Source organism: Pseudomonas sp. 14P_8.1_Bac3 (assembly GCF_025466085.1).
GTDB lineage: Bacteria > Pseudomonadota > Gammaproteobacteria > Pseudomonadales > Pseudomonadaceae > Aquipseudomonas.
The window spans coordinates 115343-171680 of the sequence record NZ_JANLOD010000006.1; the positions used below are offsets into that span (position 1 = coordinate 115343).

Here is a 56338-nt window from a genome sequence, read left to right on the forward strand (position 1 = left end):
TCCCCCCTTCCTGGATCCGCACAGAAGCATCATCGCGCAGACAGCGGCCATCGCGCTGACCTATGCGGTCGTAGAGTTCGTCGTCGAGTATCTGGTGGCGAGCGCTGCGCACCAGGTCAGGCCCTGGCTAGCGCGAACCGGGCGCCGGTTCAATAAAGTCTGTGGCGGTTTTTTTGTACTGTTCGGCTTGGCGTTGCCCATTCATACGTGAGAGCCCGGGAACGTCATGAAGCGCTCAAAGGGGGCGACGGGCCGCACACTCTGGACATGGAGGGCGCGAATGCAGGGGCCCGATCTCGCGTTGCCTTGCGGCATTAAGGATAAAACCTATACAAGAACTACCATGACGTACAATAAAAAGCGTTGTCCGTTGACGCCCATTGCCCGCACATGAATCGCAGCCTGGCGGCGAGGAATTCCAATGAACAAGACTCACCGACTCTGCCTGGTCTTGGGCGACCAGTTGTCATTTGACCTGGCCTCATTGAAGGGGCTGGATCAGCAGCGCGATACGGTTTTGCTGGTGGAGGTGATGGAGGAAGCCAGCCATGTGCCCCATCATCCGCAAAAAATCGCATTGATCTTCAGTGCCATGCGCCATTTTGCCGAGGCGTTGCAGCAGCGTGGCATCCGCGTGCAATACGTCACGCTCGATGACCCACAAAACAGTGGCTCGGTGCCGGGCGAGTTACGCCGCTGGCAGTCGCTGTTGCAAGCGGATGAGTTGCACCTGACAGAATGCGGTGACTGGCGCCTGGAGCAGTCGCTGAAAGACAGTGGCTTGGCGATCGAGTGGCATGCCGATGGCCGTTTTCTCTGCAGCCGACTCGAATTCGCCTCTTGGGCCGAAGGCAAAAAGCAGCTGCGCATGGAGTTTTTCTACCGTGAGATGCGGCGCAAGAGTGGTCTGTTGCTCAACGGCGACGGCAGTCCGGTCGGCGGCGCCTGGAACTTTGATGTCGAAAACCGCAAGGCATTGCCCAAAGGCGTAAGAGCGCCCTCGCCCCTGCGCTTTCCGGCCGATGCGATCACCCGGAACGTGCTGGCGCTGGTCGCAAAAAACTTCTCCGCCCACTATGGCGCCCTCGACACGTTCGATTATCCGGTCACCCACGCCGAGGCCCAGGCTTTATGGGACTACTTCCTCGACTGGGGCTTGGCAGCGTTCGGCGACTACCAGGACGCGATGGCCAGTGATGAACCCTTCCTGTTTCATGCGCGGATCAGCGCTGCACTGAACATTGGCCTGCTGGATCTGCGTCAGCTGTGCAGCGACGTCGAGGCGGCGTATTGGGCGCACCGGATTCCACTGAACGCCGCCGAAGGCTTTATCCGCCAACTCATCGGCTGGCGTGAATACGTTCGGGGCGTCTACTGGCTGAAAATGCCCGACTACGCCAGCGGTAACCTGTTTGGCAACAGCAGGCCGCTTCCAGAATTCTATTGGACGGGCGAGACAAAGATGAACTGCATGGGTCAGGCGATCGGCCAAAGTCTGAAACACGCCTATGCCCACCACATCCAGCGGCTGATGGTCACCGGCAACTTTGCGCTGCTGGCCGGCATCGCCCCGAATCAGATTTGCGAGTGGTACCTGGCGATCTACATGGACGCCTTCGACTGGGTCGAACTCCCCAATACATTGGGCATGGTCATGCACGCCGATGGCGGTTACCTCGGCTCCAAGCCTTACTGCGCCAGTGGCCAATACATCAAGCGCATGTCTGACTACTGCCGCAACTGTGCGTACAAAGTCAGTGAAAGCACGACGGACGACGCCTGCCCTTTCAACGCCCTCTACTGGCATTTCCTGATGCGTCACCGCGACCTGCTGCGTAGCAACCAGCGCATGGGCATAGTCTACAAAAACCTCGACCGGATGACTGAACCCAAGCAGCAAGCGCTGTGGGATCGGGGACAAAAACTGCTCGCCAAACTCGACGCAGGTCAGTCGTTTTGAAGGACTGACTTCATCGGCGGGAGCATTGCAGGTACTCCCGCCTTCCCCTGGGTTCAGACCGCCGCATAACTATCCACTACCCGCCGATACTGGCTGGGTGAAGCGCCAATATGCTGACGGAAAAACCGGGTGAAATGACCTTGCTCAGAGAACCCGAGATTCTCCGACAACAGGCCCAAGGTTCCACTGCGTTCACGCTCCAGCCAGGCAAAAGCCCGGCGCATGCGCGCATCGTTCAGCAGCAGTGTCGGGGTCATGCCGGTATCTTTCTTGAACAGCGCAAAGAAGTGCGCTCGAGACAGACCACACGCCCGCGCGGCGTTATCGATCGGGTTTGAATCATCGAGGTGCTCAAGCAACCAGGCGGTGCCACGGCGTACGCGCAATTCGCACTGACGCCCCACGTGATTGTCGAAACCGAGAGCCTCGATGGCATTCGCCATACCACCGAGGTGTGGCACCAGGGCGAATTGCGCGAACGCCTGGCACGCCACCATGGGACCAATGTTAGACGCTGCAAACCAACAAGGTGTTTGAACTTGATCGTAACGGGCAGACGACGACGCTTTGATTCAGGCCTGGCGGATCTGGACCGGCGCGCTGCGACTGATCGCTGACACTGCCCTGATCACCCAATCACCCTCACATACACCGCCCGATCAACATTCCCCCCCGACAGAATCACCCCGACCTTTTTCCCCTCCATCACGCCACGCTCCTGAATAAGCGCCGCCAATGCCGCCGCCCCTGCCCCCTCAGCCAGGTTATGGGTATCGGTGTAATACACACGCATGGCCTCGGCAATCTGGCCATCGTTGACCGCCACGATGCGCGCCGCACCCGCTGCGTAGATGGCGAAGGCTTCGGGAATCGGTTTGCGCACCGCGAGGCCGTCGGCAAAGGTATTCGCCGAAGGGGTTTCGCAGAGGTTGCCGGTTTCAAACGATAACTTGGCCGCCGCAGCCTCCGTGGAGACCACGCCCACCACCTGCGTCTTCAGGCCCAGCGCATCGCGGGCAGCGATGACCGCGCAAATCCCCGAGCCGCAGCCGATCGGCACGTAGACGGTATCGAGGTCCGGCGCCGCGGTGAACAGCTCCAGCGCATAGGTGGATACGCCTTTGACCAGCTCGGTGTGGAACGGTGGCACCAGGTAGAGGTCCTGCGCTTGCGCCAGGCGCGCGGCCTGTTCACGGGCTTCATCGAAGTCGCGGCCATACTCGACCACTTCGCCGCCGAAGCCGCGCATGGCGTTGTTCTTTTCTACCGAATTGCCTTCCGGGACGACGATCAATGCGCGCAAGCCCAGTGCGCTGGCCGCCAGGGCCAGGCTCTGGCCATGGTTGCCGCGGGTGGCGGTGACAATGCCTTTCACGCCAGGGTGTTCGCGTTTGAGCCAGTGCATGAAGGTAATGCCACCGCGCACTTTGAACGCACCGGTCGGGGTGTGGTTTTCATGTTTGACCCACACCGTGCAGCCCAACCGCTCAGCCAGCAACGGCCAGGCGTACTGAGCGGTGGCGGGCATGACCTGGTAAACCTGGCGAGCCGCTTGTTCGATATCGTCGCGTGTCAGGGTGTACATGAGCCGTCTCCTTGAGGTTTTTTCCCAGTCTAGGCAGAAGCGCCACCCGTTGGCTTTCAAAAAACTGACCTGACTTTTGCCCCGCCTCCCCCTTACTATGGTGCTCATGAGCCATCGAAATCGCCCGCAGCCACCGCTTAAAGCCGAACCGGTCCGCCGCGTCGAAGCCGGCCCGTGGGCGATCGAGTTGTTGCCCGGTTCGGCCTACGCGACCCGCTATGTCGCGAGCCATCCGGCGATCGGCTTTGCCTTCGACAGCCAGCGAGGTGTGCATGCCATCGGCAGCGACCGGGTGCAGCCGTTCGTGGCGACGCCTAACAGCCTGGCGTTCGTCCCGGTGGGTTGTGATGTGTTGTCCGAGTCGTCCAGCGGCGGCGAATACCTGCGAGTCGTGCACACGCAGGGCATGGAACTGATCGGCGACCGGGCCTTCAACAATCGCATCGATCCACAGGCCAGCCTCCTTGCGCTGCGAATGCGCAGTGCGCTGTTGCGTGGCTCGGTGGATGACGATTGGGAGGCGTGGGCACTCGCGTTGACCGAACGCGCGCAGGATCACCAAGCCTTGTCGGCATCGTCCCGAAGTTCAATCACCGCCAGCCGCCTGCACCTGCTCGATGAGTTCATCGACGCTGGCCTTGAGGGTCCGCTGAGTGTGCAGGCGATGGCGGGATTGCTGGAGTTGTCCGAAGGATTTTTCATGCGTGCGTTCAAGCAGGCGACGGGCAAAAGCCCGCACAGTTACCTGATCGACCGACGCCTGGCCAAGGCCCGTGCGCTGCTGCGCGACTCAACCGCCAGCCTGTCGCAGATCGCGCTCGCCTGCGGCTTCAACTCCCAGGCGCACATGGCCACCGCCTTCAAGCAACGCCTTGGCGTGAGCCCGGCGCAACTGCGCAAAGGTTAGATGGCAGGGTATTCATCGAGCGTGTCAGGCCAGGCCGACAGCACCTGAAAACCGTCTTCGGTGACCGCGACCATGTGCTCCCACTGCGCCGACAGTGAGTTGTCCCGGGTGACGACCGTCCAGCCGTCGGCCAGGGTTTTGACGTGGCGCTTGCCCGCATTCAGCATCGGCTCGATGGTGAAAATCATGCCGGCCTTCAGCTTCAGTCCTTGCCCCGGATAGCCGTAATGCAAGATCTGCGGTTCATCGTGATAGACCTTGCCGATCCCGTGACCGCAGTACTCGCGCACAACGCTGAAGCCGTCCCTTTCCGCGACCGTTTGAATGGCATGACCGATATCGCCCAATGTGGCGCCGGGGCGCACGACGCGAATACCGGCGCACATGGCTTCGTAGGTGGTCTTGACCAGACGTCTGGCCTCCGGGCTCGGCTCGCCGACGAAGTACATGCGACTGGTGTCGCCATACCAACCGTCCTTTTTCACCGCGATGTCGATGTTCACGATATCGCCATCCTGCAGCACGGCGGCCGAAGGCAGACCATGACAAACCACCTGGTTGACCGAGGTCAGCACGGTTTTCGGGTAGCCGAGATAGCCGATGTTGCCCGGAATGGCTTTCTGCACGTTGACGATGTAGTCGTGGCAGAGCCGATCCAGTTCATCGGTGGTCACCCCGGCTTTCACATGGGGGGCGATCATGGCCAGCACCTCGGCCGCCAGCGCTCCGGCAGCGCGTGACTTGGCGATTTCCGCCGGGGTCTTGATCGGGACGTTCACCTTCATTTCCTGGCTCCGGCTGCTGCCTGACGTTGCGGGCTGGCCGAGTCGTCCGCAAGAGCGCAGAGCTTTTCCAGGTCCAGACCACCTTCCAGTTCGGCACGAATCAGCAGTCGGCAGATATCGCTGTGATCAAGGTTGGGGTGTAATTCCGCCAGCATGCCGATGCGCATCCAGTGCTCGGCCTGAGCGTTGATCGAGCGACTGAGCGCATCACTGGCGACTCGAAGGTGCTCATGCATGTCTTCTGAAATTTTAACGATACCCATGGGACCCACTATATGAAATGCATATGGATCGTATATTAGCGATTTTTAGTGTGAAATCAAATTTTCGGGATGGTGGGCTGGGCTCCTCCGCTGAAATCTGACGCTGTAGATTCTTGCATTGACATATCGGTAAATGTCGATATTCTCGGCCTCATGGAATTACTCGAAATATTTAAAGCCCTCTCAAACCGTACACGCCTTGAAATCTTGAAAGGTTTGAAGGATCCGGCCAAGAACTTCCCTCCGCAGGATGAAGGTGACGTTCATACGGTGGGCGTCTGTGTCAGCAGTATTCAAGAAGGCGTCGGACTGTCGCAGTCAACGGTGTCCGATTATCTGGCGACGCTGCAACGAGTGGGCCTGGTCGAAGTCCGGCGCATCGGTCAGTGGACCTACTACAAGCGCAATGAAGCAAACATCCGAGTGCTTGCCGAGATCATAGGCAAAGAGCTGTAATTTTTTACCGCGACACATCGACAAATCCCGATATCCCTTTTTATCGAACCGAGGAGTGAACATGGGCTGAGTTCGTAGGGAAAGAACCGTGAATTTTTTTACTACTGTATATCGAGAAATCCCGATATCCCTTATTACCGAAACGAGGATCCATCATGAAAGCGCTGATACTCACATCATTTGGCGGCCCGGAATCGTTCGAACTTCGCGACGTGCCCAAGCCAGTACCGCACACCGGACAAGTCCTTGTCCGGGTCCACGCCACCTCCATCAATCCGCTGGATTACCAGGTGCGCCGTGGCGATTATGCCGACCTGGTGCAACTGCCAGCCATTACCGGGCATGACGTATCCGGTGTTGTCGAAGCCGTCGGGCCGGGCGTGACGACCTTCGCTCCAGGCGATGAAGTCTGGTACACCCCACAAATATTTGACGGGCCAGGCAGTTATGCCGAGTACCACGTTGCGGCCGAAAGCATCGTCGGCAAAAAGCCGCCCTCGCTGAGCCATCTTGAGGCGGCCAGCCTGACGCTGGTCGGCGGGACCGCGTGGGAAGCACTGGTCGTGCGAGCGACGCTTAAAGTAGGAGAAAGCATTCTGGTCCATGGCGGCGCGGGAGGCGTCGGGCATGTCGCGATCCAGCTGGCAAAAGCCATGGGCGCAAGGGTGTTCACCACCGTGCGCGAAGCAAACGCAGACTTCGCCCGAAGCGTGGGGGCCGATGTGATCGTCGACTACGAAAAGGAAGATTACGTCGATGCCGTTCTACGGGAAACGGGTGGCCGCGGAGTCGATGTGGTGTTCGACACCATTGGCGGCAACACATTGTCGCGTAGCCCCGAGGTGCTCGCGCAACTCGGCCGTGTCGCCACGATCGTGGACCTTGCACAGCCTCAAAACCTCGTTCAGGCCTGGGGCAAAAACGCTAGTTATCACTTCGTGTTCACCCGACAAAACCGCGGCAAGCTGGATGAGTTGAGCGCATTGATAGCGCGGGGTCAGCTGCGACCACATGTTGGCGCCGTCTATTCCCTGGCTGACATCCCCCTGGCCCATGCGCGGCTGGAAAGTCCCAACAACGGCCTCCAGGGGAAAATCGCGATTGCGATCGAGCCATCGGCTCATGTCGTCAGCGCGTGTCTTTAACCGTTTAACTCACTTCAAGGATCGCCATGATTTATGAAATCGCTGTGCTCCCCGTTCACAAAGCACACATTGAAACGTTCAGACGCGCATTTGCCGAGGTTGCTCATTTGCTCAGTCGCGCAAAGGGTTACGGCGGCCACGTGCTCGCGCAAGGAATCGAAACACCCCAGGTATTCAACCTGATCGTGCGATGGCAATCACTCGAGGATCACACGCCCGGCTTCGAAGCGAGTGACGACCATCAGATGTTCATGAACGGCCTGGAGGCCTATTTTTCGGACGAACCGACGGTCTACCATATCGAGGGAGAGGCTTTTACCACCGGCCCTGAGTTGTAGCGATCGGATTTGATCTGACAGTTACCCGCTTTGAAGCCTGTGACTGTCAGGTCAAGGTCGGCTGTTCGTCAGGATGATTTTATCGATCCAGATGTTCTTGTCACCGTCAGCTTCAAGTCGCTTTCGGGCGCACCGATGACACTCCCCAGATAGCTTCCCAGGGGTGCGGCCACGACCGTTGCCAACGCATTGCCGCCGTTGAAAATTGCCAGGGCTTGGGCACGCTATGGGACGGGACCAGGCGCATGGCCATTGCCGCCGACATCGACCAGAACCCGCCAATCACCACGCCGATCAGTGCCCGGCCCACCATGTACACCGTTTAGTTTGCTACGGGTCAGTTGCAGCGTTTCCAACACGCCGCAATCGGCCCAACGTTTGGTCTGCGACGACCCTTCAACTTCCCGAAAACCGATCCCGGCTGTTCGTTAAATGCAGCACCATCGCTGCCCGCGCCGCATCGGGATCCTGGCGCTTGATCGCGTTGAATATCGCTTCATGCTCCAGGTTCGCCACGTACCCCAATTGCGAAAAGTCAGCGCCACCGCGCTCGTCGACCTTCACCTGAGTACGCGGGATCATCGCGTTGCCCAAGTGCTGCATGATCTCGGTGAAAAAGGTATTGCCGGTAGCCTCGGCAATCAGTTGATGAAAGCGCTTGTCCTCCTCCACGCAACTGTCGTTATTGGCCAACGACGCCTGGTAGTCGCTCAAGGCCTGACGCATACGGGAGAGTTGATCGTCGGTTCGGCGGACCGCTGCCAGCGCAACGGCCTGTACCTCCAGCCCCAAACGCAGCTCAAGCATGTTTCTGACACTGGCCACGGTGTCCACATGCAGGCGCAGTCCTGACCGCGATTGCTGCTCCAGCACAAACGTCCCTATGCCGTGCCGTGTTTCCACGAGCCCGGAAGCCTGTAGCTTGGAGATAGCCTCCCTGACCACGGTGCGGCTCACGCCATGCTCGGAAACGATGGTGCTTTCCGAAGGCAGTTTTTCGCCGGGGTGTAATTGCCCGAGCAAGATGCGCTGTGTCAGCGCTTCAACCAAGCCTTGAGCCAGATTAGCGGAACGTCTGCGGACCGGAACCCCACCTTCACTTTGCATTTTTTTGAGTCCGAAAAAGTTAGCTTTCAAGAGCTTAACACCTGCCAAGGGGTTGCTGGCTAACGTAGGCGTGCTCTGCCCAGCCTACGAGCAATTTCGTTCAACTTGTATGACAACATATCCCATAAGCATCGCTCGCCCGGTAACTGTCGATCTCTCCGTATGCGCCACCCTGCTGATCTCCTTCACAAAAAAAAAAGTGAAATAGCTAGCAACTACGGAACCAAAATAGCTTAAATAACTTTTATCAGCTTCCATTATGCAAACAAAAACAGATCGCCGCATTGTGAAGAAAAAATTCAACTTGTATGATGTCTATCAACGTGACGCATCAGGCATCTCAACGAAAACAAGCGATACAGCCATCGGCATCACGCTCAAACCCGCATAAAAATAATCAGTGGGAGATTTGAATGGTGAACAATTCAAGCAATGCATCTGTCGTTCCAGAAGGTGACTCGGTACTCGCGCGCGCCGTGAGCAAAGTGAAGAGGCATGTCCTGCCACTCTTCGTCATCATGTTCATCCTCAACTACATCGACCGGGTCAATATCGGTTTCGTGCGCACGCACATGGAACATGATCTCGGCATCGGCGCTGCGGCCTACGGGCTGGGTGCTGGCCTGTTCTTCATCGGCTACGCCCTCTTCGAAGTGCCTTCCAACATGCTCCTGCAAAAAGTCGGAGCGCGCATCTGGCTGACCCGGATCATGTTCACCTGGGGCATCGTCGCCACGATGATGGCGTTCATCCAGAACGAAACCCATTTCTACATCCTGCGCTTCCTGCTGGGCGTCGCTGAAGCGGGCTTCTTTCCCGGCGTGATTTACTACTTCACTCGCTGGTTGCCAGGCGTCGAACGCGGCAAGGCCATCGCCATTTTCCTCAGTGGTTCCGCGGTTGCTTCGCTGATTTCAGGCCCGCTGTCCGGTGCCCTGTTGCAAATTGAAGGCTTCGGTTTTCACGGCTGGCAATGGATGTTCGCTATTGAAGGCCTGGCCTCTGTGGCGCTGGGCTTCTTTGTCTGGTTCTGGCTTGACTCCAAACCGCATGACGCCAAATGGATGAGCCTTGAAGAACAGGATGCCCTGGTGGACGCCATCGAGCAGGAGCAGCGTCAGCGCGAAGCGCTGACCACCGTCAAACCAACCATTGGCAAACTGCTCAAGGATCGCCAGATCCTGCTGTTTTGCGCCTTGTACTTCTGCATTCAGTTGACCATCTACGCCGCCACCTTCTGGCTCCCCAGCATCATCAAGAAGATGGGCGACCTGACTGACGTGCAGGTGGGTTTCTTCAACTCGATTCCCTGGCTGATCTCGATCATCGCCATGTACGCCTTCGCTTCGCTGTCGGGCAAATTCAAGTTCCAGCAGGCCTGGGTCGCGGCTGCGCTGTTGATTGCAGCAGCCGGCATGTTCATGTCCACCAGCGGCGGGCCGATCTTCGCCTTCGTCGCCATCTGTTTTGCCGCCATTGGCTTCAAGTCCGCCTCTTCGTTGTTCTGGCCAATTCCCCAAGGCTATCTGGATGCGCGGATCGCCGCCGCCGTCATCGCACTGATCAACTCGATCGGCAACCTGGGCGGTTTCGCGGCACCGACAACCTTTGGCTTCCTCGAACAGACAACCGGTTCGATCCAGGGTGGCCTTTATGGCCTGGCCGGCACCTCGGTGCTCGCCGCGATCCTGGTGTTCTTTGCCAAGACTTCGCCAACACCATCAGCCCTGCTGACGCCGCCGACGCCCCTTGCAACAGGCGCGACCGTCAGCAAATAACACCCCACCCTATTGATTGCTGAACAACCTTATCCGCAGGAACCTGCCATGAACGCTGAACACGCTGCCAACACCACCCGAACACCTGTCGTCACCAGTTTTCAGGTCGTACCCGTCGCCGGCCACGACAGCATGCTGTTGAACCTGAGCGGCGCCCACGGCCCGTTTTTCACCCGCAACATCGTGATTATCAAAGACAGCTGCGGTAACACCGGCGTCGGCGAAGTGCCGGGTGGCGAGCGCATACGCGAAACGCTTGAAGACGCTCGTAGCCTGGTCATGGGCCAGCCCATTGGTCAGTACCAACGCATCCTCAACCAGATGCGTAGCACCTTTGCATCGAGAGACGCCGCCGGTCGCGGCCTGCAAACCTTTGACCTGCGTATCGCTATTCATGCGGTGACGGCCATGGAAGCCGCCCTGCTCGACCTGCTGGGTCAATTCCTCGAGGTGCCGGTCGCCGCGTTGCTGGGCGAAGGCCAGCAGCGCGATGCGGTGAAGATGCTCGGCTACCTGTTCTACATCGGTGACCGCAACGTCACCGACCTGGCCTATCGCAACGAGGCCGACGCTGAAGACGAATGGTTCCGAGTGCGTCACGAGAAGGCCATGACCGCCGAAGCCGTCGTGCGCCTGGCCGAAGCAGCGAAAGCGAAATACGGCTTCAACGACTTCAAGCTCAAGGGCGGCGTGTTGAGCGGCGATGAAGAAATCGAAGCGGTCACGGCGCTGGCTGAGCGTTTTCCCGATGCCCGTATCACCCTCGACCCGAACGGCGCCTGGTCGCTCAAGGAAGCCATCCGTTTGTGCCGGGACCAGCATCACGTGCTCGCCTACGCTGAAGATCCCTGCGGTGCGGAAAACGGTTATTCAGGCCGCGAAGTGATGGCTGAATTCCGCCGTGCAACGGGGCTGAAAACCGCCACCAACATGATCGCGACCGATTGGCGCGAAATGGGCCACGCCATCCAGTTGCAATCGGTCGACATCCCGCTGGCCGACCCGCACTTCTGGACGATGCAGGGCTCGGTCCGGGTTGCTCAGATGTGCCACGAATGGAATCTGACCTGGGGCTCTCATTCCAATAACCACTTCGATATCTCGTTGGCGATGTTCACCCAAGTGGCGGCCGCCGCACCCGGAGAAATCACCGCCATCGACACGCACTGGATCTGGCAGGACGGCCAACGCCTGACCAGGCAGCCGCTGCAGATCGAAGGGGGCTACGTCAAGGTTCCGACCCAGCATGGCTTGGGCGTAGACATCGACATGGACGCCGTGGCCAAGGCGCACGAACTGTACAAGGGCATGGGCCTCGGCGCGCGGGACGACAGCGTCGCAATGCAGTTTTTGATTCCGGGCTGGCGCTTCGATAACAAACAGCCTTGCCTGGTGCGCTGATCCACAAAGTCACGCTCTCGACGCAAAAAAAATGAACCGCTTTTGGACGCGCTCGCCTAACGATCAGCGTGTGGAGATTTCCGCAGGCATTCTGCCAATACCGGCATACTCGCAGAGGTGGTCAACGTGGCTAAAGACGAAAAGAAAAGCAAAGGTGAGTCTTCAAAAGCCAGCAAGGATTTGAAAGACAAAAAATCATCACCGGAAAAGAAATCAGCGGCGGCGTCGGCTCTTTCGAAATCTTCCGATAAGAAAGACAAGAAAAAAGACGCCGAACCAAAGAAATCTGCAAAAAAAGCTGACAGCAAGCCCGAAAAGGCCAAGAAATCAGAGAAGGCTGAGAAGGCTGAGAAGGCTGAAAAGCCGGCGAAAAAGAAAAAGTGATGTCTGCGGTGTGCTAGGGCTTTACGCCCTAGCCGCTTCACTGCGTTGCCTTTGATAGCTGTCAACGTTGAAGTAACGTCAACTGTTCAAGTGCAACCCCTATGCTCGCTCATTCATGTTCACTTCCGGTGTGGGTTGGCGGAAGCCGCGTGTCAGCCAAACAAGGTACATCACGCCAATCGCCAGCCAGCCAAGCCCGATGGTGATCGCTGTCGTGCTCAGTTGGCTGACCAGATAGAGGTTTACGCCCATACCCAGCAGCGGAAACAGCAGATAACCCACCAGCCCGAGTCGGCAGGTTGAGCGATTGCGGCAGAAGTAACAGATGACACACAGATTGACTGCGGTGAATCCGAGGAACGCGCCGAAGTTGATGAATGAGGTTGCCATTTCAACCGTGGTGTTCAAGCCGATCAACCCGATGACACTGGTAAACAGCACGCTGAAAACCGGTGTACGGGTTTTCGGGTGCAACGTACCGAACAGCGGCCTGGGCAGCACATTCGCCCGCCCCATGAAGTACAGCAAACGGCTGGTGCTGAGCTGCACGATGAGCCCCGAGGCAAACCCGGAGACGATGAAACCCAGGTTGAGCCAATCTGCAAAACCACCCCCGCCGACTTCAACGGACGTCAGGTAGGAAGCGATCTGCGCGTCCACGAACACGCCGCCGGGGTGAACCAATTGCATGATGTACGCCACGAGCGCAAACAGCAGCCCCGCCGTGGCCATCACCCAAACCACCGCCCGTGGAATGTTACGTGCAGCGTCTCGTGTGTCCTCGGCCATGGTGGTGACCGCATCGAACCCCAGGTAGGAATAGGCTGCCACTGCGGCGGCGGCCGATACACCGACGAGCGTACTGCTGGTGTTCCATAGCGGCTCGGTCAGGGAAACGGGTGGCTGATGCAGCAGATACTTCAGACAGAACACCACGAACAACAACACCAGGAGAATGCCCAGTCCGGTCAGCAATTTGTTGGTTCGATCAGCCAGGCTCAACCCCATGACGTTGACCAGGGTCGTCAGCACGATATTGACCAGCATCCAGCCCCACACGGGGATTGCCGGGAACTGCACGTTGAGGAAAACCGATTGGACCAGCCAGGCGACCATGGGCATGAACAGGTAGTCCAGCAAGACTAACCAGCCAACCAGAAATCCGCCTTGGCTACCCAGCATTTGCCGAGCGTAAAAATAGGCTGAGCCGGAAACAGGAAAGAGCCTGGCCATTTTGGCGTAGCTCAGTGCAGACAAGAGCATGGCACCGGTTGCCAGCAGGAAAGCGCTGGGCGCAGTACCGCCGCTGACGTGGGCGATGACGCCGAAAATGACCAGCACCAGGCTGGGCGCCATGTAAGCCAGACCGAACAGCACCACGGAGGTGAGGCTGAGACTTGCGGTCAAATTGACGGGTTTGTGAGCCATCTCAAACCTCCCTTTCGAGCGTCAGCGTGGAGAGGCGGCCGGGAGGGGCTTCGTGGGGTTCTGCAACTGCATTGATCACGGCGGGTTTCCTGTCGTTGATGAAAGCGGACGCAGCCAGCCGGGCTGCACCGCTTCGGATTGGGCTCAATAGCGGTAGGAGATGAACATCTCGATGGCGCTGAAGTCGTCGTTACCGTAGGTTTCGCGGGCCGCCGCCAATGGCTTGACCCAGTTGTACGAGACGCTGGTGTAAACGCTGGGTGTCGGGGTCCATTCAAGGAATACGACGTTCTCGTCGGCGAAGCGTCGATCGCTGACTGCGACACCATTGAGCATCTTTTCATCCAGATCGAACTGGTAATGAATGCCGCCCAGGCTAACGGTGGGCGTCAGGTGGGTGCGCATAGTCCACTGACTGACGCGCTCATTGCTGTTGAACAGCAGATAATTGCCGACTACGTCGCCAATCAGCCAGGTACCCCAGTCGACGTAGCCCTTGCTGAGCGGGTCCCAGGCTTTCTTTTTGGTATCGGTGGGGTCGTCGTCACCGGAGAAGTACGCATAGCGGTAACTCAACAGTGGCTGCAGCGGAAACGAGGGGAACGCATAGTCAGCCTGGGCGTACCAGGCGCGGGCATCGTAGTCGACACCAGCACCGCTGCCGCGCTCGACTGCGTACTCGCCATGCAGCGTCAGGTCATCCAGACCGGGCACCTTGCCCTGCAACGCACGCAGGTTATAGACCTGCATGCCCTCGCGCGGGTTCTGGATATTGGCTTCGCGGTCCAGTGAATTCACCTTCATCGCCATGGCCCCCAGCGTCACCGCACCGGCCAGGTCGTAATCGACGTTCAGGCCGTTCATGCGAAAGTCACCGAGATCGTCGTCCGTGCGCAAACTGAAGGCCTGGGCGCTGAGGCGATCATGGCTGTAACGGACAATGGCGGAATCGCGGAATGCTGTTCGCGGGCCAATCCAGTACGCGGCATCGTCAAAGAAATCGAGGTTGCCATCCATGACGATGAACCCTGTGCCGACCTTGAAGTCCTGCCGTCCGGCGCTGAACGTCCAATCGCCCTTGCGTACACCGGCGTAGAACGCTTCAACGGCAAGGTCATGGTCCGAACTGCGGGTGTAGCCGCCGGCGTCGCCGTCACCCAACGTGGCAGCCCCGACCGCCGACGCGCCACCGAATACTTCAAAGCCCGGATAGAGCTCATAGTTGAGGGTCATTCCGGGTTTCAGGTACATCTCCTGCCAGTCGGCACGCTCGCCGGTGTTGCGGCCGTTGCGCAGGTCTACACGCCCGGAACCAAAGTTAACGTGACGGGCGTTGAGGCTGGCCGCGCCAGCGGCCAGGGTCGCCTCCCCTTTGACGTCGCCCGCGTCGAATGCATACCCCGCAACGGCACATTGGCTGATCAACGCGCCGAGCGCCGAAAGCGTCCGCAATTGGGTGATGAAGGACATACTGATTTCTCCCGATTATTCTTGTTGTATGGCAAAACTGCTGGCGGCGAACGGAGCTCCCCGCGATTCGCACGCACGCGCCAACCTTCAGGCCCGACGGCCCGAAACGAGGGTTGATGTAAGCGGTGAACGGTTGAGTGTGGAGGGCCCCTTTCGGGGCCGTTCAGTCAGCCGAAGTCAGGCGACCGATGTACCTCTTGCCCTTCCAGCAGGGTGAGTAACACTTGGGTCTGGGCGATGCTCCCGGGGTCGATTTCAAACAGATTGCGGTCGAGCACAATCAAATCAGCGTACTTGCCGACGCTGAGGCTGCCGGTGCAGTCATCGCGCCAAGCCGCATGGGCCGCATTGATCGTGTAACCACGGATCGCCTCTTCGATGCTGATGCGATGTTGCGGGTTGTGAACCGGGTCGTCGGGATCGGCCCCCACGTTTTGACGGGTGACGGCCGACTGCAAGATCTCGAACGGATCATAGGTACTGACGCCCCAGTCGCTGCTCATCATGCACGTCACGCCTTTGCGCACGAAGGCGCCGATGGGGAATACCCATTGACTGCGCTCCGGGCCCAACATGGCGTCGGCGATGGCGTCGGCTTCGGGTTGGGGTTGAGCCCACAGGGGCTGGAAATTAGCCAGAATTCCCAAGGACGTGAAGCGAGGAATGTCTGCCGGGGCCACGACTTGCAGGTGTGCCAGTTGGTGGCGCGAATCCCATTTGCCATTTTGTTGCCAGGCATACTCGATCCCGTCCACGGCGGCACGTACTGCACCGTCACCAATGGTGTGAACGTGCAACTGGAATTTCTCCCGATCAAACGCCGCGAAGCAGCTGTTGATCTGGTCCTGGGTAAACATCAACTCGGCATTCCCGCCTGTGTCAGAACGTGGTTCGAGGAACACCGCCGTACCGCTTTCCAGCACACCGTCGAGGAAGAACTTTGCCGAATGCAGGCTGACCCGGTCCCCCTGATAGGTCTCGCGCAGGTCCTTGAGTTCACGAAGTTGCTCGTCCAGCGGCTTGTGTGCGAAGACTTTCGAGGTGGCACGAACCCGCAGCGTCAGGTCACCGCGATCATGGGAGGCCTGATAGTTCTTCATGTAGTTGCGATTGACCATGGCATCCAGCACACCGGTGATGCCGCGTCGGTTGAACGCCTTGCTGTAGTGCCGCATGGCCTCCAGGTACTCGTCGTCCGTGTACCCGGGTGCGATGCGGTTCATCGCCCAGATGGCATCCTCCAACAGCCATCCCTTGGGTGTGTCGTCGGTATTGCGCACGTAGCTACCGTTCTCCGGCTCGGGGCTGCCCGCGGTTATCCCGGCGATCTTGAAGGCGGCGCTGTTGGCCCAGCCGTTGTGGTAATCGTTGGCCAGCATCAGTGCCGGGCGCCCTCCGGTCACGCTGTCCAATAATTCCTTGGTGAGTTCATCCGGACTGAACAGGCTGGAGGAGAAACCGACGCCACGAATCCAGGCCTTGTCGGGATGGCGTTCGGCGAACTCGCGAATGGTCGCCAGCAGTTCGTCAAGGTTGCTGGCGGCGTACAACGACGCATTGTGGTAGAGGTCGGCACTGCTGAGTTGAAAGTGCACATGGGTGTCTTGCAACCCAGGCAGCATCAATTGTCCTTGTGCGTTGATCCTGCGCGTATCGACACCCGCCATGCGTTCGATGTCCATGTTATCGCCCACGGCCACAATGCGCCCTTGATGCACGGCAATGGCCAGGGCCCTGGGCAGGCTTGGGTCCATGGTGTGGATGTCAGCGTGAGTGATGATCAAGTCTACTGCGCGGGTCATGGCAACTCCGGTCATTGCTAGGGTGGTCAGGCGAAGGGTTGGGGGGCGGTACTCAGGTGCCACTTTTCACCTTGCTCCAGAGTCGCGTACGCACGCGTTCCAGTTTGAGCGGCAACGTTTCGAGGGGGTATAGCGTCGCCATGACTTCTTTGGTCGGGTACACCGCCGGGTTGTCCCGCAACTGCGGATCGATGAAGGCCGAGGCGTCCTTGTTGCCATTGGGATAGCCGACGTAGTTGGAACTCTTGGCAATCACTTGCGGGCGCAGCATGTAGTTGATGAAGTCATAGCCCTGCTGCGGGTGGGGGGCATCCTTGAGTAGCACCATGTTCTCAAACCAGACCGGGGCCCCTTCTCGCGGAATGCTGTAGGCCAGTTTGACGCCGTTGTCGGCATGGTCTGCCGTGACTTTCGCGTTGTAGACGGAGCCACCCCAGGCGACCACGGCACAGATATCGCCATTGGCCAGGTCCGTGGTGAATTTTGAGGAGTCGAAATAGCGGATGTAGGGGCGGATCTTGCGCAGCAAGGCCTCGGCCTTGAGGTAATCCTCGGGGTTCTTGCTGTTCGCTGGCAGGCCCAGATAATGCAGCGCGATTGGCACGATCTCTACGGGTGCATCCAGCATCGCCACGCCGCACTGGCTGAGTTTCGAGATGTTTTCCTCTTTGAAGATCAGGTCCCAGGAATCTACCGGAGCGTTCGCTCCCAGCAGTTGTTCAACCTTGGTCTTGTTATAGCCAATGCCTGTCGTACCCCACATATAGGGGACCGCGTAGCGATTGCCCGGATCGTTGCCTTGAAGTTTTGCCAGTACCTCCGGGGCGAGGTGCGACCAGTTGCTCATACGGTCACGATCCAGTTCCTGGATCACTCCGGCCTTCGTCAGGCTGGGCAACAGGTCGTCAGGCACCATCACCACGTCATAACCGGTGCGTCCCGCCATCAACTTGCTTTCCATCACTTCGGCATTGTCGAAGGCATCCCAGATCAACGAGATACCTGTATCCGCCTGGAATTCCTTTGGCGTTTCCGGTGCGAGGAAATCGGACCAGTTATACAAGTGCACACGCGGCGCCTCGGCCCACGCGACACCGAGACTGGTACCGAACAGTGCGACAAGGCTGAACTTCATCAAGCGGGGAAATTTCATGGGATGCTCCTGGCTGGTTGCACATTCTTGCCGAACGCGCCATCAGCTGACGGTTGCTGAATTATTGTTATGTGCTGAGCGAAGCCGGCGGATGTAGCGCCTTGCTTAAGGAATCAGCAGTTCGCGTCGGCCATCCGGATGATCGATACGCTCCCCCGGTAACTGGAAGCGCTGGTCCTTGCGGTAGTCGTAGAGGGCTCTGGCATCGGCCAGTTGCGTCATGTCCAGCTCGATCACATGGCGGCTTTCCTGGCGCCCGCTCTCGAGCAATACCTGCCCGAAAGGATCGACCACGGCACTGCCCCCGGCGAACACCGTATCGTCATCACCCTGGCCGACGCGGTTCACCACGACAGCGAACACCTGGTTTTCCTGGGCACGGGCAGTGATCGAGGTGCGATGCACGTGACCGTAAGGTTCCATGTTGCCATCGGTGACCAGGATCAGTTCTGCGCCAAGGGCCGCCACGGCCCGTGCAGTTTCCGGGAACTCGGTGTCGTAGCAGATCAACAGACCGATGCGCACCCCACGCCATTCCACGGTGCCGTAGCGATCGCCGGGTAATACCAGGCCAGGCTCGGACACCCAGAGATGAGTCTTGCGATAGCTGAGTCGAATACCTTCAGGGGTGATGAAAAGCGTCGTGTTGTAAAAATTCCCCGCGTCGTTTTCGATCAGCCCCACCACCACGGCCACGTCATGCTCATACGCAGCCTGCTGGATGGCCTGAATGTCAGGGGCATCCAGCGACAGTGCCTGTTCGGCAATGTTCTCGTAGTTCAGGAAACCGGTGATCTGCGCTTCGGGAAACAACACGATGTCGGTGTCAGGCGCGCATTGAGCGATAGCATCCAGCGTGCGTCGCAAATTGTGCGCGGTATCACCATCGCGCCCCGCCAGTTGTACGAGTTCAAGCTTCATATTCGGACCTTGTTATCAGGGTAAATCCCGGTCAGGAAGTAAGTGACTTTTGCAAAAGGTCGATGCAATTATGCGTTTTGCCAGCGAATTTCCTATCACGTCGAGTGATTAACCCCAGGGGGTATGCATGACACCAACGCTCCAGGACTTGGCCTGGCACCGCTCTGCCGGCCAACTGATCGAACATCTGGACAAGGCTGATTTCTGGCGAAGCCTGAGCCGCTTGATCGGCGAATACGTTCCGGTCGACACCTGGGCGGTGCTGCTGTTCAGCGACGGCCGGCCTTTTGCCTTCGCAGAGAGCCCCTATCAGGGCGAGGGACCGGACCCTCTGTTCCACGATTACATCAAGGGCCTGTATCTGCTCGACCCCTTCTACATCGCCAATCGCGAGCAGCCCGCCACCGGACTGTTCCGCTTGGCAGACGTGGCACCGGAGCGCTTCAAGGAGACGGAATACTACGAGCGCTACTTCACCCATTACGTAGAGCAGGACGAATTGCAGTACAACGTGCAACTCGATGAGGCCCGTAGCTTGTGCCTGTCGTTGGGAAGCCGTCAGATGTTCACCCCGGAACAGATTTCACTGCTGGACATGATCCGCCCGTGGGTAGTCGGCCTGATGCGCCAGCGCATGTTTTTCGAAAGCGCGATGGCAGAAAGCGTCCCTCGCCAGGCGCCGCGCTGGCAGGACAATCTGGAGGAGGCCATGGTGCGACTGGGCACTCCCCTGACCGCCAGAGAACTCGATGTGATTCGTTTGATTCTCAGTGGCTGTTCGAACAAGGAAGTGGCCAGCAAGTTGAGCATCTCGGCAGAGACCGTCAAGGTCCACCGCCGGCATGTCTACACGAAACTGAACATCAAGTCGCCGCAAGAGCTGTTTTCACTGTTCCTCAAGGCGCAGGTCGAGACGCCGGGTGGGGAGTCGACGTAGCCGGTTTGACCTCGTTGCGCCGTGCTCAGGGGATTTGATCGACTCAGCACGTCGACATCGCGAACGTGATAAACCCCGTGGTCAACGTGGTGAACACCAGCCCGAAAAAAAACAAACCGTCGGCAATTCTTTCCAACAGGTGGTTGCGCTTCGCTCGCCGGGTGCGTAACGCCCAATAAGCGATCAGACAGGTCACCAGGTAGATGATCGCATTGATCGCCAGCATGCTCTGCCCCATAACGTCTTCCTGGCGGATATTGATCACCACCCGCAGGATTCCGACTACCGTCAGGCACACCCCGACCATCGCGCCGGATGAGTTGAAGATGTGGATGCAAATATCGTCATCGAGTTTGGTGCGACGGTCATTCATTCCATCACCTCGCGTGCCGCGCGGATAACTGTCTCGCTCATTTTCCAGTCTCTTTGTCGATTCGTTTCGGCCCGGATTCCATCGCGCACTCGCGGTGGAATCCGACTTTCCGATCAGAAGAAGTGAGTGAAACGAAGCGCGCCTTCGCCCATGCGGTAGCCGTCTCCGGACTGTCCGGTGTAGTCGAGCCGGACTTCCGAGTGTGCGCTGACCTTGAGGTCGACACCGGCGTTGTATTGGTTCAGTTGATGCGGCGTGGCCATTTCGCTGTTGAACGATTGCACACCGTCGCCCGAACCGATCAGGCGCATATCGGTGTTCCAGTTGTCGCCGCTGTAGAACGCCTTGCCCACGGCCACCGAAGGTTTCACCTCAGCACCGTTGCTGAAGCGCAGGTGCTCACCGATTTCAACCATCGGCGAGGCCGAGAAGATCGTGCCGTTGCCGGCATTCACTTTCAGGCCCAGCACCCCGGCGTCGGACTCCTGGAAGCCATCGGTATGCACGTTGATCGCATGCACATCGACGTAAGGTTTGACGTACCAGTTGCCCCCGTCGACCAGATAGGACGTACGCGAATGCAGACCGATGTTGTAAGCATCGAACGAGCCCTTGGCGTCGAGGTTCTGATTGCCGACCTGCAAATGTCGGGTTGACTGGTACTTGCCTTGCGAGGCATCGACGGAACCGCTGAAGGTCCACGGGCCAATCTCGCGCTTGACCACCGCGCCGAGGCTCAGCCCATTGTCAGTGACGCTGCCGACGCCGCTGGACGCCGACTCACTGCCATCGTTGTAAGCCGCCGAGCCGCCGACCCACCAGCCGTCCGCAAGCTCGTGCTGGCCGCCCACTTGCACCACATGTTCGTTGACCCGATAGGAGTCGTCGCTGCTGTTGGCATGGGTGGTCTGATCATCGACGCGCGTCCAGACACAGTCATGTTCATGCTTGTCCGAATCGAAGTCGCGCTCATCCGGGCATGTGTTCATGCGGTCGACGAACGACTCACTGGCGGTCAGCCTTGCGACGCCCACCATCTGCAGCGATTCGGCACTCAGCCCGGACAGTGCCGCGCTATATTGTTGCGGATTTTTCACCTGGTCCAGCGCGCTGTAGAGCGGTGCCAGCGCGGTCACGCCGCTGTCGAAGTTGGCTTGCAAATGGTTCGCCAGTTGCTGGGCGTTGCGGCTCAGGCTCGCCGAGCGGGCGGCGCTGGAGAACTGCGCATTCGGCGTTACCGACAGCGTGTTGTCGGCCAGTTGCGACGTGTAGCTGTACAGGTAATTGGAGTCGTCCTGCACGCTCAGATTGTTGACGGTCAGGCCCTTGGTCGCGGAGATGACCTGTTGGGTCGATGAAGCCATGGTCACGGGCGCCACTTTCAACGTGCCGCTGAGATTCGCCGTGCCATCGACCAGCAGGGTGGAAGCCTGGCCACCGGCGAAATCAATGTGGCTGACCAATGTCCCGGTGCTGGCAAGATTGCCGTTGAGCCGCGTACCGGGGGTGAAAATATTGCCACTCTGCAGACCGCTACCGACCACCAGTGTGCCCGGGTTGATAATCGAACTGGCATAACTGATGCCACCCAGCACCGGTGCCCAGGTGCCGTCGTTCTCCAGCGTCCCCTGGCCCAGACGCAACGAGCCGTTGAGCGTCCCGCCAACATTGTTGTTCACGTTGACGTCATTGCGCTGCGTAACCACCGCGTACGAATCACTGCCAATCTGCCCGCTGTTGGTCACCGTGTTGCTGGTCGCATTGCTGTTGATGACGATCGCGTCGGAGTGGCTGCTGTTGACCGTGCCAGACACATCGACATTGACAGCGTTGGCCGACGGTGCGGCGCTGTCGGCATTGACAAAGATGGCCGGCGCGTTGATCCCGGTGGTCGTCACCGCCCCTTCGACTTTCACCGTGACCGGTCCGGAAGTGCCCTGTCCCCCAGCGGTGCCCATGTAGAGCACGCCATCGCTGGCGACCAGACCGCCACCGCCGCCAACACTTTGCGCAAAAATGCCGGTGGCGTTGCTGCCGGTTGTCGCGACGCTGCTGCCCGCCTTGACATCGACCTGCACCACACCGCCATCGCCCGTGCTGCCCAGGTTCAACAGGCTGCGATTCTGCGGCGTGAAGGCGCCAACCGCGCTACCCGTCGTCGACAGGTCGCCGGCCAGCAATCCGCTGCCGCCGACACTCTGGGCGATGACACCATAGGCTCCGGCACCCGCGGTGGAAACATCGCCCAGCACGGTGACGCTGCTGGATTGCCCATTGCCGGACAGTCCATTGGCGATGGCGAAGTAGTTTTTCCCGCCCGTGGCGGCGGCACGAACCCAACCGCCGCCACCGCCAATGCTTTGCGCGACGATACCGTGCGCATCGAGGCCGCTGGTCTGGACGTTTTGCGCCATGACCAGCACCGGGCCACCGTCGCCGCACGCCGCGGCGGTGCCACCGCATGCCTGTACCGCCGATTTGCCGGCCAACTGGAAACCGCTCATTTGCAAACCACCGGTGCTGACCGCTCCCCCGGTTTGCGGGTTGGTCGCGGTGTCATTCAACGTCACCAACCCGCCGCCACCACCAATGCTCATGGCGGCGATCCCGGCGGCGTAACTGCCGGTGGTCGAGACGAAAGTCGCCGGGCCTCCCGTCAGGGAAGGCATGCTGTAAACGGCCACGGCCTGGCCATTACCGGTGGCGCCGGCATTGCCGCCCAACTCGACGTTGAGCGTCTGCAACTGATCGGTCGCACCGGGAATGCTGGTGGTCGTGAAGCCGCCCGTGCCGCCGCCACCACCGATGCTCGCGGCGAAGATGCCCAGCGAAGCGCTGCCCTCGGTCTGAATGTTGCCCTGGTTGATAACGCTGACCTCACCACCGTTTCCGGCACTGCCACCCTGCCCGCCCACTGCGATGGTCGCGTTGAGTTTGCTCAGGTCGGTGCTGGAGTTGTTCGAGGCCGCCACCATCCCGCCGCTGCCACCGCCACCACCGACACTCATGGCGTCGATGCCGTCGGACATCGGGCCCAGGGTATGGATCGCACCTGCCGCGGCGTTGGTAACGTCGACTTCCTTACCGTCGCCACCCGCGCCGCCCTTGCCGGCGAATCCACCGCCGATGTCGAGCGTGATGCTCAAGTCGCCACCGCCGTCGCCACTGGCCGGCGGCGTGGCGCCGTTGGCACTGTTGTCCTTGTAATAGCCCTTGATCAGGTCGACCACATTCTGCACGCCCTTGTCGAACAAACTACTGGCGCTGGGCACGAAGCCCATCGTGTTGTTGCTGTAAGTGGTGACGACGCTGGGCAGGGAGTTCTGCAAATACTTGAACAGTTGCGTCTGCGGATCATCGCCACCGCCCGTGGAGGCGTTCCCCCCTGAACCTCCGCCGCCACCCACGCTTTGTGCGTAGATCCCCGCCGCGTCGCCACCACCGGTGACGATGGTTCCGGCGTTGTTCACCGTCACCGTGCCGCCGTCGTTGCCGCTGCCACCATTGCCGCCGACCGCAACCCTGGCATTGAGTGTGCCGGAACTGCCATTGGCCACCCCGGCGCTGCCGTTGCCGCCACCACCGCCAATACTTTGCGCAAAGATGCCGCGCGAACCATCGGCCAGAGTGATGATCGCGCCCGTCTGGGCGTTGTTGACATTGACGTTGCCGCCAATGTCGCCAGTGCCACCACCACCGCCGATGCCCAGTTCCAGTTCACCGGCCTTCTTGCTGTCGTTGTCGGCGAACTGCGAGGTGTCGCTGCTACCCGCGCCGCCGTTGCCGCCGCCACCGCCGATGCTTTGCGCAACAATTGCATCGCTGTCGCGAGCCATGGTCCAGATCAGGCCGTTGTTGTTGGCCGTCGCCGTGCCGCCGCTGCCACCACCGGCCCCATCGCCGCCAATCGCCAGATTGATATTGAGCGTCGAGCCCTTGGTGCTCAGTTGGGTGGAACTCGAGTCGCCGCCGTTGCCGCCGCCACCGCCGATACTTTGTACCTGCAAGCCATGGGAACCGGCGCCACTGGTGACGATCGAGAAATTGTTGGTGCCGGTGACGTTGCCGCCATCGCCACCGGCGCCACCCTTGCCACCCACCGACAGGTTGAAGTCCAGCGACGGTGCCTCCGAGCTGTTGATCAGTTGATAGGCCGCCGCCTTGCTGGCGCCGCCGTTCCCGCCGCCGCCCCCCACGCTCAATACTTGCAAGCCAAAAGCATCGCTGCCCTGCGTAAGGATCTGGCCGTCATTGACCGCCGTGACATCCCCGGCATTACCGCCCTTGCTGCCATCGCCGCCCACGGCCAGCGTCACATCCACTTGCGCCCCGGCTTCGAGCGAGCTGGCGGAGCCGCCGTTGCCACCGCCGCCGCCGACTGCCATGGCCTGCATACCAATGGCATGTGCCCCGGAGGTCTGAATCACGCCGTTGTTGGCGGCAGACACTTGCAGCGTTCCGCGCTGGCCGGCAGACCCGCCGCTGCCGCCCTTGCCACCGATGGTCATGGCGAATGCACCACCCACCGTCGATGACGCGTTCCCCCCGGAGCCCCCGCCGCCGCCGACGCTGATCGCCGAGATACCGTCCGAGCGATCACCGCTGGTGACGATCACTGCACCGGGCAACAACTGGCCATTGGCATCAGCAAAATCGCCGTTCTGTACAGTGACGGTTCCACCGGTACCGCCGATCTCACCGTTGCCACCGACAGCGAAACCGGCCAGTACGCTACCCGTGCTGACGTCACCACCCGCGCCGCCGCCCCCGCCGATGCTCTGCGCAACGATGCCGCTGGCGTCATTGCCCGTGGTGGTGATGGTGGTTTGCGAGGCATCGCCGGCAGTGCTCGAGTATGTTTGCACGGTGACGCTCGAGCCGTTGCCACCCTCGGCACCATTACCACCCTTGGCCTTGAACGGCGAGCCGGCGCTCGCGCCATCACCACCAGACCCTCCGATGCTCTGGGCCAGAATGGCCGGCGCCGTATGACCCGTGGTGCTGACATTGATATCGCCCAGGGTCACTTGCACTGCGCCACCCGACCCCGCCGCCCCACCTGGTCCGGCGATGGCGGTGGCACCTTGAGCGGTGCCACCCATTCCGCCGTCGCCACCAAAGGACTGCGCCGCGACCGCCGCACTGAGAAACGATGTTTCGAAACTGTTGTTCAGGGGCAGGTTGACGATCTCACCCTGTCCGGAAATCGGCGAGCCGACCGCGGAAATCAGCCAACCGGGATTGTGCGCCTCCCCGGTGATAGTGGCGGTGACGCTACCGCCATTGCCGCCCGTACCGCCCACGCCGCCATGGGCTGTACCGCCACTGGCTTCCGCTGACGACCCGGCACTACCCTGACCGCCCTGGCTGAGCAAGACAATGCCCGAGCCACCGGAGACGAACGAGGCCGTGTGGGAAACCAGCGAAACCGCACCGCCATTGCCGCCGTTACCGCCCGCCCGACCATTCGCATCGCCGACGGTTTTGATCGTTTGACCGGATCCGGAGTAGTCGGGATTGGAGTCGGCACCGGCGCCGCCAGTCGAGGTCACCAGCAAGGCCGTCGGACCAGGCTTATTGCCGTTCGCACCTTGGTGGCTGACGATGCTGCCGGCCAGATTGACGTCTACTTCACCGCCGTTACCACCGGATCCGGCCGTACCAGAGATGCCTTCGGCGGCGTTGAAACCGCCACCATAGCCACCTTGCCCGCCGGTGCTTTGCACCGCTACCGCCGCAGGGCCGGTGCTCGAACTGCTGACTTGCGAGCCTTGGCTCATGGTCAACGACAACGTGCCTGGCGTGCCGCCCAAACCGCCGGCCCCCGCTGCCGGCCCGCTGTTGCCGCCTTCGGTGCCGTTGCCAGCACCACCCGCGCCACCGGTCACGCCGAGGCCGAGCGTCGAGCCCGCACCGCCATCGGTGAGCAGGGTGCCGCCGTTGATCTGCACGGCCAGTCCGGGGCCGGCCGGAGCCGGGCTGCCGTCCTGCGGATTTTTGTCATCTCCGCTACCGGCAGCACCGGGCTGCCCCGTCTGATTATTGGTGTAGGCGCCCTGTTGCCCGGTCGGCAACACGACGGTCTGGGCCAACGCAGGCGTTGCCTGCAACACAACACTCAGGACCACCGCCAGTGGCGTCAGGACGAACGGATTCAAGCCGGGCAGCCGGAAGCCGCCAACATAATTCGGGGACATTTGATATTTACCTTGGAGTGCCCGTGGAGCCGGGCTGAGGCGCTCATGATAAGAATCAGCGCGCGCTTTTTGGACTCGCGTTCTCCAAGGTTTGAATCAAGCGCAAAAGATCTTCCGGATCAATACGTTGCCCAGCCAGCGGCGTTTCACACAGCACCGCCCGCGCAAAATTAACTCAGGTTTTGACGCTATCGATTGGACTCAGGTGAAGTTGACCACCATCCGCACCAAGGCATCTTCAATGGCCTGGCGACTGCCAGGCTCAAGGGTCTGCGGGTCGTTGAGCATGGCGCGCAACACGCCACTGATCGCGTGCGTCAGCACAAAGGCGTCAGCCTCATCGAGCATGCGCCGTTGCTGAGGGGCGTCCACCAGGCCAATGTCGGTGAAGTACTGAATGATGGCTGCGCGCAACTGCGGCAACGGCGTGCCCGCGCCCCGACTCAGCAGGTAATGCATCAACACCCCATGCACCCCGGTACGCCCGCCATAGGCGTTGACGATCGCACGGATCACCGCACGAACCCGCGCCCCAGGCGCCACAGGTTCATCGCTGCTGATGACGGTCATCACCTCGCGGGTCAATGCACCCAACTCGCGCAGCGCCAACTCATCAAGAACCCGCTGTTTGTTGGGGAAATACTGATAGAGCGTGCCGATGCTGACGCCGGCCAGTTCGGCGACATGGTTGGTGGTAAAGCCCTCGATGCCGTCCCGCTCGAGGATCCGCCGTGAGGCCTCCAATATGAGTTCGACCTTGACCTGGGCCCGTGATTGCGAGGGCAACCTACGGTCATCCGGCTGATTTTCCTTTGTTTTTTTTGCCAAGAGCGCGCTCCCGAAAGGCGAGTACAGGCAGGCGAAATGTCTACCTATTATGGCAGCCATATCGCAACCAACAGGTGACACCGTGAATCACACACCTCAAGCAACAGAAACAGAGCAAAACCCGACCCGTCGCCTCGGCATGACCTACCGCTTCAACGACGAGCACATGGATCTGTTCTTCATGGCCGCGTTGAGTTGGGGGCCGGCCGGCGGCCTGGATGTTGGTCAGGCTTTCTACATCGCCGAGACGATCACCGACGGTGACCCGGACAGCTGGGTCAATGCCTTTGCCCAATACGGCGACTATCTCGATCAACAAGCCAACACCTGGCACGCCAAAGGCTGGCGGCGTTCCGCCGGCGAAATGCGCCTCAAGGCGTTTGCCAGCTATCGGTCTGCCTGGCAATTCGCAGGGCCTGGCCAACGTTTCAGCGAGCTGTATGCCCGCCATCAACGCGCCTTCGCCTTGGCCATCGACGAACTGCGGCTACCCGCCACACGTTTCGAAATCCCGTGGAAACACGCCAGCCTGCCGGGGCATTATTTCGCCAACCCGAACCCGGACGCCCCGTTGGTACTGGTGATTGGCGGCGCGGACACCTGCCATGAAGACCTGTTCTTCACCGTCGGCCGCAACCTGCTGGAGCGCGGATATTCCGTGGCCCTCGCGGACTTGCCCGGCCAAGGTGACTTGCAGGCGCAAGGTCTGTATTGGGAAGCCGAAGCGGAGAAGCCAATAAGCGCCATCATCGACCAATTGATCGCCCGCTTCGGTGCCCGTCCAGGCCGAATTGCTCTGCTGGGACTGAGTCTGGGTGGTTACTTCGTCAGCCGTGCCGCCGGGTACGACACCCGTCTGGCGACCGTCATGGCCAGCACTCCCCTGCATGACGCCGGACTGCTGTTTGCCCGTTCGGTGCAAGCTGCCGCCGCACACCAGGGCAGTGCTACGTTTTCTGCGGCCACGTTGCGCAGTCACCAGACCACCTTCTGGAAGGCCGGCGCGCGCACGCCCTCGGAACTGATCGACCGCACGTGCACCCTGCGCGCCGATCCGGCTCGGGTCTCCGTACCGTTTCTATCCTTGCTCGGCGGCGGCGAATCAGACCTGTTCGCCGAACAGGCGCGAACCTGGCATGCAGCCATTGCCTCCAAGCACAAATCATTGATCGAATTGCCCGAACAAACCGGTGCGGACGGTCATGTACAGGTCAACAATCGGTTGCGCCTGGCGCAAGAATGCTGTGGTTGGCTTGATGACTTGTTCGCGGTAGATGCCGAGCGATAATTGCCGGTGATTTGCATGTCCGCCCACTGGGACGAAACGACACTGGCCGAATCCAGCCGCTATGGGCCCATCGAATGCTTACGTAAACCCTTCAGCGGAGAAGATTTGCTGAGCGCTGTCGAGTCTGCACTTCAATGGAAGCGGTGAAAGCCTTAAACGACGGCAAGCCAAAAATACGCCTGAAAGTGGCTTGTGTGAGTACCTGAACCTGGTTCAAGGCTATGTAATCTCAGGGAAGATCGCGGACGCAGCCCAACCTATAACACAAGCCGATTCAATCGGACTTTGACTCGCAAACCTTTCTGGTTGTGTTCATCTGAAAAGCTAAGCGTGACACTTGCATCATTCCGACTGGCTATCGTCCTGACGATAGACAAACCCAGCCCTGAGCCGGCTTCACCGGTGCCCAGGATGCGGTAAAACGGATCGAACACCAGCGCTTGTTCTTCAGCGCTGATGCCGGGGCCGGTATCTTTGATCTCGATGAGCACGCCCTGCTCCTCCGGTTCGACACTCAAGTTGACCTGACCGCCCGCCGGGGTATAGCGGATGGCGTTGTCCACCAGGTTCTTGATCAGGACGAACAGGTCCAGTTCGTTGATGACCGCCTGCACGTCCGCAACGCTTTCCACGCCGAGATCGATGCCCTTGTTCTCGGCCAGTGGCAGCAGGTCTTCCAGCACGCGGCGAAACACGGCGTGCACTGAAACGGCCGTCTCGGCCCGTTGCGTGACGGATTGTGCGGCGGCCAGGGCCAGCAGTTGTTCGATGAGATTGCGACTGCGCTCGATGCCCTGAGCCAAGGGTACGAAGTTTTGCCGGACCGCCTCTGACATCGGCGTGGACGACAAGCGCTCCGCTTGCAGCGACAGTGCCGTCATCGGCGAACGCAGTTCATGGGCGGCATCGGCGATAAACCGTCGTTGCGTTTCCATGGCCTGCGCGACACGCTTGAGCAACCGATTGATCGCCACCACGAAAGGCCGGATTTCGCTGGGCAGGTGCTGTTCATCGACAGGATGCAAAGCCTGCTGGTCGCGCTGATCGATCTCCGCCGAGAGCGTCGCGATGGGACGGAACAACTTGCGCACCAGGTCGCCAACCACCAACAGCAGCACCGGGAACAGAATGAGAAACGGCAGCAGACTGCGCCAGGCGCTTTCCCGCGCTTCCTTGTCGCGCACGTCGACCTCTTGCGCGACCACGATGCGTTCGCCTGTCGAAGTGGTCCGGACCAGCGCGCGAAAGTTTTCCCCGGCGATGTTCAGCGTCGACAAACCATCGGCCAGGGTCACCGGGAACGGCAACGGAACGCTGGCGTCGTCATTGCCGGTCGCGTCGGCGCTGTCGGCCAGATACTGCACGGTAATCCTCGACTCTTCGTCGTCGCCCACGATCCGCTCGGCGCCGGGATAACGCAAAGTCATGTGCTGACGATCGAACAGCACCGCCACCTGGCGCAAGCTTTCGTCCTGCATCTCGTGCGCTTCGTTGAGCGCCGAGATGAACGCGAACCCACCCGCCAGCAAGGCGACGATGAGAATGGCCAGCGACAGCGTGATGGACAGCCGAAACTGCACCGAATCGCTCAAACGCCTTTTGAAACCATCCATCCCATCCCCCTGACGTTCTTGATGATGTGGTTCCCCAGTTTTCGCCGCAACGCGTGAATCAGGAACTCCACGGCGTTGCTTTCCACTTCGTTGCCCCAGCCGTAAATCCGGTCTTCCAGTTCACTGCGCGAAAGAATCGCGCCCGGGCGGATCAGCAGGGCCTGCAACAGCGCGAATTCACGACTGGAGAGTTGGACATCGCTGACGTCGGCGGTGGCGGCACGCTTGGAGACCAGGTTCAACGACACCTCGCCGTTATCCAGCAACGATTGCGCATTGCCGCCGCGCCGGCGCAATACCGCGCGCATGCGTGCCAGCAACTCGGCCATGGCGAAGGGTTTGAGCAGGAAGTCATCAGCGCCGCCATCGAGCCCGCGCAGACGATCATCCAGACCATCGCGCGCGGTGATGATCAGCAGCGGCACAGGGTTGTTGCGCGCACGAATGGCATCCAGCACATCGAGCCCGTCCTTGCCCGGCAGGCCAAGGTCGAGCAACACCAGGTCGTAGGTTTGGGTATCCAGCGCCGCTAGCGCGGTGAGGCCGTTTTTCACCCAGTCGGTGGCGTAGCTCGCATCCTTGAGCGCAGCTTCGATGGCATCCCCAATCATCAAGTCATCTTCGACCAGCAGAATCCGCATGCACCGCTCCGACAAAAAAGGCGCGACGGTCATCGCCGTCGCGCCTGTATTGAAGCACTTGAACCGGCGTTTGTCCGCCGCCGGTTCCGCGCCGACTTACTGCTGGCCTTTCATCGCATCGAAAGCCTTGAGCAGATCGTCCATGGCCGCCTTGCAGTCAGCCTGCTTCGGCGCACTGGCACGCAAGGCGTCGAGTGCGCGGTCAATGGCTTTGTCCAGCACGTGCCAGTCAGCGGCAGCGCGGGGCTTGATGCCGGCTTCGGCGGAATCCCATGAAGTTTCCAGGTCCTTGATGCGGGTCTTGGCAGCGGGCAGGTCGTTTTTTTCCACCAGCGCGCTGACGTCGGCGGCGATGCTGCGGAACCCGCTCAGATCACCCAGTTTCGAGCCGGACTGCGCCGGTGCGCTCATCGAACTGGTCGGGGTGCCGACAGTGGCTTTGTCGGCGGGTTTCGAGCAGCCGGCCAGGCTGCCGAGCAGCACCAGAGACGAGATGATCGCGACGTGACGAAAAGTCGTTTGAAAGGAGCGCATGTGAGATTCCTTGATAGGTGTTTGAAGGTTATTGAATGGCGGTTTTACGGTTGCCAAGACTGATTTGCGCGACCGCCACCAACAGCACAATCACGGTCAGGAAGATCGCGGAGGTCCAGGCGGCGCCCATGCCCAGGCCGCCGTAGGTCTTGGCCTGGGTCAGCAAGTCGCCGAGGGACGCGCCGAACGGACGGGTGAGGATGTAGGCGATCCAGAAGGTCAGCACCACGTTGGCCCCGAGGCGCCAGGCCAGTAGCGTCGCCGCAATCAGCGCGCCGAAAATCACCGCACCGACGGTGAAGCCCAACCCCAGTGCTTCCGTGGCCAGATCGCCGGCGGCGGTGCCCAAGGCAAAGGTGCAAAGCACGGTGGACCAGTAGAAAAGCTCGCGCCGCGGCGTATTGATTTCGCGAATCGACAGGTTCTTCTCCAGGGAGAACCAGATCAGGAAATTCAAGGCCAACAGCGCCGAGAACACCGCCGTGCTGACGTAGAGGCTGATGTCGAGCATGTCGGTCATGATGTCGGTGATCTGCGTGCCGACGATGCTCACCAGCACCACGGTCAACCAGTAGATCCACGGCGAATAGGCGGTTTTGCGCATTTGCAGGAACAGCGCGCCACCCAGCAGCAGCGCCATGCCGATGGTGGTCCAGCCAGCGCCGAACCCGGCGTCCACGGCCAGGAAGTCGGCACCGGTTTCACCCACGGTGGTCGATAGAATCTTGATCACCCAGAAGGCCAGTGTCACTTCGGGGACTTTGTTAAGCCATCCGGCTTTTGCGGGATTCATGTGCGGGTTGCCTCTCCTGAACAGCGTTGAACTTGCGTAAAGGAGAATGTACGGACGGAAACTTAGCTGAGACTGAGGGCGGTGGAGTCTTTGACAGAATTGCCACGTTGGAACGTCCATTTGCAAAAAAATTTGCGCAATACATATGGATATCCATATATTCGGCTACCCATATGTAACTGGTGATGTACATGATCACGCCCCCAGAAGTATTCAAGAGCCTGGCTGACGAAACCCGCGTCCGCGCCACCTTGCTGATCGCCCATCAGGGCGAGCTATGCGTGTGCGAACTGATGTGTGCCCTCGATGACAGCCAACCGAAGATCAGTCGCCACCTTGCCCAGCTACGTAGCAACGGGTTGCTGCTGGATCGCCGCCAAGGGCAGTGGGTTTATTACCGTCTCAATCCCGATCTTCCCGCGTGGGTGCACGAAATGCTGCGGGTGACGTTGCAAGCCAACGCGCAGTGGCTGGAACACAACGCTTCCCGCCTGCAGAACATGGACGGGCGCCCGGTGCGCAATGTTGCCTGTTGCTGATTGCCTGAACGAGTGAGCCGAGACCGATGTGCCTGATCTGTACACCCTCCCTGTCGGCGCTGGCACGGCGCCTGAGCCTTTGATGTCCGCCAAGCGGAAGGAGCCATTCATGCGAGTCCTGTTCATGTGCACGGCCAACAGCTGCCGCAGCATCCTCTCGGAAGCCATGTTCAACCACCTGGCGCCGCCGGGATTCGAAGCGGTAAGTTCCGGGAGCTTTCCAAAAGGCCAAGTGCTGCCGCGTAGCCTGACCACGCTGCAGCAGGCCGGCATTGCCACGGAGGGTTTGAGTAGCAAGGGCAATGACGCCTTCGTGGACAACCTGCCGGATATCGTCATTACCGTGTGCGACAAGGCGGCCGGTGAAAGCTGCCCCGTGTATTTCGGGCCGGCGCTGAAATCCCATTGGGGTCTGGAAGACCCTTCCGACGTAGTGGGTGACGAAGCCGCCGTCGACAACGCTTTCCGCGCCACGCTGGCGCGCATCGAATTACGCTGCAAAGCGTTTCTCGACCTTCCCTTCCACAGCCTCAGCCGCGATGAACTCAAGCGCGAGCTGGGCAGAATCGGCGCTCTTTGAGCGGGAGCAAACATGACAGACCACCTGCCCCACCTTGACCTCAACCTGTTCGACGACGCGCACGCCATGCCCCGCGCGAGCGAGCACAAGCCACGCATCCTGCTGCTCTACGGCTCGACCCGCGAGCGCTCGTTCAGCCGGCTGCTGGTGGAAGAAGCTGCGCGCCTGCTGGAGCACTTCGGCGCAGAAACCCGCGTCTTCGACCCCTCGGGGTTACCGCTGCCCGACGATGTTCCGGTGGATCATCCCAAGGTTCAGGAATTGCGCGATTTAGTGCTGTGGTCGGAAGGCCAGGTGTGGTGCTCGCCAGAACGGCATGGTGCGATGTCGGCCGTATTCAAGGCGCAGATCGACTGGATCCCCCTGGCCCTTGGCGCCGTTCGCCCGACACAGGGCAAGACGCTGGCGGTGATGCAGGTCTGCGGCGGTTCGCAGTCCTTCAACGTCGTCAACCAGCTGCGCGTCCTGGGGCGCTGGATGCGCATGTTCACCCTCCCGAATCAGTCTTCGGTGCCAAAGGCCTACATGGAATTTGACGAGGCCGGCCGAATGAAACCTTCGCCGTTCTATGACCGGGTGGTCGATGTCATGGAAGAACTGGTGAAGTTCACCCTACTGTTGCGCGACCAAAAGGAGTTTTTGGTGGACCGCTACTCCGAGCGCAAGGAAAGCGCCGAACAGCTCATGGTACGCGTGAATCAGCGTTCAATCTGAGGTGGTTATGTCGATCGAAATCAGAACGGCCCAGCTTGAAGATGCATCAGCCATCCAGGCTATCTATGCGCCCGTGGTTACCGACACCGCGATCTCTTTCGAAGAAGTGCCCCCTACTGCCGAAGAGATAGGGCAGCGCATCGCCGCAACCCTGCAGGCTTATCCGTATCTGGTGGCAGTTCGGCAAGGCCAGGTGGTCGGTTACGCCTATGCCAGCCAGCACCGGGCGCGCGCCGCGTACCGCTGGGCCGTCGACGTCACGGTCTACATCGCGGAAAGCGAACGTCGCACAGGCGTGGGCCGCCGCCTCTATGAAGCGTTGCTGCCTATCCTCGCCCGACAGGGCTATCGCTCGGCCTACGCCGGTATTTCACAACCCAACCCGGGTAGCGTCGGACTGCATGAGCGGCTTGGTTTCCGCCACATCGGCACTTACCCGAAGGTCGGCTACAAGCTCGGTCAATGGCACGATGTGGGGTACTGGCACCTTGAGTTGGGGGCGAGGACATGTCCGCCGGGTGAGATATGTCCGTATTCAGAGATAGTGGATTGAATGTTCGTGTTGGTTCGATAGCGAGTGCTCGTGAGTGCTTGCTTTTGGCCGTTTTCTTTCCGTCACGGGAGGCAAAATTGCCAATCTGAAGACGCAAATGAAAGAGCTTCAGGCGATCGAAATCCAGCTCAACGAATCGCCGGATAAACAGGTCTCACTGACCGATCCAGACGCCCGCTCCATGATGACGCGTGGCACGGGAATTGTCGGCTACAACGTGCAAACAGCGGTCGATACCCAGAACCATTTGATCGTTGCTCATGAGGTCACCAACTTCGGTTCCGACCGCGATCAACTCAGCTCGATGGCGAAGCTGGCTCGCGATGCCATGATGGCGGCGTAAAACCCCGATTTTCTCTGCCCCAGAAGGCGCTAAACCGCTACATAACCGCTTTGGAACTTCAGTAATGCTTATCACGGAAAACGCGTGGTAATCGCATCGCCCAAGTACGCCTGGTTGACGCACTCGATATACGAAGGCGTTTTTACACACTCTGGGCCAGAAGCAGACGTTCATGAAGATCCATGACCGTCGTTCGGGAGTTATAGGTGGTCGAGTGAAATACGAAAAAACGATACCTGGTTTTCATGCCTTTTCTGGCCGAATCACGCGCCTCTGCTAGATTTCTATCGATGTGTTTACTACCAGAAACACGTCTTTCAAAAATTCCACAGCAAGGAAGCGTCTTCATGACCAAGCCCCTTCAATTCACCCTTTGCCTGCTCGCGACTGCGATGTTTTTCGGTGCGACCACCGTACACGCACAGAGCGAACCGGAGGCTCAGGTGTCCGGCCCTGCAGCGGATGTAAAGGTGACCGAAACCTATGTGCGCATGATGGCGCGCGAGGCGTATTTCTGGGGCTGGCCTATGGCCAATATCTATAACCGGCGGCTGAAATTCAAAGATCTACCCGAAGCCGGCCTGATGGGCGGGATCGTGCCCGTGGCGCCGATCAATCATCTGTCGATGCTCACCGACTACATTTCGCCTGGGGAACGCCTGGTCGCCTGCCCGAACCAGGATGTGGTCTACGGCGCCGGCAGCATTGCGCTGGATCTGGAACCGGTGGTCTTGCAGGTGCCGGATTTCGGCGACCGGTTCTGGGTGTATCAGGTCGTGGATCTGCGCTCCGACAGTTTCGCCGAACTGGGCAAGATGTATGGCACCAAACCCGGTTTCTACCTGCTGGTCGGCCCGGACTGGAACGGCAAGGTGCCTGAGGGTATCACCCAGGTTTTCCGCGCAAAAACCAACACCGGTTTCGTAATTCCACGAGTATTTCAGGACGATACCACCGGAGATCGCAAGGCGATTCAGCCGTACCTGTCCGGCATCGATATGTACCCGGTGTCCAAGTACGACGGCAAACTCAAGCAGCGTGACTGGAGCAAGTCGCCGAAATTCCCGGCAGAAGCGGCAGGCGCTGAAGAAACCCGTTGGGTGCTCCCGGAAAAATTCTTCGATGAACTGCCGGCACTCCTCAAGGACGCCAAGCCATTGCCCGGCGAAGAAGCGCGTTATGCGCAGCTGTCGGTGCTGGCGCAGATTGCGCAGCGTGATCCAGAGCTGAAAAAGGCCATGATCGACGAGGCGCAAAAGTCCGATGCCGAGGTGGTCAAGCCACTGTTGCAGTTCCGCAACTATGGCAAGCAGTTGCCCAATCACTGGAGCACCATCGACAACGGCGCGGCGTTCGGCACCGATTACTTCCTGCGCACAGCGGTGGCCCGTTCCAACATCTTCGTCAACAAGCAGATCGAGACCAAATACTTCTATCAGGACCTGGACCAGTCCGGTGCGCGCCTCAATGGCGGCCAGCGCTACAGCGTGACGTTCGCCAAAGATGCCTTGCCGCCGGTCAAGGGTTTCTGGTCGCTGACCTTGTATAACGAACAGCATTTCTTCGCGGAGAACCCGCTGGGCCGTTATTCCCTGGGCACCAAGAACAAATCGCTCAAGCCCAATACCGACGGTTCGCTGACGCTGTACGTGCAGAGCGAATCGCCAGGTGCCGACAAGGAAAGCAACTGGTTGCCCGCGCCCAACGGCGCCGACTTCTCGCTGTACGTTCGGGCCTATTGGCCTGACACGGCGGCAATGAACGGCCAGTGGACGCCGCCAGCGGTGGTCAAGCTCAACTGAAAACAGTGCCCATATTTATCTTCAAACTGCGCCACATAAGGACATCCCATGAGCAGCTTGCGTAACACCCTGACCGCCCTGGCAGTGGCGGTCTCCCTCAGCGGCGTCGCTGATGCCGCCACGCGTTACGAAGAGCTGGCCAACCAGCCCTTCGAAAACGGTTTCCCAACCGAGGCCACCGCCCGCAGCCTGATCGACGAGCTGGTTTTTCAGCGTGCCGTGCAGTCGTATCTGTGGTCGTTGCCAGCCATCAACATCTGGTCGATGAAGGAGGCGTCGGAGAAACAGTTCGGTGCCGGCTACAACATCCTGCCGACCTGGAAGAAACGCATCAACGCCAAGACGCTGGTGACCACGCCGAACTCTGACCTGGTCTACGCCATGAGTTATCTGGACCTGGCGAAGTATGGCCCGCTGGTAGTGGAAGCACCGCCCGGCGTGCAGGGCATGTTCGATGACTTCTTCCAGCGGCCGATTGTCGGTCCGACCATCGATGGCAAGACCTGGCGTGGCGACGTCGGCCTGGCCGGTCCTGACAAGGGCAAGGGTGGCACCTATGTGTTGCTGCCGCCTGGCTATACCGGCCCGGAACCCACCGAGGGCTTCGTCTACCGCTCGCGCACCAACAACGTGTTCCTGTTCTGGCGCACCTTCTTCAAGGATCCGAAAGACCTGAGCGTGCCGGTAGCCGAAGTCGAGCGCACCAAAATCTACCCGCTGGGCAAGAAGGATTCGGCGCTGCCAATGCAGTTCCCCGATGCCACCGGCGCGCCGATCAACATGCTGTTCCCCGAGGACGGTCGTTACTTCGATCTGCTGTCGCGCTTCATCGAAGCCGAAGCGGTCGACCCAGCGGACATGGACATGCGCGGCTTCCTGCACACCATCGGCATCGAAAAGGGCAAGGCCTTCGCTCCGGATGCCGAACGACGCAAACTGCTGGATGAGGCGGCACGCACCGCGTTCAAGATGAGCAAGGTGGTCACCAGTCATCTGCTGATGAAAGAGCCGGGCGGCCTGTACTACACGGATCGCCAGTACGTGAACACCTTCGCCGGGGAAAACACCGAGTTCCAGGCCAGCGGTACGTTCACCAACCTCGAACAGCGTGTGGCGTTTTTCACATCTGCGTATTCGGACAGTCCGGGCATGGTGATGAACATGGTCGGCGCCGGCGCCAAGTATCCCGCCACCACCCGGGATGCCGAGGGCAAGTTCCTCGACGGCGCCCACACCTACAAGCTCAATCTGCCGGCGAATGTGCCGGCGGCGTTGTTCTGGTCGGTGACCGCCTACGACAACCTCACCGCCTCCGGGCTGGACAACGGCCAGCCTTTCCCGTCGCTTAACCAGATGGACAAACCGGCGCAGAACAGCGACGGCTCGACCGATATCTACTTTGGCCCCGAATCACCGGGTGAAGGCAAGAACTGGATCAAGACTGTTCCGGGCAAAGGTTTTCTCGTGATCGTGCGACTGTATGGGCCGAAACAGGCATTTTTCGATCAGAGCTGGAAGCCCAGCGATCTGATTAAACAGTAACGATGAACCGCATTGCCCCGTTATTGAACGGGGCAATGCGAACTAGTCGTGAGAGACAGGCCGAGCCATTCTGGCGAGCCTTCAAACCGGCCGGTTAAGCATCAGTAAACGTGCCGCCAGAGCCGTCATGACCGCAGCGAAGCTATAGGCACCAAGGCGTTTAAAGCTAATGCCTTCGCGAAGACGCCCATGCAGCCGGCCGGCGCAAAGCCCGAGCAGGGTATGGAAGATCAAGGCGATCAGCGCAAGCAGCAATCCCAGGACCATCAATTGCGAGGTGACGCTGCTGCCACCGACGGTGACGAACTGCGGCAGGAACACCATGAAGAACAATAGCGCCTTGGGATTTAAGAGGCTGTTGAGCGTGGCTCGGGCGAAAATCTTGCGCATCGAAGCCTGTGTGGCTTGAGTATCCGTATCCGCATCGGGAGCTTTCAAGGCCTGCCAGGCCAGCCACATCAGATAACCAGCACCGGCCCAGCGCAGCAAGTCAAACGCCGGCGCCCAACTCATTACCAGCGCACCGAGACCGGTGCTCACCGTGATGGTCATGAGTACATCGGCGAGGGTTATTCCCAAAGCGGCGGCAAGACCGGCTCGCCAGCCGTGGGCGACGGCATGGCTGGTCACGATAGCCATGTTGGGGCCGGGCACAATCAGCAACAGCAAGGCGGCGACAATGAATAGGTAGAGGTTAGTGGCGTCTGGCATGTTAGATACTCCTCGGAGGAGGAGTCATGCTAACGGCGGTAGCCAGGCACAAGCAGATACAGTGGGGATGGATTTGGTCGTTACAGTCTGGCGTGGAGAGGTACAAAACAATCCGTTTGAGGGGATTTTTAAATCAAGTTGGCCTTAATGATTATAAATGTGGAGTGGATGCTATCGGCCGAAGCTGACGGCCGGACTGACCGCTCAGGGTCGTTTTCTGCCTGTCGCGACCGGCAGAAAACCACCCAAAGCGGTCATGCAGGGCAAGCAATTCTCCCGGTGCTTAGTTCAGCCCTTTCAAGCGCACTTTTGCCCTTTGCACCGCGGCCATTTTTTCAGGCCGCTTCATGCGTTTCCATTTTCTAATGTCTTCCTTGCTCCGCCCACAACTCACACACAGATCCCCTTTCAGTTGGCACACAGAGATGCAGGGATTTTCGATTTCTTTAGCCATCGTCAATAACCTTTAGCCAGACGCTTATGCCAATCACCACCATGAATGCGCTGGCATTCCTCCTCAGAGTCAAGGCGGACGTTGCGACCTGAAAGGTTCAGATCGATGCCGGCCTCATTCAACGCGATGCCCGTCAGCTCAAAGACGCGAGCCTTCGCATAAGCCTGGGCGAGCTTTTTGTCAGCTAGGGTTTCGAACACCCAGATCACCTTCAGGGTTTCAGCCAACGCGTTCAGGTCAGCAGTGTGAGTGAGCCAGGTAAAGCCTTTGATCTCACCTTTTGCGGTTTCGCACGCTTCGGTCAACTTGGTTATCAACCGGCGTTCGATCAGCGCCAGTTCACGTTTCCCTGTAGGCATCGCAAGTTCCTTTGGAATTAATGGAGGGAATGCCCTGAATCAGGCCAGTCTAAATTCGACCGTTAGATGGCTGATTTCGTGAACCGGTTTGAGACGTTCACGAATGCTGTCGGCGCTCGCAGTGGCTTCACCAAGGACACTGACGATGGCTGCATGAGCTTGTGGTCCGACTCGCCAGACGTGCAAGTCCGTGATGGTGGCATCTCCCGGCTTTTCAACCAGCTCACGGATTTCCTCGGCAACGTGTTCATCTGTCTGATCCAGGAGGACACCGGCTGTGACGCTCATCAGGATCCAGGCCCAACGCGCGATAACGATGGCGCCGACAATGCCCATGACCGGGTCCAGCCATACCCAGCCGAGGTACCGGCCGGCGAGCAGTGCTGCAATGGCCAGAACCGATGTCAGCGAGTCGGCGATGACGTGGACGTAGGCCGATTCCAGGTTGTTGTCATTCCCGTGATGGGAATGGCCATGATCGTGATCGTGATCGTGATCGTGCCCGTGGCCGAGCAGCAGGGCACTGAGAATGTTGACGACCAAACCAGCGATGGCGATGAGCGTAGCGGTGCCAAACTGAACTTCCGTTGGCTGCAACAGACGCATGACAGACTCAACGCCGATACCCAGGGAGACCATACCGAGTATCAGCGCCGAGGCGAACCCGCCCAGGTCACCGACCTTTCCGGTACCGAAACTGTAGCGCTGGCTTGAAGCGTGGCGTTTTGCGTAACCATAAGCGGCTGCCGCGATGCCCAATGCGCCGGCATGGGTTGCCATGTGGAAACCATCGGCTAGTAATGCCATCGAGCCGGTGATGTAGCCGGCGGTGATCTCGCCAACCATCATCACAACGGTCAGTGCCACGACCCAAAGCGTCCGCTTGGCATTTTCGTCATGCGCTGAGCCAAGGAACACGTGGTCGTGCGTGTAGTTGATGTTCGTGCTGCTCATGAGTGTGTGCCTGGCTGTGTTCACTTGGAGTAACGGCGAATAGCTTCTAGAAGCTCTTCGACGCCCTTGCTTCGCTCCTCTTCACTGAGCGCGGGGTTCGCGACATGCTCCCGCGCGTGATCCTCGATGATTTCTTCCATCAGGCCGTTGATGGCTCCGCGAGTGGCAGCAACGAGGTGAAGTGTTTTGGCGCAATCGAGGTTCGACTCCAGTGCCCGTTCTACGGCCTGAATTTGTCCGGCGATGCGTTTAACACGCTTGAGAAGATCGTCTTTGTTTGCTGCGATATGACCCATCGGATACCCCCCCTACCTATGTTTCGCACATAATAGGTATACCCCCTATACCTATGCAAGGATCGGCGGACAGAGGGATCATCTACGGCTCGTCAGGGGAAAAGAGATAGTTCAAATACGAGGGGTGCGAGACGGCCTGGACCGTCCCCTTTTGGCCCGAAAACGGACGCCAAGGCGTCCGTTTTTTTGTGCAAAGAACGGCTATTGATCGCGGCCTGGCAGTTGATCAGGTGCAGTCCGCAATACCGGTTGCCTACCTGGCGCCACCTCAACCGCTTCGCCGAAGCTGGCCTCCACGATTGCCGTCTTCTTGCGCTGACCGCGAGAATCATAGGCCTGCCGACGCTCAATCCAGCGACGCAATGCCAACAGCAACGCACTGACAAACCCGTACATCACGGTGACGATAAACGCCGATTGCAGCAGCGACTGCGGCGCGAAGCTCGATATCTGCTGTGAGCGACGCAACAACTCTTCGTACGGAATGATGTAGCCCAGCGACGTGTCCTGCACGATCGCCAGCACGGAACTGACCAACGCTGGCAACATCAGCTTCAGCGCCTGTGGCAATACCACCCACATCATCGCTTGATGGTCGCGCATGCCGATGGACAGCGCGGCCTCCCTCTGCCCGCGTCCCAACGAAAGAATACCCGCCCGTACCACCTCTGCCGTCATCGCGCTGTGATGCAGGACCATGCCAAAAATCAGGTAGCCCAGGGCTGACCAGTGCAGCCCGATCGAAGGCAGCAGGATGACGGTAAACAGAATCAGCAACAGCAGCGGCACCGCACGGAAACAGCCAATGTAGCTCGCTGCCAATGTGCGCACCCAGAGCCGGTTCGACAACCGCGCCAGCGCCAGAGGTACGGCAAGGCTGAAGGCCAATACCGTGCTGATCATCGCCGCCAGCAAGGTGGCCACCATACCGTCGAACAGGAACTTGACGGTGCCCGGATGCAGGAAGATTTTCCAGCGATGGGCGTCGAACTGACCGCTCGCTTCCAGGCGATGCCCGACCGCATACATCAGGCCGAACAACAGGACCACGCCCAACACCGAGATGATTCGGTTACGGCGTCTGGCCAGCGGGCCCGGCGGTTCGTAAAGCAGGTTATCCGCGCTCATCGCAGCACCGCCATTTTCTGCTCGAGGAAGCGGAAAAACAGACCCGCTGGAAGGGTCAACAGGAAATACGCCGCCATGGCACCGAGGAAGGTCGGCACGGCCAGGGCGGTGTCGAAGTTGATTTTTTGCGCGGTGTACGTGATGTCTGCCACGCCGATCGCGGCGCCGATGGCGGACGCCTTGATCTGGATGATGAACAGGTTGCCCAGCGGGGCGATCACCGACTGCACGGCTTGCGGCAAGACCACTTCGCTCAGTATCTGGTCGAAACGCATGCCGATACTGCGGGCCGCTTCAATCTGCCCGATGGGCACGGTGTTGATGCCCGAGCGCACCACCTCACAGATCCAGGCCGCGCTGTACAACCCCAGGACCAGCACCGTAGAGGTGAACAGCGAATACATGAAGCCCAGCTTTGGCAGGCCGAAAGTGAACAGCAGCAACAATGCCAGAAGCGGCATCATGCGCATGAGTTCTACGTAACTGCTGGCAAACCAGCGAAAGGGTGGCCAGGGGCTCACCCTCATGATTGCCAGAAGCAGTCCGAGAACGATCGCAATGGCAAAGGACAGCAGGGTCAGCTGGACGCTGACCGCAATGCCCCCCAGGAAGCGTTCGATATACGACATCAGGTTCGCCTCTGCCTTTCTTTACTGTTCGATCACGGGCACCTGTGGCGCGCCCAACCCTTCTTGCAGATCCTTGCCGTACAGGTCCTTCCACTGGCCACTCTTGATGGAAGCGCTCAGCTGATTATTGAGCCATTCACGCCACACCGTATCCTCCTTGACGACGGCAATGCCGTAAGGCTCTTCGGTGAACGGCGCCCCGACCACGCGCATTTTTCCGGGTTGACGCATGGACTCGCCGACCAGCGTTGCACCGTCGTCGACATAGGCGTCGAAACGCTTGTCGATCAGCCCTTCGACACACGCCGAGGCATCGCTGAACGTCACGATCTTGGCCGTAGGCGCCAACGGCTTGAGGTTGCGTTCCACGGTGGTGCCGCTCAGGACGCAGACCGTCTTGCCATCCAGGTCGGCGGTTTTCTTGATCGAATCGTCATCCGCGCGGACCAGCGAATCCTGGCCGGCGAGATAGTACGGGCCGGCGAAGCCGATGACCTTTTTGCGCTCATCGGTCACGGTCATGGTCGCGATGACCATGTCGACGCGCTTGTTTTCGACCAGTGGAATACGGTTTTCCGGTGTGGTGCTGACCCATTCGATGTTGTCTTCGGACCCGGTGAGTTTCTTCGCCAGCATCCGGGCCAGGTCGGCCTCGAAACCTTCAACCTCCCCGGTCATGGGGTTGCGCGACGAAAACATCAGGGTATTGAGCGAGCTGCCCACGACCAGCTTGCCGCGCTTCTGCACCTTGGCCATGGTCGAATCGGCCGGGAATTGCTCAACGGTGGAGGCCGATGCGTACGAGGCGAAGATGCAGGAAGCCAGGAGGGAGACGCCGAGGGAAGCGATTCGATTTAAGCGCATGGTGGTGATCTCTTGTTCTTGTGATGTTGTTGAGTGAATCAGTGTGCAAGGACCTTGGACAGAAACTCGCGGGCGCGCTCCGAGCGGGGGGCGCTGAAAAATGTCTCGGGCGGAGCGCTTTCGACGATCCGGCCGGCGTCCATGAAAATGATCCGGCCGGCGGCGGAGCGCGCAAAGCCCATTTCGTGGGTGACGACCACCATGGTCATCCCGGTGCGGGCCAGATCGACCATGACCTTGAGCACCTCGTTGACCATTTCCGGATCGAGCGCCGACGTGGGTTCGTCGAACAGCATCACGCTGGGCTTCATCGCCAGTGACCGGGCCAGCGCCACACGCTGCTGCTGACCGCCCGACAGCTCGGCGGGATAGGACTTGGCCTTGTGCGCCAGGCCGACCTGATCCAGCAGTTTCAAGGCCCAGGCGTCAGCCTCCGGGCCGCGCATGCCGAGGACTTTTCGCGGGCCCATCGCGACGTTCTGCAACGCGGTGCGATGGGAAAACAGGTTGAAACTCTGGAAGACCATGCCGACCTTCGCGCGCATCTTCGCCAGTGCCCCGCCCTCTTCCGGCAAGCGCTCGCCGTGCAGGAAGATATCGCCGGTGGTGACGGTTTCCAGGCGATTGATGCACCGGCACAGGGTCGATTTGCCAGAGCCCGATGGGCCGATGATCACCACCACCTCACCCGGCTGGACCTCCAGGTCCACGTCGAACAGCACTTGCTGAGTGCCGAAAAACTTGTTCACCGCGCGCAGGGAAATGGCAGGGGTTTGTTCAGTGAGTGATTGAGCCGATTGCATGGTTTCTGGTCTGCCTCAAAGATCTGACACGTGCCTGGCCGGCACCCCGAACTAGACGAACTTCAGTTGCACCGTGGCTTTCAATTGGCCGGCACACCAACCGTTGTAACTTCTCAACACCGGATCGGCCCAGGGCGCCAACAGCGGATTGTCGCTGTCCTGATCCAGCACACCGAGTTGCTTGAGCACGGCAATGGTCACTGCGAACACGCTGGCGAAATCGCCGTCGCTGACCTTGACCGCCACGCCCAGGCCACGGCTGCGGATGCCTACCGTCTGCACGCCATCAGCACCGGTTTTCGCGACCCAGTCGCCATTCGAAGCCAGCGTGATGCCCAGGTCGGCGCGTCCCGTGCCCGAGACCATTTCCGGATGGCCGCGCATGGCATCAAACAGCCGCCGCAATACCGGATCGAGGCTGGCGTCGCCACCCCCATCAGCGCTGGCCAACCGCGCCCACAACAGGGCCAGGCGCGACAACGGCATGCCCAGGTTTGGCGCGTTGCAGCCGTCGATGCCGGTCCAGAGCTGATGTTCCGCCACCCCGGTCAATGCCGCGACCACCCGCTGGATGTCGCGCTGCAAGGCGTGTTCGGGGTCAAGATAGGTTGCGTTGGGCAAACCATGCAGGCGGCAGTAGGCGAGAAAACCGCTGTGTTTGCCGGAACAGTTGTGGTGACGCTGATCGTAGCGAAAACCCTGCGGCGGCAGATTGTCCACCGTGTAGAAATCGGGCAGATGGCAACCACACCCCAGGTCGGTGGAGGTTCGCTCGATTTTCGAAAGCATGCCGCTTACGGCGTTCACGTGTGAGGACTCGCCCGAGTGACTGGCGCACATGATGGCGACTTGCTCGTCGGAGAAGCCGAAGTGCTCGACACCGCCATCACGCACGAACGGTATGGCCTGGAACGGCTTGAGCGTAGAGCGGGAAAACATCATGGAACCGGGATCGCCGGCGTAGGCGAGCAAACACCCTTCGTTATCAACGACAGCCACCGACCCCCAGTGGATACGCTCCACATGTTCGTTTCGGGTAGCAATGGCCAATGGCACGTGTGCGGGAAAATCCATGGTGGTCTCGATACTCCAAAGTTCGCCGCGGGGACTGACAATCCTTTCGGGCGAAGACGTGGTCGGTTGGATGAACGACGTGCGCACTTCGATCGAAAATGAGTCTATATTCAAGCAAATACTGATGGAATATCGCGAAACAGAATTCGGTTTTGCACACAGCGCAAAGGCAAAAATTCCAACATGACGTCTGAAACCGCACGTATCGATCACCTGGGGGTCATGAGAGCACTGGTCAAAGTGGTCGAATTGGGCACCTTTTCCGCCGCGGCCCGAGAGATGCATGTCTCCCCTTCCACCCTGACCCGCATGATCACGACGCTGGAAAAATCCCTTGGCACGCCGCTGCTGCATCGCACTACGCACATCGTCGCCCTGACCGAGGCCGGCCAGATCTATCACGCGCGGGCGTTGTCGATGATCGCGGATCTGGACGACACTCTGCGTGTCGTCAGCGATCTCAACCTGGCGCCGAGCGGCCCCTTGAAACTCGTTTCGCCGGTGGCCTTCGGCAGACGGTTCCTCGCACCGCTCATCGCGCCCTTCCTGCAGATGTATCCGGGTATCCAGATGGACCTGCGGCTGACCGACAACCACAACGACATGATCGTCGGTGGCTTTGATCTCGATATTCACGAAGGCGAAAATCATCTGGAGAACCTGGTCGCCTACCCGATCTGTCGCAACGATTCATTGCTGTGTGCCACGCCCGACTATCTGGAGCGCAACGGGTCTCCGGCGACCCCTGCCGAACTCAGCGCACACAACTGCCTGATCTACCTGCACCCCGACAGCGATCCCCATTGGTACTTCACCAAAGACGATGTTAAGCACTCGATTTTCCCCAAGGGCAACCTGCAATCGGACAACTCGGAGCTGCTGCTCGAAGCTGTTTGTGGCGGCCTGGGCATTGCAGAATTTGAGATCTGGCTGGTGCGTGACCTACTCTTGAGCGGTGAACTGCAAATTGTGTTGCCGGAATATCGATTCGTTAACTCACTGACCGGAAAGCAAATCTACATGGCGTACCTTCCCAATCGTCGTTACTCGACGAAAGTCAGGGTGCTGCGCGATTTTCTTGAAGACCGCCTGAAGGGCATCGGCGAACTGCCTCCTGAGCTTTTCAAGTGAGGCCTTCGCTACCTCATTCGACGAAGCAGGCGTGGGGGAGCCAATCCCGCTGACGGTGCCGGGCCGTTCGCGAACACTATTCAATGACAAGGAGTTTTGATGCAGCCATTCACCCTTCGTAGTGCGCAGCCAGGCGATGGTCAGGCGGTCTTCGATGTCACCCGGCAATCGATTGCCGGGTTGGCCAACGGACGGTATACCCCCGAACAACTCAGCGGCTGGATGGGCGACAGAACGCCGGCGTTCTACGAGCAATTGATCTTGCGCGGGCGAATGGTCGTCGCCGTGCACCAGGACAGGATCGTGGGTTTTGTCGATTCGGAACCGGGCGAAGTGACGCGGTTGTTTCTCTTGCGCGAGGCCTCCGGGACGGGACTTGGTGCGGAGCTACTCAAAATCGGCATCGCCAACGCCCATGCGCCGGGCTTGCGCGTCATCAAGGTGGAGTCAACCTTGAACGCTGAAGGCTTTTATAAAAGGCACGGTTTTGTGTCACGCACCCAGGGTGTTTTCAGCCATGGCGTGGGCGGACAACCTATCGGCATTGTTCATATGGAGCTTGAGGTGGAGTGAGCACAGTTACACCCGCCAACACAAAACCTGTGGGAGCCAGCCTGCTGGCGATGGACTCCAGCCCGCCGCGTTCATCCAGGCAGCACGCGTCATCGTTAACGACCATCGCTGGCAGGCCAGCTCCCACAGAGGCCGGTGTCGCACGGCAGAACCGGGATCACGCAAAAACCTGTAGGAGCCAGCCTGCTGGCGATGGACTCAAGTCCGCCGCGTTCATTCAGGCAGCACGCGTCATCCTTAACAAGCCAGCGCCTACAGAGGAACGGGCGAAGGCAACGCCATTCCGCTGTGCCATGCCTGCAGGTTGGCCATCACCAGATCCGACATCGCCTGCCGGGTGTCGAGGGTGGCGCTGGCCATGTGGGGGGTGAGTATTACATTGTCCAGTGCCAGCAAATCGGGGTCAGGCCGAGGCTCGTTCTCGTAGACATCCAGCGCCGCGCCCGCCAGCCGTCCTTGCGCCAGCGCCAGTGCAACGGCCGCCTCGTCAACAACGCTGCCACGGCCCACATTGATCAAGTATCCATCGGGCCCCAACGCCTCCAGCACCTGCGTATCCACCAAGTGATACGTACCGGCACCACCGCCCACGGCAACTACCAGAAAATCCACCGCCGCGGCCAACTCCACCGCCGTTGAGTAATAGGCATAATCCACGGCCTGGGGCCGGCGCCCGGTGTAGGCAATGTGCATGTCGAATCCTGCAGCCCGGCGGGCAATCGCCGCTCCAATTCGGCCCAGACCAATGATGCCCAGACGCGCACCGCTGACTTTACGACTGAACCGAAAAGGCCCATCTGACCAGGCGCCCGAGCGGGTGAACTGGTCGGCTACGCGCAGGTTGCGCGCAATGCCCAGCAGCAACGCCATGGCGAAGTCAGCCACGTCGTCCGTCAGGACATCGGGCGTATGCGTGACCTCGATACCACGCTCACGCGCCGCTTCGACGTCGACGCCGTCGTACCCCACCCCAAACACCACAATGATTTCCAGGGCCGGAAGCCGGGCCATCAATTGTCGGGTGACCGTGGATTCACCATTGGCCACCAGTGCGCGAATGTCTGCGGTCGCTTCGCCCGAACCGGTGCCCGCTTCGTCACCCTCCACCACCTCATAGGCAGCCTGCAACGCGTGGTCGAGCATGGCGGGTAGTCGGGCAATTTTAAGGAGCCTTGGCTTCATCGAGACCTCGTGAAATGTTGACCATTGCAGCCGGCACCGAACTCGGTTTGCGGGCCAGATACAGACCTAATACTCCGCCCGCCAGCAACGCGGCACTGACCAGGAGCAAGGCATAGTCGTAGCTTTGGGTGGAGTCTTTGATCCAGCCCATGATCGGCGGCAGCCCGAGGCCGGCAACGTTGGCAATGGAGTTGATCAATGCAATCGACGCGGCCGCGGCGGCGCCGGAAAGGTACTCGGTGGTAGTCGCCCAAAACACCGGCGTGGCCGCCCAGTTCAAGCCCACCGCTACCACCAGCAACGCGTAGGCCAGCCAAGGGTTACTCGTCGCCACGGCCAGCGCCAGCAATACGCCGGCGAGCATCAGTGGCAGGCCCAAGTGCCAGCTGCGCTCGCGCTGGCGATCCGAATGGGTACCGTTGAAATACATGAACACGCAGGCAAACAGGAACGGCAACGCCGAGAGAACGCTGACGGTAAACGATTCCTGCCCGGACACCGACTTGACGATTAACGGCAGAAACAGCGTGATGCCAATGGTGCCGAACGCTTGCAGCAGCCAGAACAGACTCAACAGCCAGACCTGGCGACTGCGAAACGCCATCTGCCAACCCGCATGATGAGAGATCGGCGACTTGGCCTGCTCGGCGGCAATCGTACGGCTCAGCCATTCTTTTTGCTCTGGCTTGAGCCAATGCGTGGTGTGCGGAGTGTCTGGCAGATAACGCAACACCACGATGCCCAGCACGACCGCAGGTATCCCTTCCAGCAGGAACAACCAACGCCAGCCGCTCACACCAAAGTAACCGTCGAGGTGCAGGAAGGCTCCGGAAAGCGGCAGGCCGATCACCGAGGCCAGCGCCGCACCAATGTAGAAAAACGACATGGCTTTGGCCCGATCACTGCTCGGGTACCACTGCGACAGGTAATAGATGATCCCGGGCGTAAATCCGGCCTCGGCAGCACCCAATAACAGGCGCATCCCGTAGAGCTGATTCGCGCTTTGCACCAGGCTCATGCCAGCCGCCACGATGCCCCAGGTGATCATGATCCGCGCGATCCAGCGCCGGGCGCCAACTCGCGTCAGGATCACGCTGCTCGGAACTTCGAGGAGGATGTAAGTGAGGAAGAATAAGCCGACGCCTATTCCGTACATTCGAGCGGTAAGGCCTAGCTCCGCATTCATCTGCAGTGCGGCGACGGAGATGTTCGACTTATCGATGTAAGCCACCATGTAGAGCAGCATCAGAAACGGTATCAACTTGAGGTTGAGACGCTTCATGGTGCTGGCGTGCAGGCCAGTATCCAGCGAAGGCTTGGGCATTTGACTTCTCTATTTGTTGTTATGAGGGGGGTCAATGTTTATGGATCCACCCTAAACGAGAAATGCGCCATACTCAACATGTGATTTATCAACCCATATATTGGGATTTGATCATTCTTGCTTGCACCCTCCTGTCAATCGCCTGGATGACCAGGTGTGGCAACAGCGCTGCGGGATGGGGGGGTAAGTGAAGGGCGCTGCTATGGCGGAGATTCGCTTCCGCCGCCGACCGGCATTGGGTCGATCGCAGGCTGGCAACAGTGGAGGATTTTAGCGGGTGTCCATCATTTCATGGGCCTGCTGCCCGTCGCCAGCGTCACCTCTGGGCTGGGTTCGCGACGGCCAGCGGCTGCAAAGCGCCGACTTAACTGACGCCCAAATCGGATACAGGGCTTTTCAATCAAGTACCAGGACATACTGGCCAACGCGAGTGAAATGGCAATCGTAACGGCCTGATTGGCGTGAACGCTGAAGTTCGGGAATTCGGTGGCTATGACCTGTTGTATTGGCCAGCCGAAGACATAAACGCCATACGAAAAGTCGCCGGGGAGCCGCAATGCCTTGATCGGTTCGGTGGTCATCAGCCAAAGCGCAGTCATCAAAAAGGCCGGATAAAACACAAACTGGAACGCCGACCCATGCCGGAAAATCCAGGCAAAGAGGATTAGACCGGAGACCACGCGGATATTGATACTTGCCTGGTCCTTGTAAAGCGCAAGCAGCGCGCCGAAGGCGAAAAAGGCCGGGAGGCGACCGCCAATGTCGACGTTCATCAGACCAATCAGCTGAACTTCTTCTGGAAAAAACAGTGAAGTGACCAGTATTGCGATGAGCACCACCGTGGCGAAGGGCTTATGCCGGAATAATCCGCAGAGCCCGGCTGCCAACAACATGGCATACATCATGAGTTCATAGCGGATCGTCCAGATGGATCCGTTGGTTAGCGTGTACTTGCTATGTTCAAACACACCGGGCAAAGAGTATTCGACATAGGGATGCCGAAAGATGGCTGCGAAAAGGGGAGTGTCCGCAAAGTAGCTATGCAGCGGGAGTGTGGTGAGCATCGGTCCAAGCAGCAAGATGCACGCGGCCGCGCTGACGAAAATGGCCGGGAACACCCGAAAAAACCGCGCCAGTATGAAATTGAGGGGCGAGCTGTTGTTTATCCAGCTGTTCGTGACAAGAATGCCGCTCAGGAAAAAGAAGAACTCAACGGCCAGCGATCCCGAGTAGTCAAATCCCAGCAGACCGCCGATGGGCTCCGTTGTCGAGGGGCCTGGGACCAGCGCGTAAGCATGTCCCCAGATGACCGCACAGGCAGCGACGAGGCGCAGCAAATCCGCGTTGTTATTGTCCCTGAGCAAAGCGTGATTCAGCTTCATTGAATGGCTCCCGAAATGTGTGCGCCATCGCAGGGACCCGATAACCATCGCGGCAATTTTTGCCAGTCGTGGTCGCTGTGTCCGATAAGGCCTGAGTGTAGACGCCGCATCGGCGCGACTGCTGAACATGAAAATAAAGACATGTTCGATCGCGTTTTCTGTCGCTGCCGACTTACCTGGCTCTCGGCCTGATCGTGATATCCCCTCGCGCGCGGTCCGGGCCTAAAGGTTTCGGTGGCTAGGCCGATTCAAATGGACTTGAAACCCGGATATCGACGAAGGACCGTCCATGCACTCCCCTTTTGCCCCCGGAAACACAATTTCCTCGACCTGTCCCAGTCTCCGGATACAACGGAGCACCGTCTCGGTCACGCCGCAATAACGAAAAACGTCGACAACCCAAACGAACATACGCGTCCGCTTTCACGATGAATGGCGGGTGCGGCAAGGAGCTGTTTGCTGTGAACTCACTATTTCGCCTGGCGGCTGTCGCCGTCGCTGTGACCCTGTCCGGTTGTGCCCTTCAGGGCAACGGAATGGCCGATTACTACAAGCGCGTCGCCGCCGAGCGCCAGGCACAAAACCAGGCGATGACGACCCGTATCCAGGCCCGGCCATTGCCATTGGATAGCACGATCAAACTCGGCCAATCGGCCGTATTGACGGTGGATGTACCGGCAGACGGCACCGAGCCGGCCACCCAGGCTCGTCTTTTCGCTGGCTGCGATTCGGCGAAATTGGCCATGGAGTATCGACACGCCAAGGACTGGACCAACGCTTATACCTTGCCAGCCGACCCCGCGCGGAACACCGCCCAGCAGCTGTGTCAGGCAGTTCGGGACAGCAGCTGGAAACAGCTTCCCGGTGACGGCGAAGACGTCTTGCTACTGGATCCGGGCACCCTGGGCACAGCGAATGCTCGACGCTCGATATGGACGGGCATCGACTACGGTCGCATCCGCCTGGATGAAAACGAAGCGAAGCCCTACGACAAACAGCTGGAGCGTGTCGACGTCGACTGCGCGACCCGCCAGGTCAGCACTCGCCTGGTTTACCGTTTAAACGGCCAGACGCTGCTGCCACCTCCGCTTCAGCCGCTTGACACTGCCTTGGCCAAAGAACAAACGGCCCGGTTGCTGGGTGCGGTGTGCGCCGAACCCGCCAACCTGGCACAACTTGCCGCGCCCGCCGTCCGCAAAAAACTGCCGCCGAACATGCAGACACCCGAGGTGGCGGCACCGCTGCTGACAGCGATAAGCGCCCTGCCTCAGGGGCAACCGGCCCACACGCTCAGCCATTTGCAGTTCACGTACACCGCCTCCTCCCCCATCGTGCCAGGCGCGGTGATCAAAGACGGCCCGATGGACCTGTATCTGCAAACGGGCCCGGCCCGCGGTCTATGGCGCCAGCAGGCGACGGGCGCTTTGGGCAGTGAGCGCGTCACCATTCGTTGGCGCGGATTGATCGAGCTCGCCGCGACGAGCAGCACTCAACTCGCCAGCTCCAACAAGCAAAGCACGCTCACCGGCATCGATCTGGATGGCGACTGGCAAACGCTCAAACCCGGCAGCGAGATCGCCTACAGCAAACGTTTTACCGACAGCACCGGTAAACCGTTCGTGCAAGATTTTGAATGTTCCGTGGGTGAATCCTTCCCTGCCACACAGAAAGTCGCCTCGCTGCAAGGGATGGCACGCAGTGTCACTTGCGCCATAGACAACGCGCTGAAGACAAAAAATGTGTACCTGTACCTGGAGGCCTATGACCTGTTCGTGGAGACCTCGGAGACCTCCATACTCATGGTTCAGGCCAATACGCTGAAGGCCGCGGAATAGCGCGGTCTTCAACAGGACAACAGCCATATGCCTCTATCCCGCTCACCCCATTGATAAGGACATCCCGCTCGATGAAATTGCCGTCCCCTGCTCTGCTGCTCGTGTCCACCCTGCTCCTGCCCACTACCGCGCAAGCCAGCGATGCCGCGCTGACCGAAACACTCAAGGCCTTCACCCGCTGCGACGCCGGTTTCTTCGCCAGTTTGAACGGTCACCGCGATGCCTGGAGCGCCGTGGCGCCGCTCAAGCAGGAAAAGGATGCGGCGTGGATCACCGTCAAAAACCGCGGCAGCAGCCCGGAAAACTCAGTGCCTCTGCGCGGCGCACCGGTCGTTGCCGGCCTGAAGCTGTTGTCCTACGTCGACGAGAGCAGCGACCTCGGCCAGATGGGTCATTACTATTACTGGGGCTTCATTGTTGAAGGCGGCATCGACGAAGTGGCCAAGCGTCTCGCACCGCTGATGGAGCAACCCGGGCAACTGCAAAATCTGGGCTCGTCCTATGTACGCAGCGAGCTCAAGGTCCGTGACCAATGGCGAGTCATCCCGCCACAACCAGGCTCGCCGCCGGGTAACAAACGTGTAGAGCGCGTCTTGATCGTCGAGGCGGAAGGCAAACAGGGCACGCAGTCGCGGGTCAATTGTTCCCTGCAGGGTGCCGTTGACGGTGCGATGCTTGGCCAACTGCGCCCGGACATCGCGCCGACCGATTATCCTCAACCACCACCGGATACGAGCATCGCCGGTGTCGCCGTCCCGGACGACGTGCTCAAGCGCCTCGACTCACCGTTGCTCACGCCGAAATTCAAAACGTTGACCTACACCTACGCCACCCGGACCGGCAATGCGATCAAGGATCGCCCCGTGACGGTTGAGTACACCGCAGACGGCGGTTTGCTGAAGAAGAATGAGATCTACAGCGAAGCCTTTCACGTCGAGCGCCTCACCCAGGCAGGCCTTATTCAGTTGAAATCGAAAATGAACGGCGTGGGTGATGGACGCGTGTTGCTCACCCGCGAACTGGAGGTCAAGGCCCCGACGAGCTGGAGCCCCGGCCAGACGTTGAGCGCACGCCTGGTCATGGAAGAAGTGCCTGCCCGGCCAACCGACAAACCGATGAAGCTGTCGACAACCTGCACCGTGGGTCAACGCTTCCCGGCCCGGCAAATATTCGCCTCGCTGACCGGCGATGCCATCGCACTCGAGTGCGATCAGGGCACCAGCAAAAATTCCAGTGCCTTTATCGAGGATCTGGGGGTGGCCCTGACACTCGAGTCGACCTCGGAGAAATCCAAGAGCGTGTACACGTTCACCGCTGTGAATGTTGTGCGTTAAGGCCTGCGCACAACCAAAGCCGGCCAGGAAGCGACACTGGCCGGCATTGGAACTGCCGGGAACCCGCACGCTCACCCGTGCAATACAACTTACCGCTATCGCCAGCAAGCTGGCTCCTACAGGGTTCGGCGTGATCCCGGTGCTGTTGTCGCACCACTGCAGTTGTTTAACCAGGCAATAACTAAAGGTTCGCAAATACGGATTTAACCAACCTTCAAACGATAGGAGCATCCGGGGCCATGACCTCGCTCCTGCGCTTGATCCTTCGCCAGCTGCACCCTTCCTGCTCGAAGGTGCGAGCCTGTCCGCGTCAAAGTCCCCTGCTCCCCGTCATCCTGGCCTTTTGGGCGCTGTGGCATTGCCGGCATGCGCGCCCGCCCGATGGCGCCCTCCCGTTGATTTGAATTCGCTGGTCGAACGCGGCCAGCCTCAAGCGGTTCATCCTCGATGCCAACGACGTGTCTCGTCGCGATCCGGGTTTGAACTGCACCGACTGTCCACACAGATCAAGCGCCGCCGCGCGAGCCGCGGCGCCGCACACAGGAGCGAATCCATGACCGCCTTGAATAAAGCCGTCATCCCCGCCGCCGAGCGAACGCCGTCCTACTACAGCGCAACGCTCAAGCATGAGACCGACTACCCGACCTTGCAGGGTGAAATGAGCGTTGACGTCGTCATCATCGGTGGCGGTTTCACCGGCGTTGCCAGTGCGGTTGAACTGGCCGAGCGCGGCCTCAAGGTTGCCCTGATCGAAACTCACAAAATCGGCTGGGGAGCCAGTGGCCGTAATGGCGGCCAGGTCACCAGCAGCCTGTCCGGCGACGAGGCAATGCGCAAGCAGATGCACACATCGCTGGGCACGGAAGTGGACAACTTCATATGGCGCCTGCGCTGGCGCGGCCAGGAGATTATCGAAACCAGGGTCGCCCGGTACGGCATCGACTGCGATCTCAAGCACGGCCATCTGCACGCCGCCATGAAACCCGCCCACATGGACGAACTGCGCCGCTTCCATGATGAGGCCCAGCGCCGCGGACTGGGCGACGCCGTCACCTTGCTCGACCGCGCCGAAGTACGCACCCACCTGGCCAGCGACCAGTACCTGGGCGCGCTGAAGAACACCCGCAACCTGCACCTGCACCCGCTCAACCTGTGCATCGGCGAGGCCCGCGCGGCAGAAAGCCTGGGCGTGTTGATCTTCGAGCACTCCGAAGTGCTGGAGATCGTCCATGGGGAACGCCCGGCGGTCGTGACAGCACAGGGTCGAATCAATGCCAGGCAGGTGATGCTGGCCGGTGACGTCTACCACCGGCTGGAACCCAAACAGCTCAAAGGCAAGATTTTCCCGGCCATGGGCGGCATCGTGACCACCGCGCCGCTGGGAGACCTGGCCCGACAACTCAACCCGCAGGATCTGGCCGTGTATGACTGCCGGTTTGTCCTCGATTACTACCGCATGACCGCCGACGGCCGCTTGCTGTTCGGTGGCGGCGCCAACTATTCCGGACGTGACTCACGCGACATTGCCGGCGAACTTCGCCCCTGTATCGAACGCACCTTTCCACAGCTCAAGGGCGTGGACATCGACTACCAGTGGAGCTGCGCCATGGGCATCGTGGTCAACCGCATCCCCCAGCTCGGCAAGCTGTCGGACAACGTCTGGTACTGCCAGGGTTATTCGGGGCACGGCATTGCCACCAGTCATATCATGGGCGAGATCATGGCCGAAGCGATCACCGGCAGCCTTGGCCGCTTCGACACCTTCGCCAGCTGCAAGCACATCAAGGTGCCGCTGGGCGACATCTTCGGCAACCCGATGCTGGCGGCCGGCATGTGGTACTACCAGATGCTGGAGAAACTGCGCTGAGGCCCTGCGCGATCCCGCTTCGCGGTGCAACGTGTGAAACACCCGGGCACACAAGCCTCCCGGGTGCCCACCTCCCGAGGCGTCACTTTTCCCACGCGGCCTTGGGAATCAGCAAGCCGTGGTTACCGTTGTAGGCGGCGCGCTCGGGTTGTTTCCATCCTTGTAGCAGTGATTCGTCGAGCCGGTAGATTTCCACACCCAGCGGGCGGCAGACCTTCAGTGGATCCTCCGCGTCAGGCCCCCACATCGGCAGTGACAGGTCGCCACCCGGGCAAGTG

The 56338-nt window shown here is 59.8% G+C and carries 52 protein-coding genes and 4 pseudogenes (2 of these 56 cut by a window edge); 24 read left to right on the forward strand and 32 right to left on the reverse strand.

Annotated features, from left to right (window positions below; all coding sequences use genetic code 11):
• A protein-coding gene (locus NTD84_RS01725) for a LysE family translocator (protein WP_262163048.1) crosses the window boundary here: on the forward strand, nt 1-211 show its final stretch. The gene continues 398 nt to the left of window position 1, outside the view; only the last 211 of its 609 coding nucleotides appear in the window; the start codon falls outside the window, past its left edge; its stop codon occupies nt 209-211.
• A gap of 210 nt (nt 212-421) precedes the next feature.
• A complete protein-coding gene (locus NTD84_RS01730) occupies nt 422-1960 on the forward strand; it encodes a cryptochrome/photolyase family protein (protein ID WP_262163050.1) in 1539 nt (512 codons plus the stop codon).
• Nucleotides 1961-2013: 53 nt separating this feature from the next.
• On the opposite strand, the pseudogene NTD84_RS01735 reads toward NTD84_RS01730, so the two are convergent.
• Nucleotides 2014-2349 (reverse strand): annotated as a pseudogene (locus tag NTD84_RS01735) (helix-turn-helix transcriptional regulator); the annotation flags it as partial.
• Here NTD84_RS01735 and NTD84_RS29875 point away from each other — a divergent pair.
• A pseudogene (locus NTD84_RS29875) lies at nt 2350-2469 on the forward strand (alpha/beta hydrolase); the annotation flags it as partial. It abuts the pseudogene before it with no gap.
• Nucleotides 2470-2588: 119 nt separating this feature from the next.
• Here the strand turns inward: NTD84_RS29875 and NTD84_RS01740 are convergent.
• Complete coding sequence (locus NTD84_RS01740) at nt 2589-3545, reverse strand: threonine dehydratase (RefSeq protein ID WP_262163051.1); 957 nt, start codon at nt 3543-3545, stop codon at nt 2589-2591.
• A 97-nt stretch (nt 3546-3642) separates the two neighbouring features.
• Between NTD84_RS01740 and NTD84_RS01745 the strand changes: the two genes are divergently transcribed.
• Nucleotides 3643-4452, forward strand: coding sequence for a helix-turn-helix transcriptional regulator (locus tag NTD84_RS01745; protein WP_262163273.1), 810 nt, complete (start codon nt 3643-3645; stop codon nt 4450-4452).
• Here the strand turns inward: NTD84_RS01745 and map are convergent.
• Both map and NTD84_RS01755 read right to left on the reverse strand, forming a co-directional pair.
• Nucleotides 4449-5237 carry a type I methionyl aminopeptidase gene (gene map, locus NTD84_RS01750; RefSeq protein ID WP_262163053.1) on the reverse strand — a complete coding sequence of 263 codons (789 nt, stop codon included), beginning with the start codon at nt 5235-5237 and terminating at the stop codon, nt 4449-4451. The two genes, NTD84_RS01745 and map, sit on opposite strands and share 4 nt — an antisense overlap.
• A complete protein-coding gene (locus NTD84_RS01755; protein ID WP_262163055.1) occupies nt 5234-5500 on the reverse strand; it encodes a ParD-like family protein in 267 nt (88 codons plus the stop codon). The genes map and NTD84_RS01755 overlap by 4 nt, the downstream gene beginning before the upstream one ends.
• A gap of 153 nt (nt 5501-5653) precedes the next feature.
• Between NTD84_RS01755 and NTD84_RS01760 the strand changes: the two genes are divergently transcribed.
• The 3 genes from NTD84_RS01760 to NTD84_RS01770 all read left to right on the forward strand — a co-directional run bounded on the left by NTD84_RS01760 (nt 5654) and on the right by NTD84_RS01770 (nt 7439).
• Complete coding sequence (locus tag NTD84_RS01760) at nt 5654-5956, forward strand: ArsR/SmtB family transcription factor (RefSeq protein WP_262163057.1); 303 nt, start codon at nt 5654-5656, stop codon at nt 5954-5956.
• A 155-nt stretch (nt 5957-6111) separates the two neighbouring features.
• Complete coding sequence (locus NTD84_RS01765) at nt 6112-7101, forward strand: zinc-dependent alcohol dehydrogenase family protein (RefSeq protein WP_262163059.1); 990 nt, start codon at nt 6112-6114, stop codon at nt 7099-7101.
• A 26-nt stretch (nt 7102-7127) separates the two neighbouring features.
• Entirely contained in the window at nt 7128-7439 is a 312-nt protein-coding gene (locus NTD84_RS01770) for an antibiotic biosynthesis monooxygenase family protein (protein ID WP_262163061.1), read from the forward strand.
• A gap of 131 nt (nt 7440-7570) precedes the next feature.
• Here the strand turns inward: NTD84_RS01770 and NTD84_RS01775 are convergent.
• Both NTD84_RS01775 and NTD84_RS01780 read right to left on the reverse strand, forming a co-directional pair.
• Nucleotides 7571-7758 (reverse strand): annotated as a pseudogene (locus tag NTD84_RS01775) (MFS transporter); the annotation flags it as partial.
• Nucleotides 7759-7835: 77 nt separating this feature from the next.
• Entirely contained in the window at nt 7836-8546 is a 711-nt protein-coding gene (locus NTD84_RS01780) for a FadR/GntR family transcriptional regulator (protein ID WP_262163274.1), read from the reverse strand.
• A gap of 416 nt (nt 8547-8962) precedes the next feature.
• Between NTD84_RS01780 and NTD84_RS01785 the strand changes: the two genes are divergently transcribed.
• From NTD84_RS01785 to NTD84_RS01795, 3 genes are all read left to right on the forward strand, one after another.
• Entirely contained in the window at nt 8963-10324 is a 1362-nt protein-coding gene (locus NTD84_RS01785; protein ID WP_262163277.1) for an MFS transporter, read from the forward strand.
• 48 nt (nt 10325-10372) lie between these two features.
• Complete coding sequence (gene gudD / locus NTD84_RS01790) at nt 10373-11725, forward strand: glucarate dehydratase (protein ID WP_262163063.1); 1353 nt, start codon at nt 10373-10375, stop codon at nt 11723-11725.
• 117 nt (nt 11726-11842) lie between these two features.
• Entirely contained in the window at nt 11843-12109 is a 267-nt protein-coding gene (locus tag NTD84_RS01795) for a hypothetical protein (protein ID WP_262163065.1), read from the forward strand.
• Nucleotides 12110-12208: 99 nt separating this feature from the next.
• On the opposite strand, the gene NTD84_RS01800 is transcribed toward NTD84_RS01795, so the two are convergent.
• From NTD84_RS01800 to NTD84_RS01820, 5 genes are all read right to left on the reverse strand, one after another.
• Nucleotides 12209-13537, reverse strand: a complete 1329-nt coding sequence (locus NTD84_RS01800) for an APC family permease (RefSeq protein ID WP_262163068.1) — start codon at nt 13535-13537, stop codon at nt 12209-12211.
• Nucleotides 13538-13681: 144 nt separating this feature from the next.
• Nucleotides 13682-15007, reverse strand: a complete 1326-nt coding sequence (locus NTD84_RS01805) for an alginate export family protein (protein ID WP_262163071.1) — start codon at nt 15005-15007, stop codon at nt 13682-13684.
• A gap of 167 nt (nt 15008-15174) precedes the next feature.
• On the reverse strand, nt 15175-16809 hold the full coding sequence (locus NTD84_RS01810; protein WP_262163074.1) for an amidohydrolase: 1635 nt from the start codon (nt 16807-16809) through the stop codon (nt 15175-15177).
• Between the two features lie 52 nt (nt 16810-16861).
• Nucleotides 16862-17962 carry a polyamine ABC transporter substrate-binding protein gene (locus tag NTD84_RS01815; RefSeq protein ID WP_262163075.1) on the reverse strand — a complete coding sequence of 367 codons (1101 nt, stop codon included), beginning with the start codon at nt 17960-17962 and terminating at the stop codon, nt 16862-16864.
• Between the two features lie 105 nt (nt 17963-18067).
• Nucleotides 18068-18883 (reverse strand): carbon-nitrogen hydrolase family protein, encoded by an 816-nt coding sequence (locus tag NTD84_RS01820; protein WP_262163077.1) that lies wholly within the window; start codon nt 18881-18883, stop codon nt 18068-18070.
• Between the two features lie 127 nt (nt 18884-19010).
• Here NTD84_RS01820 and NTD84_RS01825 point away from each other — a divergent pair, with 127 nt between their 5' ends.
• Entirely contained in the window at nt 19011-19820 is an 810-nt protein-coding gene (locus NTD84_RS01825) for a helix-turn-helix domain-containing protein (protein WP_262163078.1), read from the forward strand.
• 43 nt (nt 19821-19863) lie between these two features.
• Here the strand turns inward: NTD84_RS01825 and NTD84_RS01830 are convergent, their stop codons facing one another.
• The 3 genes from NTD84_RS01830 to NTD84_RS01840 all read right to left on the reverse strand — a co-directional run bounded on the left by NTD84_RS01830 (nt 19864) and on the right by NTD84_RS01840 (nt 27218).
• Nucleotides 19864-20193: a hypothetical protein gene (locus NTD84_RS01830; protein WP_262163080.1), complete on the reverse strand. Its 330-nt coding sequence runs from the start codon at nt 20191-20193 to the stop codon at nt 19864-19866.
• A 113-nt stretch (nt 20194-20306) separates the two neighbouring features.
• The gene (locus NTD84_RS01835) at nt 20307-26390 is read right to left on the reverse strand and encodes an autotransporter outer membrane beta-barrel domain-containing protein (RefSeq protein WP_262163081.1); all 6084 of its coding nucleotides are present in this window, start codon (nt 26388-26390) and stop codon (nt 20307-20309) included.
• A 201-nt stretch (nt 26391-26591) separates the two neighbouring features.
• The gene (locus NTD84_RS01840; RefSeq protein ID WP_262163083.1) at nt 26592-27218 is read right to left on the reverse strand and encodes a TetR/AcrR family transcriptional regulator; all 627 of its coding nucleotides are present in this window, start codon (nt 27216-27218) and stop codon (nt 26592-26594) included.
• An 82-nt stretch (nt 27219-27300) separates the two neighbouring features.
• Here NTD84_RS01840 and NTD84_RS01845 point away from each other — a divergent pair, with 82 nt between their 5' ends.
• Nucleotides 27301-28506 (forward strand): alpha/beta hydrolase family protein, encoded by a 1206-nt coding sequence (locus NTD84_RS01845; RefSeq protein ID WP_262163084.1) that lies wholly within the window; start codon nt 27301-27303, stop codon nt 28504-28506.
• Between the two features lie 257 nt (nt 28507-28763).
• Here the strand turns inward: NTD84_RS01845 and NTD84_RS01850 are convergent, their stop codons facing one another.
• From NTD84_RS01850 to NTD84_RS01865, 4 genes are all read right to left on the reverse strand, one after another.
• Complete coding sequence (locus NTD84_RS01850) at nt 28764-30119, reverse strand: ATP-binding protein (RefSeq protein ID WP_262163087.1); 1356 nt, start codon at nt 30117-30119, stop codon at nt 28764-28766.
• The gene (locus tag NTD84_RS01855) at nt 30095-30760 is read right to left on the reverse strand and encodes a response regulator (RefSeq protein ID WP_262163088.1); all 666 of its coding nucleotides are present in this window, start codon (nt 30758-30760) and stop codon (nt 30095-30097) included. The genes NTD84_RS01850 and NTD84_RS01855 overlap by 25 nt, the downstream gene beginning before the upstream one ends.
• A 96-nt stretch (nt 30761-30856) precedes the next feature.
• Nucleotides 30857-31294 (reverse strand): hypothetical protein, encoded by a 438-nt coding sequence (locus NTD84_RS01860; protein ID WP_262163089.1) that lies wholly within the window; start codon nt 31292-31294, stop codon nt 30857-30859.
• A gap of 28 nt (nt 31295-31322) precedes the next feature.
• Nucleotides 31323-32087: a hypothetical protein gene (locus NTD84_RS01865; RefSeq protein ID WP_262163090.1), complete on the reverse strand. Its 765-nt coding sequence runs from the start codon at nt 32085-32087 to the stop codon at nt 31323-31325.
• A 191-nt stretch (nt 32088-32278) separates the two neighbouring features.
• On the opposite strand from NTD84_RS01865, the gene NTD84_RS01870 reads away from it, so the two are divergent.
• From NTD84_RS01870 to NTD84_RS01900, 7 genes and pseudogenes are all read left to right on the forward strand, one after another.
• Nucleotides 32279-32626: a metalloregulator ArsR/SmtB family transcription factor gene (locus NTD84_RS01870; protein WP_262163092.1), complete on the forward strand. Its 348-nt coding sequence runs from the start codon at nt 32279-32281 to the stop codon at nt 32624-32626.
• A gap of 109 nt (nt 32627-32735) precedes the next feature.
• The gene (locus NTD84_RS01875) at nt 32736-33206 is read left to right on the forward strand and encodes an arsenate reductase ArsC (RefSeq protein ID WP_262163094.1); all 471 of its coding nucleotides are present in this window, start codon (nt 32736-32738) and stop codon (nt 33204-33206) included.
• 12 nt (nt 33207-33218) lie between these two features.
• Nucleotides 33219-33920, forward strand: coding sequence for an arsenical resistance protein ArsH (arsH, locus tag NTD84_RS01880; protein WP_262163096.1), 702 nt, complete (start codon nt 33219-33221; stop codon nt 33918-33920).
• A 7-nt stretch (nt 33921-33927) separates the two neighbouring features.
• Nucleotides 33928-34473, forward strand: coding sequence for an arsinothricin resistance N-acetyltransferase ArsN1 family B (locus NTD84_RS01885; protein ID WP_262163098.1), 546 nt, complete (start codon nt 33928-33930; stop codon nt 34471-34473).
• Nucleotides 34474-34546: 73 nt separating this feature from the next.
• A pseudogene (locus NTD84_RS01890) lies at nt 34547-34804 on the forward strand (IS5/IS1182 family transposase); the annotation flags it as partial.
• 359 nt (nt 34805-35163) lie between these two features.
• Nucleotides 35164-36618, forward strand: coding sequence for a DUF1254 domain-containing protein (locus NTD84_RS01895; RefSeq protein ID WP_262163100.1), 1455 nt, complete (start codon nt 35164-35166; stop codon nt 36616-36618).
• 48 nt (nt 36619-36666) lie between these two features.
• Entirely contained in the window at nt 36667-38160 is a 1494-nt protein-coding gene (locus tag NTD84_RS01900; RefSeq protein WP_262163101.1) for a DUF1254 domain-containing protein, read from the forward strand.
• Nucleotides 38161-38241: 81 nt separating this feature from the next.
• Here NTD84_RS01900 and NTD84_RS01905 read toward each other — a convergent pair whose 3' ends face one another.
• The 10 genes from NTD84_RS01905 to NTD84_RS01950 form a co-directional block, all read right to left on the reverse strand.
• Nucleotides 38242-38871 carry a LysE family translocator gene (locus NTD84_RS01905; protein ID WP_262163103.1) on the reverse strand — a complete coding sequence of 210 codons (630 nt, stop codon included), beginning with the start codon at nt 38869-38871 and terminating at the stop codon, nt 38242-38244.
• 283 nt (nt 38872-39154) lie between these two features.
• Nucleotides 39155-39325 (reverse strand): DUF1289 domain-containing protein, encoded by a 171-nt coding sequence (locus tag NTD84_RS01910; protein ID WP_262163105.1) that lies wholly within the window; start codon nt 39323-39325, stop codon nt 39155-39157.
• A gap of 2 nt (nt 39326-39327) precedes the next feature.
• On the reverse strand, nt 39328-39684 hold the full coding sequence (locus tag NTD84_RS01915) for a hypothetical protein (RefSeq protein WP_262163109.1): 357 nt from the start codon (nt 39682-39684) through the stop codon (nt 39328-39330).
• Nucleotides 39685-39723: 39 nt separating this feature from the next.
• Nucleotides 39724-40638: a CDF family Co(II)/Ni(II) efflux transporter DmeF gene (gene dmeF, locus NTD84_RS01920; protein ID WP_262163112.1), complete on the reverse strand. Its 915-nt coding sequence runs from the start codon at nt 40636-40638 to the stop codon at nt 39724-39726.
• Nucleotides 40639-40658: 20 nt separating this feature from the next.
• Complete coding sequence (locus tag NTD84_RS01925) at nt 40659-40934, reverse strand: metal/formaldehyde-sensitive transcriptional repressor (protein ID WP_262163116.1); 276 nt, start codon at nt 40932-40934, stop codon at nt 40659-40661.
• 201 nt (nt 40935-41135) lie between these two features.
• The gene (locus tag NTD84_RS01930; protein ID WP_262163118.1) at nt 41136-42062 is read right to left on the reverse strand and encodes an amino acid ABC transporter permease; all 927 of its coding nucleotides are present in this window, start codon (nt 42060-42062) and stop codon (nt 41136-41138) included.
• Nucleotides 42059-42691: an amino acid ABC transporter permease gene (locus tag NTD84_RS01935; RefSeq protein ID WP_262163119.1), complete on the reverse strand. Its 633-nt coding sequence runs from the start codon at nt 42689-42691 to the stop codon at nt 42059-42061. The genes NTD84_RS01930 and NTD84_RS01935 overlap by 4 nt, the downstream gene beginning before the upstream one ends.
• Before the next feature lie 21 nt (nt 42692-42712).
• Nucleotides 42713-43555 (reverse strand): glutamate ABC transporter substrate-binding protein, encoded by an 843-nt coding sequence (locus NTD84_RS01940; RefSeq protein ID WP_262163121.1) that lies wholly within the window; start codon nt 43553-43555, stop codon nt 42713-42715.
• A 38-nt stretch (nt 43556-43593) separates the two neighbouring features.
• Entirely contained in the window at nt 43594-44358 is a 765-nt protein-coding gene (locus NTD84_RS01945) for an amino acid ABC transporter ATP-binding protein (protein ID WP_262163122.1), read from the reverse strand.
• Nucleotides 44359-44409: 51 nt separating this feature from the next.
• On the reverse strand, nt 44410-45432 hold the full coding sequence (locus NTD84_RS01950; RefSeq protein WP_262163125.1) for an asparaginase: 1023 nt from the start codon (nt 45430-45432) through the stop codon (nt 44410-44412).
• Between the two features lie 222 nt (nt 45433-45654).
• Between NTD84_RS01950 and NTD84_RS01955 the strand changes: the two genes are divergently transcribed.
• Both NTD84_RS01955 and NTD84_RS01960 read left to right on the forward strand, forming a co-directional pair.
• The gene (locus tag NTD84_RS01955; protein ID WP_262163278.1) at nt 45655-46563 is read left to right on the forward strand and encodes a LysR family transcriptional regulator; all 909 of its coding nucleotides are present in this window, start codon (nt 45655-45657) and stop codon (nt 46561-46563) included.
• Between the two features lie 99 nt (nt 46564-46662).
• Nucleotides 46663-47136, forward strand: coding sequence for a GNAT family N-acetyltransferase (locus tag NTD84_RS01960; RefSeq protein WP_262163127.1), 474 nt, complete (start codon nt 46663-46665; stop codon nt 47134-47136).
• A gap of 252 nt (nt 47137-47388) precedes the next feature.
• Here NTD84_RS01960 and NTD84_RS01965 read toward each other — a convergent pair whose 3' ends face one another.
• The 3 genes from NTD84_RS01965 to NTD84_RS01975 form a co-directional block, all read right to left on the reverse strand.
• Complete coding sequence (locus tag NTD84_RS01965; protein WP_262163128.1) at nt 47389-48318, reverse strand: 2-hydroxyacid dehydrogenase; 930 nt, start codon at nt 48316-48318, stop codon at nt 47389-47391.
• Nucleotides 48299-49642 carry an MFS transporter gene (locus tag NTD84_RS01970; protein ID WP_262163130.1) on the reverse strand — a complete coding sequence of 448 codons (1344 nt, stop codon included), beginning with the start codon at nt 49640-49642 and terminating at the stop codon, nt 48299-48301. The genes NTD84_RS01965 and NTD84_RS01970 overlap by 20 nt, the downstream gene beginning before the upstream one ends.
• 284 nt (nt 49643-49926) lie before the next feature.
• Nucleotides 49927-51024, reverse strand: a complete 1098-nt coding sequence (locus NTD84_RS01975) for an acyltransferase family protein (protein ID WP_262163131.1) — start codon at nt 51022-51024, stop codon at nt 49927-49929.
• A 536-nt stretch (nt 51025-51560) separates the two neighbouring features.
• Here NTD84_RS01975 and NTD84_RS01980 point away from each other — a divergent pair.
• The 3 genes from NTD84_RS01980 (at nt 51561) to NTD84_RS01990 (ending at nt 56060) form a co-directional block, all read left to right on the forward strand.
• Nucleotides 51561-52859, forward strand: a complete 1299-nt coding sequence (locus NTD84_RS01980) for a hypothetical protein (protein ID WP_262163132.1) — start codon at nt 51561-51563, stop codon at nt 52857-52859.
• Between the two features lie 71 nt (nt 52860-52930).
• The gene (locus NTD84_RS01985; RefSeq protein ID WP_262163133.1) at nt 52931-54193 is read left to right on the forward strand and encodes a hypothetical protein; all 1263 of its coding nucleotides are present in this window, start codon (nt 52931-52933) and stop codon (nt 54191-54193) included.
• A gap of 553 nt (nt 54194-54746) precedes the next feature.
• A complete protein-coding gene (locus tag NTD84_RS01990) occupies nt 54747-56060 on the forward strand; it encodes an NAD(P)/FAD-dependent oxidoreductase (protein WP_410017322.1) in 1314 nt (437 codons plus the stop codon).
• Nucleotides 56061-56142: 82 nt separating this feature from the next.
• Here the strand turns inward: NTD84_RS01990 and NTD84_RS01995 are convergent, their stop codons facing one another.
• On the reverse strand, nt 56143-56338 hold the final stretch of the coding sequence (locus NTD84_RS01995) for an urea carboxylase-associated family protein (RefSeq protein WP_262163135.1). Its footprint extends 656 nt past the window's final position; 196 of the gene's 852 nt are visible here — the last part of the coding sequence; the start codon falls outside the window, past its right edge — the gene reads right to left on this strand; its stop codon occupies nt 56143-56145.

Excerpts from the sequence above, each read along its gene's own strand:
- NTD84_RS01730 (WP_262163050.1), top strand. The coding sequence starts at position 422 with ATGAACAAGACTCACCGACTCTGCCTGGTCTTGGGCGACCAGTTGTCA.
- NTD84_RS01740 (WP_262163051.1), bottom strand. The coding sequence starts at position 3,545 with ATGTACACCCTGACACGCGACGATATCGAACAAGCGGCTCGCCAGGTT.
- NTD84_RS01745 (WP_262163273.1), top strand. The coding sequence starts at position 3,643 with ATGGTGCTCATGAGCCATCGAAATCGCCCGCAGCCACCGCTTAAAGCC.
- map (WP_262163053.1), bottom strand. The coding sequence starts at position 5,237 with ATGAAGGTGAACGTCCCGATCAAGACCCCGGCGGAAATCGCCAAGTCA.
- NTD84_RS01755 (WP_262163055.1), bottom strand. The coding sequence starts at position 5,500 with ATGGGTATCGTTAAAATTTCAGAAGACATGCATGAGCACCTTCGAGTC.
- NTD84_RS01760 (WP_262163057.1), top strand. The coding sequence starts at position 5,654 with ATGGAATTACTCGAAATATTTAAAGCCCTCTCAAACCGTACACGCCTT.
- NTD84_RS01765 (WP_262163059.1), top strand. The coding sequence starts at position 6,112 with ATGAAAGCGCTGATACTCACATCATTTGGCGGCCCGGAATCGTTCGAA.
- NTD84_RS01770 (WP_262163061.1), top strand. The coding sequence starts at position 7,128 with ATGATTTATGAAATCGCTGTGCTCCCCGTTCACAAAGCACACATTGAA.
- NTD84_RS01780 (WP_262163274.1), bottom strand. The coding sequence starts at position 8,546 with ATGCAAAGTGAAGGTGGGGTTCCGGTCCGCAGACGTTCCGCTAATCTG.
- gudD (WP_262163063.1), top strand. The coding sequence starts at position 10,373 with ATGAACGCTGAACACGCTGCCAACACCACCCGAACACCTGTCGTCACC.
- NTD84_RS01800 (WP_262163068.1), bottom strand. The coding sequence starts at position 13,537 with ATGGCTCACAAACCCGTCAATTTGACCGCAAGTCTCAGCCTCACCTCC.
- NTD84_RS01805 (WP_262163071.1), bottom strand. The coding sequence starts at position 15,007 with ATGTCCTTCATCACCCAATTGCGGACGCTTTCGGCGCTCGGCGCGTTG.
- NTD84_RS01810 (WP_262163074.1), bottom strand. The coding sequence starts at position 16,809 with ATGACCCGCGCAGTAGACTTGATCATCACTCACGCTGACATCCACACC.
- NTD84_RS01815 (WP_262163075.1), bottom strand. The coding sequence starts at position 17,962 with ATGAAATTTCCCCGCTTGATGAAGTTCAGCCTTGTCGCACTGTTCGGT.
- NTD84_RS01820 (WP_262163077.1), bottom strand. The coding sequence starts at position 18,883 with ATGAAGCTTGAACTCGTACAACTGGCGGGGCGCGATGGTGATACCGCG.
- NTD84_RS01825 (WP_262163078.1), top strand. The coding sequence starts at position 19,011 with ATGACACCAACGCTCCAGGACTTGGCCTGGCACCGCTCTGCCGGCCAA.
- NTD84_RS01830 (WP_262163080.1), bottom strand. The coding sequence starts at position 20,193 with ATGAATGACCGTCGCACCAAACTCGATGACGATATTTGCATCCACATC.
- NTD84_RS01835 (WP_262163081.1), bottom strand. The coding sequence starts at position 26,390 with ATGTCCCCGAATTATGTTGGCGGCTTCCGGCTGCCCGGCTTGAATCCG.
- NTD84_RS01850 (WP_262163087.1), bottom strand. The coding sequence starts at position 30,119 with ATGGATGGTTTCAAAAGGCGTTTGAGCGATTCGGTGCAGTTTCGGCTG.
- NTD84_RS01855 (WP_262163088.1), bottom strand. The coding sequence starts at position 30,760 with ATGCGGATTCTGCTGGTCGAAGATGACTTGATGATTGGGGATGCCATC.
- NTD84_RS01860 (WP_262163089.1), bottom strand. The coding sequence starts at position 31,294 with ATGCGCTCCTTTCAAACGACTTTTCGTCACGTCGCGATCATCTCGTCT.
- NTD84_RS01865 (WP_262163090.1), bottom strand. The coding sequence starts at position 32,087 with ATGAATCCCGCAAAAGCCGGATGGCTTAACAAAGTCCCCGAAGTGACA.
- NTD84_RS01870 (WP_262163092.1), top strand. The coding sequence starts at position 32,279 with ATGATCACGCCCCCAGAAGTATTCAAGAGCCTGGCTGACGAAACCCGC.
- NTD84_RS01875 (WP_262163094.1), top strand. The coding sequence starts at position 32,736 with ATGCGAGTCCTGTTCATGTGCACGGCCAACAGCTGCCGCAGCATCCTC.
- arsH (WP_262163096.1), top strand. The coding sequence starts at position 33,219 with ATGACAGACCACCTGCCCCACCTTGACCTCAACCTGTTCGACGACGCG.
- NTD84_RS01885 (WP_262163098.1), top strand. The coding sequence starts at position 33,928 with ATGTCGATCGAAATCAGAACGGCCCAGCTTGAAGATGCATCAGCCATC.
- NTD84_RS01895 (WP_262163100.1), top strand. The coding sequence starts at position 35,164 with ATGACCAAGCCCCTTCAATTCACCCTTTGCCTGCTCGCGACTGCGATG.
- NTD84_RS01900 (WP_262163101.1), top strand. The coding sequence starts at position 36,667 with ATGAGCAGCTTGCGTAACACCCTGACCGCCCTGGCAGTGGCGGTCTCC.
- NTD84_RS01905 (WP_262163103.1), bottom strand. The coding sequence starts at position 38,871 with ATGCCAGACGCCACTAACCTCTACCTATTCATTGTCGCCGCCTTGCTG.
- NTD84_RS01910 (WP_262163105.1), bottom strand. The coding sequence starts at position 39,325 with ATGGCTAAAGAAATCGAAAATCCCTGCATCTCTGTGTGCCAACTGAAA.
- NTD84_RS01915 (WP_262163109.1), bottom strand. The coding sequence starts at position 39,684 with ATGCCTACAGGGAAACGTGAACTGGCGCTGATCGAACGCCGGTTGATA.
- dmeF (WP_262163112.1), bottom strand. The coding sequence starts at position 40,638 with ATGAGCAGCACGAACATCAACTACACGCACGACCACGTGTTCCTTGGC.
- NTD84_RS01925 (WP_262163116.1), bottom strand. The coding sequence starts at position 40,934 with ATGGGTCATATCGCAGCAAACAAAGACGATCTTCTCAAGCGTGTTAAA.
- NTD84_RS01930 (WP_262163118.1), bottom strand. The coding sequence starts at position 42,062 with ATGAGCGCGGATAACCTGCTTTACGAACCGCCGGGCCCGCTGGCCAGA.
- NTD84_RS01935 (WP_262163119.1), bottom strand. The coding sequence starts at position 42,691 with ATGTCGTATATCGAACGCTTCCTGGGGGGCATTGCGGTCAGCGTCCAG.
- NTD84_RS01940 (WP_262163121.1), bottom strand. The coding sequence starts at position 43,555 with ATGCGCTTAAATCGAATCGCTTCCCTCGGCGTCTCCCTCCTGGCTTCC.
- NTD84_RS01945 (WP_262163122.1), bottom strand. The coding sequence starts at position 44,358 with ATGCAATCGGCTCAATCACTCACTGAACAAACCCCTGCCATTTCCCTG.
- NTD84_RS01950 (WP_262163125.1), bottom strand. The coding sequence starts at position 45,432 with ATGGATTTTCCCGCACACGTGCCATTGGCCATTGCTACCCGAAACGAA.
- NTD84_RS01955 (WP_262163278.1), top strand. The coding sequence starts at position 45,655 with ATGAGAGCACTGGTCAAAGTGGTCGAATTGGGCACCTTTTCCGCCGCG.
- NTD84_RS01960 (WP_262163127.1), top strand. The coding sequence starts at position 46,663 with ATGCAGCCATTCACCCTTCGTAGTGCGCAGCCAGGCGATGGTCAGGCG.
- NTD84_RS01965 (WP_262163128.1), bottom strand. The coding sequence starts at position 48,318 with ATGAAGCCAAGGCTCCTTAAAATTGCCCGACTACCCGCCATGCTCGAC.
- NTD84_RS01970 (WP_262163130.1), bottom strand. The coding sequence starts at position 49,642 with ATGCCCAAGCCTTCGCTGGATACTGGCCTGCACGCCAGCACCATGAAG.
- NTD84_RS01975 (WP_262163131.1), bottom strand. The coding sequence starts at position 51,024 with ATGAAGCTGAATCACGCTTTGCTCAGGGACAATAACAACGCGGATTTG.
- NTD84_RS01980 (WP_262163132.1), top strand. The coding sequence starts at position 51,561 with ATGGCCGATTACTACAAGCGCGTCGCCGCCGAGCGCCAGGCACAAAAC.
- NTD84_RS01985 (WP_262163133.1), top strand. The coding sequence starts at position 52,931 with ATGAAATTGCCGTCCCCTGCTCTGCTGCTCGTGTCCACCCTGCTCCTG.
- NTD84_RS01990 (WP_410017322.1), top strand. The coding sequence starts at position 54,747 with ATGACCGCCTTGAATAAAGCCGTCATCCCCGCCGCCGAGCGAACGCCG.